This is a genomic window from Citrobacter sp. CK202 (assembly GCF_030333225.1).
Classification (GTDB): domain Bacteria; phylum Pseudomonadota; class Gammaproteobacteria; order Enterobacterales; family Enterobacteriaceae; genus Citrobacter_B; species Citrobacter_B koseri.
In genome coordinates this window covers 1-57671 of record NZ_JAOWGI010000015.1, presented here as the reverse complement: position 1 = coordinate 57671, position 57671 = coordinate 1, and the positions used below count along the sequence as shown (strand labels likewise).

The window sequence follows — 57671 nt, the reverse complement described above, 5'->3', positions numbered from 1 at the left end:
GCATGACGCCGGATGGCGGCGCAAGCGCCTTACCCGGCCTACGAGAGAGGGATTTTGTAGGCCCGGTAAGCAAAGCGCCACCGGGCATGGCGACGGATGGCGGCACAAGCGCCTTACCCGGCCTACGAGAGAGGGATTTTGTAGGCCCGGTAAGCGAAGCGCCACCGGGCATAACGCCGGATGGCGGCGCAAGCGCCTTATCCGGCCTACGGGAGAGAGGTTTTGTCGGCCCGGTAAGCAAAGCGCCACCGGGCATGACGCCGGATGACGGCACAAGCGCCTTACCCGGCCTACGGGAGTGAATCTTGTAGGCCCGGTAAGCAAAGCGCCACCGGGCAGGCAGATTAACGAATGACCATCACCGGAATTTTCGCGTATCGCAAAATATTCGCCGCAGCCGAACCGAGCAAATGCGTTGCAATACCCGGCTTGCGCGAACCGATGATAATCATCTCGGCGTTATGCGCTTCTACCGCGTTATTTACTTCATCACGAATATTGCCATGACGGACTTCAAAACGAATATTCTCCAACGGCGTTTTGAATTTTCTCGCAAGGTTAAGCATTTTTTCTTGCGCGTCATTCGTCATGTATTCCTCGTATTTTCTGATATCCGAGGCAAAACCACGCATTGGGGAGGTACCCAGTTTAGGGAACACATGCAGCAGATGGATCACGCCGTTTTCTTTGTCCACCATATGATCAGCGTAGGCAATGGCTTTGTCAGAGAGATCCATCGCCAGAATATCAACGGGCATTAAAATGACTTTATTCATGATGATTTCCTTAAGTTAGCTGACAGGCCAATCACATATCCCTGAAAAGACCTGGCAAGATTCAGCATTCATTTGACCAAAATAACGGGGGAATAATAATCAATAATACCCTGTCTTTTTTGATCATAAGCAAGAAAGGAAATAACCCATAAAGTCTGTAGATATATTTACGTCCGGTGACAAAACTGACAAACCTGCTATTTAATTGCACGCTATTTCAGCCAAAAAAAAGCTCCCGTAAAGGGAGCCTTTTTAATTCATCAGAACGGGATGTCGTCGTCGAAATCCATTGGCGGTTCGTTAGACGGTGCCGGAGCGGATTGTTGCTGCGGACGGGACTGCGCGCCGCCGCTGAACTGGTTGCCGCCCTGCGGTTGCTGAGGCTGACCCCAACCGCCCTGCTGCTGACCGCCGCCCATATTGCCGCCAGCCGGAGCGCCACCGCCCTGACGGCCACCCAGCATCTGCATGGTGCCGCCCACGTTGACCACCACTTCAGTGGTGTATTTGTCCTGACCGGACTGATCGGTCCATTTACGGGTACGCAACTGACCTTCAATGTAAACCTGAGAACCTTTACGCAGATATTCGCTGGCCACTTCCGCCAGTTTGCCGAACAGCACAACGCGGTGCCATTCCGTCTGCTCTTTCATCTCACCGGTCTGCTTATCACGCCAGGATTCGGAAGTAGCCAGCGTAATGTTGGCAACTGCGCCACCATTTGGCATGTAGCGTACTTCCGGGTCCTGGCCCAGATTACCGACGAGAATCACCTTGTTTACGCCTCTGCTGGCCATGATCGAGTCTCCTGAAAACGTTTCTGAATAAGTGTAAACGCGCGATTGTAGCATTACCAATAGCGTTTTTACTACGATGCGAGGCTGATTCCAGTAAACAACCTTGGGCGGACATTGTTACACAGTAGCCTGTGTTTTGCATTCCAATACTGTATATCCATTCAGGTTGAGTTGTGTCATAATTAACCGTTTGTGATCGCCGGTAGCGCCATGCGGCCGGGAAAAAGCGTTTTAATCCGGGAAAGGTGAATGGATAAGATCGAAGTTCGGGGCGCCCGCACCCATAATCTCAAAAACATCAACCTCGTCATCCCGCGCGACAAACTGATTGTCGTCACCGGGCTTTCGGGTTCTGGCAAATCCTCGCTCGCTTTTGACACCTTGTATGCCGAAGGGCAGCGTCGTTACGTTGAATCCCTTTCCGCGTATGCGCGTCAGTTTCTGTCTTTGATGGAAAAACCAGATGTCGACCATATTGAGGGGCTGTCGCCCGCTATCTCAATTGAGCAGAAATCGACATCCCATAACCCGCGCTCTACGGTAGGTACAATTACCGAAATACATGACTATCTGCGTCTGCTGTTCGCCCGCGTGGGTGAACCGCGCTGCCCGGATCATGACGTCCCGCTGGCGGCGCAAACCGTCAGCCAGATGGTGGATAACGTGCTGTCTCAGCCGGAAGGCAAACGCCTGATGCTGCTGGCGCCCATTATTAAAGAGCGCAAAGGCGAGCACGCCAAAACGCTGGAAAACCTGGCCAGCCAGGGCTACATCCGCGCCCGTATTGATGGCGAGGTCTGCGATCTCTCCGATCCGCCGAAGCTGGAGCTGCAAAAGAAACACACCATTGAGGTCGTGATCGATCGTTTCAAAGTCCGTAGCGATCTGTCCCAGCGCCTGGCGGAATCTTTTGAAACCGCGCTGGAACTCTCCGGCGGCACCGCGATCGTCGCGGATATGGACGATACGAAAGCGGAAGAGCTGCTCTTTTCCGCCAACTTCGCCTGCCCAATTTGCGGCTACAGTATGCGCGAGCTGGAACCGCGTCTGTTCTCGTTTAACAACCCGGCGGGAGCCTGCCCGACCTGCGACGGCCTCGGCGTACAGCAATATTTCGATCCCGATCGCGTGATCCAGAACCCGGAGCTTTCTCTGGCTGGCGGCGCGATTCGCGGCTGGGATCGCCGTAACTTCTATTACTTCCAGATGCTGAAATCGCTGGCGGAACACTATAAGTTCGACGTGGAAGCGCCGTGGGGAAGTCTGAGTCAGAATGTGCATAAAGTCGTTCTGTACGGTTCCGGCAAAGAGAGCATCGAGTTCAAATACATCAACGATCGTGGCGACACCTCCGTGCGTCGCCATCCGTTCGAAGGCGTGCTGCACAACATGGAGCGCCGTTACAAAGAGACGGAGTCCAGCGCGGTACGTGAAGAGTTAGCTAAATTCATCAGCAACCGTCCGTGTGCCAGCTGTGAAGGCACGCGTCTGCGCCGTGAAGCACGTCATGTCTTCGTCGAGAATACTCCGCTGCCTGCGATCTCCGACATGAGCATCGGCCATGCGATGGACTTCTTCAACAATCTCAAGCTCGCAGGCCAGCGTGCAAAGATTGCGGAGAAGATCCTCAAAGAGATTGGCGACCGCCTCAAGTTCCTGGTAAACGTCGGCCTCAACTACCTGACGCTGTCCCGCTCGGCAGAGACCTTGTCCGGCGGCGAAGCCCAGCGTATCCGTCTGGCCAGCCAGATTGGCGCGGGGCTGGTAGGCGTGATGTATGTGCTGGATGAACCGTCTATCGGTCTCCATCAGCGCGATAACGAACGTTTGCTGGGAACGCTGATTCACCTGCGTAACCTCGGCAATACCGTGATTGTGGTGGAGCATGACGAAGACGCCATCCGCGCCGCCGACCATGTGATCGATATCGGCCCCGGCGCTGGCGTACACGGCGGTCAGGTCGTGGCCGAAGGGCCGCTGGAGGCGATTATGGCGGTGCCGGAATCCCTCACCGGCCAGTACATGAGCGGCAAACGCAAGATTGAAGTGCCGAAACAGCGCGTTCCCGCGAACCCGGAGAAAGTGCTGAAGCTGACCGGCGCGCGCGGCAACAACCTGAAAGACGTCACCCTGACGCTGCCGGTTGGCCTGTTTACCTGTATTACCGGCGTATCCGGGTCGGGTAAGTCCACGCTTATCAACGACACGCTGTTCCCGATTGCCCAGCGCCAGTTAAACGGGGCGACCATTGCGGAACCTGCGCCGTATCGTGATATTCAGGGGCTGGAGCATTTCGACAAAGTCATCGACATCGACCAGAGTCCAATTGGCCGTACGCCGCGCTCTAACCCGGCAACGTATACCGGCGTGTTTACGCCCGTACGTGAGCTGTTCGCTGGCGTGCCGGAATCACGCTCACGCGGCTATACGCCGGGACGTTTCAGCTTTAACGTGCGCGGCGGGCGCTGCGAAGCCTGTCAGGGCGACGGCGTCATCAAGGTTGAAATGCACTTCCTGCCGGATATTTACGTACCGTGCGACCAGTGCAAGGGCAAGCGCTATAACCGCGAAACGCTGGAGATTAAGTACAAGGGCAAGACTATCCACGAAGTGCTGGATATGACCATCGAAGAAGCGCGCGAATTTTTTGACGCCGTTCCGGCGCTGGCGCGTAAGCTGCAAACGTTGATGGACGTGGGTCTGACCTACATCCGTCTCGGTCAGTCCGCCACCACGCTCTCCGGCGGTGAAGCACAGCGCGTGAAGCTGGCGCGTGAATTGTCGAAACGCGGCACCGGGCAGACGCTGTACATTCTGGATGAACCGACCACCGGTCTGCATTTTGCCGATATTCAGCAACTGCTGGACGTGCTGCACCAGTTGCGCGACCAGGGCAACACCATTGTGGTGATTGAGCACAACCTGGACGTCATTAAGACGGCGGACTGGATTGTCGATCTCGGCCCGGAAGGCGGCAGCGGCGGCGGCGAAATTCTTGTTTCCGGGACGCCGGAGACGGTCGCAGAGTGTGAAGCATCACATACTGCCCGTTTCCTCAAACCAATGCTGTAATAATGCCCGATGGCGCTGCGCTTATCGGGCCTACAGAATATGCGTAATAGTTTGTAGGCTCGATAAGGCGCTTGCGCCGCATCCGGCAAAACGGCTCACGGCTGCACCAACAGCTTACGCTTGTCCTCCGGCAGGGTACTTACCGCCAGTTGATAAGAGGCATCCACCAGATAATAGATTTGCGAATCCGGTAGCGAACCGTCCAGGTAGACGGTGCTCCAGTGCGCTTTATTAAGATGTCGGCTTGGTCGCACATCGCTGTGTTGCTGGCGCAGCAACTCCGCCAGTTCAGGGCTGGTTTTCAAAGATACCGCCGGGCGATTTTCCACCTCTTTCACCATGGCAAAAAGCACATCTTCAACCTTGATTTGTGTGGCTTTCCAGTCACTGTGAACGCTCTGTTCCGCGCCTGTTTTTGCCATGCAATATTGCAGTAACTCCGAATTGGTCATCTTCTTATTCCCCTTTTAAGCATATTGCCCCACTGAGAACGTCTCTTACTCAGTTTGCAGCAAGTCCGCCAAAGGTAAAAGCCAGCAGCTCAATTTTGTTCAAAAAAACAGCGATTGAGAATCTTACCGGATGATGCCACTGTAGGCCTGATGGCGACGCTAATGCGTTTTATCAGTCCTGGGGCAAAAGGTTCCGCCGGTTTTAATATTCCGAGTTCACAATCACCTCTTCCCCAAACGCGCCGGCCTGTGGCAACGGTTTATAGGTAGAGTTGGAGGCGCGCAGGATGCGGATGCCACGAATGCCCGCGTCACGGGCTGCCGTAATGTCATTGTCGGAGTCGCCGTAGAAGATGCGGATATTTTTCTCCTGTAGCCACTGCGTTTTGGTGTTCTGGCCCGGCTTGTCGCCTGCAAAAATCACAGGATTCATATTGGCTGCGGGAATGTGGAAATCATCAGCCAGCGTTTTCGAGACGGTTTCGGTTTTCGTCTGGCTCCGCCCCGTGACAAAAAAGATGCTGTCGCCACGCCGGACGTGCATATCGATGAGCAGACGCGCCACCTCTTTCGGAATGCTGAACTCATCCCAGCCGTTGTTCATCTTCTCCCAGAATGCCGGATTTTTCAGATAATCCTCGCTTTCTGGCGAATAGACTTTTTTGCCGCGCCAGAAGCCAGGGCTGGAAAACAGCACGGTGTCATCAATATCAAACCCGACAGCAATGGGAGGACGACCCGCCAGGCTATTTTCGATCTGCGCGACAGAAACCCAGTGGATGGGAGACTGCTCGGCGAGTTTCGCAACATTGGTGCCAGGATTTAGCGGCGACGGCGAGGACGCCAGGGCGATTGCTGAATTATTTAACGTGAAAAGTAAACAAAAGGCGCTCAAGGCCAGGGTTATCTTGCGCATATTTTTCCCTAAATAGTCAGTTAGTTATGATTTTTAATTATATTGACTGGTCAAAAAACTCTCTGACCATAACCCCAGCGGCAGGTGAAAGGAAGAATTTTCTGCGGTTTTGTTACAGAAAAAGAGGATGATCACATATGAATGGAGGGGGCAGCGCTGCTCGCCCGGTGGCGCTACCGCTTACCGGGCCTACGAGTTGCTTTGTAGGCCGGATAAGGCAACGCCGCCATCCGGCAACACAATTACTTACATCACCGCAGCAAACGCCTTCGCCACGCGCTGGACATTGCCGGAATTCAGACCCGCCACGCACATGCGTCCGCTGGCGATCAGGTAGACGCCGAACTCATCACGCAGACGGTCCACCTGTGCAGCGCTCAGGCCGGTATAGCTGAACATGCCGCGCTGTTGCAGCAGATAATCAAAGTTACGGCCCGGTATCTCGGCGTTCAGGACATTCACCAGTTCCTGACGCATCGCCAGGATACGCGTGCGCATTGCTTCCACTTCCGCCAGCCAGCTGGCTTTGAGCGCCTCATCGTTCAGTACGGCGGCAACCACCTGCGCGCCAAAATTCGGCGGGCTGGAGTAGTTACGGCGCACGGTGGCTTTGAGCTGACCCAACACGCGGCCTGCGGCCTCAGCGTCTTCACAGACCACCGAAAGCCCGCCCACACGTTCGCCATACAGCGAGAAGATCTTCGAGAAAGAGTTACTGACCAGCGCGGGTAATCCGGCGCTGGCAATGGCGCGAATCGCGTAGGCATCATCTTCCATACCGGCGCCAAATCCCTGATAGGCAATGTCGAGGAACGGAATCAACTCGCGCGCTTTCAGGATCTCAATAACCGCATCCCACTGCGAATGGGTTAAATCAGCACCGGTCGGGTTATGGCAGCACGGATGCAGCAGCACAATGCTGCGGGCAGGCAAGGTGTTGAGGGTCGCCAGCAAATCGTTGAAACGTAAGCCGTTAGTGGCGTTGTCATACCAGGGGTAAGTACTTACTTCGAAACCAGCGCCTTCAAAAATTGCGATGTGGTTTTCCCAGGTCGGGTCACTGACCCACACGGCGGATTCAGGAAAATAACGCTTCAGGAAATCCGCCCCTACCTTCAGCGCGCCGGAACCGCCCAGCGTCTGAATTGTCGCCACGCGTTGCTGCTGAAGAACCGGATGATCGGCGCCAAACAGCAACGGCGCAATGGTATGGCGATAGGTATTGAGACCTTCCATTGGCAGGTACAGCGACGCGCCGTGCGGCTGCGCATTAATCCGGGCTTCCGCTTCGGCAACGGCTTTAAGCTGAGGAATGATGCCCTCTTCGTTGTAATACAGACCGATGCTGAGATTCACTTTGTCGCTACGCGAATCCTCTTTGAAACGCTCCATAAGCGAAAGAATCGGGTCGCCAGCGTAGGCGTCAACTTTTTGAAACACGCTGTGGTTCTCCAGGTTTACAGGCAGGGGGTTAAAACACAATAAACCGGAAGCGAGAGAAGATCGAGAGGATGTTGATGTGAATATCGCCGGATGGCGGGGTATCCGCCTTATCCGGCCTGGGATCAATGCGCCACCCGGCACGCATTTAATCGATGTACTTCATCGCAACCCTTGATGTCAGGCGTGTGATAAGTTCGTAAGCACTCACTTTTGTCATTTCCGCAATGCGCTCAACGGGCAGACCTTCACCCCACAAAATGACCGGATCGCCTGCTTTGTCCTGCGCCTGAGGGCCTAAATCGACGCAGATCATGTCCATCGCCACGCGACCGACAATCGTCACTTCCCGACCGTTAACCAGCACCGGCGTACCGGACGGCGCCGCGCGCGGATAACCATCACCATAGCCCATAGCAACCACGCCCAGACACGTATCACGCTCGCTGATCCATGTGCCGCCGTAACCCACCGGTTCGCCCGCTTTATGCTCGCGAACGGCAATGAGGCTGGAGATTAGCGACATGACCGGCTGGCAGCCAAAATCTTCGCCAGTGGACTGATTTTCCAGCGGCGAGACGCCGTAGAGGATGATGCCCGGTCGCGCCCAGTCAAAATGAGACTGCGGCCACAGCAGGATGCCGCCGGAAGCGGCGATGGAGCGTTGCCCCGGTTTACCTTCGCAGAAGGTATTAAAAATATCGAGTTGCTGCTCGGTCGCACCGCATTCTGGCTCATCGGCGCGGGCGAAATGGCTGACGATATTTACCGGCTGGCGCACGTTTTTACACTGCGTAAGCCGTTGATAAAACGCTTCGGCTTTTTCAGGACGCACGCCCAGACGATGCATTCCCGTATCCAGTTTCATCCACACCGTTACCGGCTCATCCAGCCCGGCGGCTTCCAGCGCGGCAAGCTGTTCTTCGTTATGCACGGCGGTATGCAGATGCTGTGCAGAGATGACTGGCAGATCGGTGGCTTCAAAAAAACCTTCCAGCAACAGAATGGGCTGCGTGATCCCGCCCGCCCGCAGGCGCAGGGCTTCTTCAAGGCGGGCGACGCCGAAAGCGTCGGCATCAGGGAGCGTTCGCGCGGTCTCCAGAAGACCGTGTCCGTAAGCGTTCGCTTTCACGACCGCAACCAGCTTGCTGGCAGGCGCCAGTTCACGCAGACGTTGCAGATTGTGTCGCAGAGCGCGGCGGTTAATGACTACAGTTGCCGCTTGCATTTGAATTCCTTATAAAAAGAATCGCCAAAATCATTCGCGTTGCAGGACAAAAACGCTCTAGCGTTTTTGAACAGCGCCGGCGCTGTTCCCGAAGGGGTAAGCGGGCGCAGTCAACGCATCTGCGGCGTGAATGATGAAGGAGATTTACTCGTCGTCGTATTGCGGTCCCGCATAGTTATCGAAACGCGACCATTGCCCGTTAAACGTCAGACGTACCGTACCGATTGGGCCGTTACGTTGTTTACCAATAATAATTTCTGCGATGCCTTTTAAGTCGCTGTTTTCGTGATAAACCTCGTCACGATAGATAAACATGATCAAGTCGGCATCCTGCTCGATGGAGCCGGATTCACGCAGATCCGAGTTGACCGGGCGTTTATCGGCGCGTTGTTCCAGAGAGCGGTTAAGCTGCGACAGCGCCACCACCGGCACCTGTAGCTCTTTTGCCAGCGCTTTCAGCGAGCGAGAGATTTCCGCGATTTCCAGCGTACGGTTATCGGAGAGCGACGGCACGCGCATCAGTTGCAGGTAGTCAATCATGATCAGGCTTAACCCGCCATGTTCACGGTAGATACGACGGGCGCGCGAGCGAACTTCCGTCGGCGTCAGGCCGGATGAATCGTCAATATACATATTGCGCTTCTCCAGCAGGATGCCCATCGTACCGGAAATACGCGCCCAGTCTTCGTCATCCAGCTGACCCGTACGAATGCGCGTCTGGTCCACGCGCGACAGCGACGCCAGCATACGCATCATAATCTGTTCGCCGGGCATCTCCAGACTGAAGATCAGTACCGGTTTCTCCTGCAACATCGCGGCGTTTTCGCAGAGGTTCATCGCAAATGTCGTTTTACCCATCGACGGACGCGCCGCAACGATGATCAGATCCGAGCGCTGCAAACCGGCGGTTTTTTTGTTTAAGTCCTGATAACCGGTATCGACCCCTGTCACACCGTCATGCGGCTGCTGGAAAAGGGTTTCAATGCGCGCCACGGTCGCATCGAGGATTTGATCGATGCTTTTCGGGCCTTCGTCTTTATTGGCGCGGTTTTCCGCAATCTGGAAAACGCGAGATTCCGCGAGATCCAGCAGCTCGTCGCTGTTGCGCCCCTGCGGATCGTAACCCGCATCGGCAATTTCATGGGCGACGGAAATCATATCGCGAACAACGGCACGTTCGCGGACAATATCCGCATAAGCGCTAATGTTCGCCGCACTTGGCGTATTTTTGGATAACTCCGCCAGGTAAGCAAAACCGCCAACGCTGTCCAGTTGCCCCTGAATTTCCAGCGACTCCGCCAGCGTGATCAGGTCAATGGGTTTCCCCATCTCCTGCAAACGGTGCATTTCGGTAAAAATATGCCGGTGCGGCCGGGTATAAAAGTCATCCGCCACTACGCGTTCGGCGACATCGTCCCAGCGTTCGTTATCCAGCATTAAACCGCCCAACACCGACTGTTCCGCTTCAATCGAGTGCGGCGGTACTTTCAGCCCGTCAACCTGCAAATCACGGTCACGCGCATCAGTCTGTTGTTTGTTGAAGGGTTTATTTCCTGCCATAGTGAATGGAGTTACCGAGATAAAGAATGGGTCGAAACTTTACCATATAAGTGGACCCTTACGATACGTTCTGGAGGAAGCATGGCAACACGAATTGAATTTCACAAGCACGGTGGCCCTGACGTCCTGAAAGCAGTGGACTTTACCCCTGTAGACCCGGCGGAAAACGAAATCCAGGTCGAAAATAAAGCAATTGGCATCAACTACATTGATACCTATATTCGCAGTGGGCTCTATCCACCGCCATCCCTGCCCAGCGGGTTAGGCACCGAAGCGGCGGGCGTGGTGAGTAAAGTCGGCAGCAACGTTAAACATATTAAAGCGGGCGACCGCGTCGTTTATGCCCAGTCTGCGCTCGGGGCTTACAGTTCGGTACACAATGTTCCCGCCGATAAGGCCGCCATTCTCCCTAAAGCGATCTCTTTCGAGCAGGCTGCCGCCTCTTTTCTGAAAGGATTAACGGTCTTTTATCTGCTGCGCAAAACCTATGAGGTTAAACCCGACGAACCGTTTTTGTTCCATGCCGCCGCCGGGGGCGTGGGCCTTATCGCCTGCCAGTGGGCTAAAGCGCTGGGCGCAAAACTTATCGGCACGGTAGGCAGCGCGCAGAAAGCGCAAATTGCCTTACAGGCTGGCGCATGGAAAGTGATTAACTATCGTGAAGAAAATATCGCTGAACGGGTGAAAGAGATTACCGGCGGCAAAAAAGTACGGGTGGTTTACGATTCAGTCGGGAAAGACACCTGGGAAGCGTCGCTGGATTGCCTGCAACGCCGGGGGCTGATGGTGAGTTTTGGTAACGCTTCCGGCCCTGTGACCGGCGTTAACTTAGGCATCCTGAACCAAAAAGGCTCGCTGTACGTCACTCGCCCTTCTCTCCAGGGTTACATTACCAGTCGCGATGAATTGACCGAAGCCAGCAACGAGCTGTTTTCACTGATTGCCAGCGGCGTGATAAAAGTCGAGGTCGCGGAGAATCAGAAATACGCGTTGAAAGATGCGCAGCGCGCGCATGAGGTGCTGGAAAGCCGGGCAACGCAGGGATCGAGCCTGCTCATTCCGTAGTATGACGGGGAAAAGAATTAGGGCTTCCACATGGGAAGCCCTTTCTTTTTTAGTTCGGCTGTATGTAGGGTACAGCTCGATGAATTCATTAGCCGCGCAATAGTGACAGATTTGATAATCAATTCCTATTTGCTTCTAAGAAGAAAGTTACAGGTTGTGATCCTCTGCACAATACCTTAGTAAAACCGACGGTTATTGCGCTGATACTGTGGGATTTTTGGCGTTTTTACCGCTTTGATGACCCACACCACGGCAACAGCCAACAGCAACCACGGCAGCAGTTTGATCACCAACGCAAACATCCCGCCCAGGAACATCACGGCGGTCGCCACCATCAGCGCGGCCAGAATCCCCAACAATGACACGCCGGTGGCCATCAGCATGATAAAAAAGCCCATCACAAAAAGTAGTTCCAGCATGATTCCCCCTGAATATGGAATGCCCGGTGGCGTAGCGCTTTGCGGGCCGACATATTCAGACCATTACAAGAAACATGCCAAAATTAATCTATTGATTTGCAAACAAAACGCCCCGCGACTGTGCGCAGGGCGTGGTGAAATTGACTAACTTTTAGTGAGAACTTAACGCTTATCCGCCACCCGTTTCAGCGCATGTTCCAGCACGTCAATGTCGGCGCCTGCTTTATGGGCATTTTCACTCAGATAACGGCGCCACTGCCGCGCGCCTGGAATCCCCTGAAACAGCCCCAGCATATGACGGGTAATATGCCCGAGGTATGTCCCCTGGCTCAGTTCACGCTCAATGTACGGATACATGGCGCGAACGACAGCCACAGGATCGGCATCCGCCGTGGTCGCGCCAAAGATCTCACGGTCAACGGAGGCCAGAATGCCCGGGTTTTGATAGGCTTCGCGCCCGATCATCACGCCATCCATATGCTCCAGATGCGCTTTCGCCTCTTCCAGCGACGTAATACCACCGTTGATGGACATGGTCAGATGCGGGAAGTCACGCTTTAACTGGTAAACGCGCGGGTAATCCAGCGGCGGGATCTCGCGGTTTTCCTTCGGGCTGAGCCCGGAGAGCCAGGCCTTGCGCGCGTGGATAATAAACATCTCGCATTCGCCTTTACCGGCGACCGTATTGATGAAGTCACAGAGAAATTCGTAGCTATCCTGATCGTCAATACCGATACGGGTTTTGACCGTTACCGGGATCGACACTACATCCCGCATCGCCTTCACGCAATCCGCCACCAGTTGCGCATTTCCCATCAGACAGGCGCCAAACATGCCGTTTTGTACACGGTCAGACGGGCAGCCTACGTTGAGGTTAATTTCGTCATATCCTCGCGCCTGCGCCAGTTTCGCACATTGCGCCAGCGCAGCCGGATCGCTGCCGCCAAGCTGCAACGCCACCGGATGTTCTTCCTCGCTGTATGCCAGATAGTCGCCTTTACCATGAATGATCGCCCCGGTTGTTACCATCTCGGTATAGAGCAACGTCTGGCGAGACAGCAGACGCAGGAAGTAGCGGCAATGTCTGTCCGTCCAGTCGAGCATCGGCGCGATAGAAAAACGATGAGCAGGGTACAGGGCTAATTTCTCTGGCATCACGTTGGTTTGCAACGTATTTTGTGACTCTTTATTTTGATGCATTTTTAAACTTTTTAACGTATTTTTGCATTCTCGGTACCTCTGACAGCCCCCTAAAAATGGGAGCCTACAGAGGAGAATGGAATGAGATATGGCCTACTATAGCATAGAGAAACACCCGCACGCAGATGGCACATTGAGGTTAAAAAGATGCCATGAGAAATAATGCCTGAATCATAACTGTTCGTGTGTTCATCATTGTTTCCCGTCCCTGTTATTACCACTCCCCGTAGGGGTAGGTTTTTCCTTTGATAAATGCTTCCGTTCTCTCTGAATAACGGTATTCGTGCAGGAAGTCGCTGTTTGCCCCCTCCTTACAGATCGTCAGTTCATTACCCGACAGGGTGTGGATTTTCCGGGGCGTTACGGGGATGGCAGGATAATCGCCCACATCAGGGAACCAGATCCTGACCTTGCCACCAGGCGCAAGGCCGAACAGGATATTGCGATACCACATGGGTTCACCAGAGCGACGAGTATGATCGGCAGGTGTCTTCATACGCTGCCACATTGCGGGTGAAAATATCACGCGGGTTTCATAAGTCCGGCGATCGATTAAGGAATCCCAGCAGAACACAATAAACTGCGGAGGCTTGTTGATTTTGTTGAAGTTAACGCTTCCGCCATACAGAATATCGCCCCATTTATCGATGGAAACTGGGTCACGGGATGTTGAGTCCAGCGTGTAAAAGGTATAGAGATAGCCGTCAGTATCGATTACCCGCGCTTGTGTAACATATGCAGGCAACTGCCAGGGGGTGATAAAAGAAAAACTCCCTTTCCCGTAGGGCAATGTCCAGTCACCGCTGGCGGCCTGCTTCGACTGTAAGGGATACGTCTGCGGGTGACTGCACCCCGCCAGCGCCAGCAGGACTGCCAGAATATGTAACCGTCGTGCGTTCATCATTGTTTCCCGTCCATGTTGTAAACTGTTCTGAGCCATCCGACATCAGGCCGGTTAACGAAGCCGATCGTTTCAGAAGCAGAAACCCCGCCTTGTGGTTTACCCGTTTTACTTACGGCGACGGCATTCCAGTTTGCTGAACAGTGGATATAGGTTTTGGCGATAATTTCAATGTCTTGCCCGGAAAAACCGATTGCTGGCTGTCTCAAACGCGCGGATTTACCTATCCTTGTCGCATGTTCATAGAAAGTGAGAAGCTCACCTGGAATCTGAATATCTTTTTTGTTCTCAAAAGGTTCAAACATCACCCCCGCTTCCTTCGCCGCATCAACCATCACCCGCAGAATTACCTTCGACCAGTCACTTCGGACAATGCGCTGGCGCATCGTCAGTGCGGCAAAGCTGCGCTTTTGCATCTGACCATAACGGTCGGTAGCGGCGTAGTCGTCTGACCAAACTTCAGGGGTGATTTCATTAGTACGCATAATCGGTGCGATAGCAGGAGAGGCTTCCAGAACCGGTAGTTGTGCCATGGTCTTCCGGTAAGCGCCGGAACGTTCATCAGGTTGATTTGATGGTAAAGTGTCCACCTGCGGGCGGGTAAGAAACAGATCCTCACGCGTTTTAGGCAGGTAACCGCCGCCGATGTCGGAATGCACTCCGGGTAAGGTTATCTCCGGCCAGGCAGGCGCCACGCTGTTAAGCGCAAAGTTATAGCGACATTCATGCTGAACGGTGATATGGAAAACTTTTTGCGCCACGCCGGGCCGCAAACGAATATTGACGTCGCCCGTATCAGCGCTGTGCGGATTCAGACCATTAAAGGGAGTTCCAACGGCCGTGACGGTATCAAAAATACCCATAAAGCGGGTCTTTCCTGCAGGTTTCCCCGTGTAGACCTGCTTTACCATGCCAGCATTAATGGCATTCACAATTGCGCCGTCTTCTGACTGTACGCGATTCGCAAAATGACGGGCCGCTGCTGCACCGCGGCTAAAGCCAAAAATATCAAATAGAAAGGTATCAACACTAAACTCACCATGAAGTTGATCCAACGCCGCCTTTATTGCTTCAGCCAGTTGCGCTACCGCATCGTCAGTTTTAGCGATTACACCGTAATCAGACGTGCCAAGCCCTAAGCCGATCATGCTGTCCGCTTCACCAGCCTGCGTACCTATGCCTTCAATATATACGGCATACTGAATATAATGCCCATCGGGAGGATACCTTTTCAGGTATAGCTCATTTAGCCAGTGTATATTTGTATAGTACCCGTAGTAGCTGGTTGCCTCCGTACCACTCAGCCCCATTTTTTCGGAAGCACTCTTTTGGAGAATTCTTTCCGCATCAGGGTTATCAATGTCAAAATGCTGCGCGGTACAAGCCGCCAGCATATTTCGCGTATTGACCGCGTTATTGCCCGTACCATCGAAGAAGATCCCCAGCACCAGCGTGACCTTTCGTTTCTCCGGCTCTGGGGGAGGGGATATAACCTGCGCCACTGGAAAGAGCTGATTATATCGTTCAGGCGTAACAAGGTAATCGAATTCAGTACCAGCGAGAAGATGCTGACAATGAATATAATCATAATCCAGCGAAATATATTCATAATCCAAACTATTTTGCCGTGATTCAGATACCAGCCGATTTAATCTTGCCCCTCTCAGTTTAATGACATAATACTTCTCCCACCGGCCAAATCTATTGATCCGATAAATATCAAAGCGCATTTTAAGATTTTCATTATTATTGATCGCATTTGTCAGTAACGGTGACGCCCTGTCAATTACTTTGCTAAAGGACAGCCCCTGATGCTTCACCCCCATTCCAGTGTTTGATATCCCCTGCGTAAGGCTAAAAACGAAAATTTCATCTTCATGTCCCTGCTGCCAACGATTCCCCACTGAAGTTGTGGTTCCACAACCAGAGGAAATATCCCCTTGATGCTCACCCTCAATGGTTACATAAATAATATCACCCATTTGTGCCCCTGATTTATTACACCACTTTTATGAGAGTAATTCTCTGGGGACAGTGATATTTTGTGCATCGTCAAAAAATAACGTATTGCCACCACGATTTAAGAATAATAATGTTACAAATAAAAAGCAGAACAATAAATACCCTTAAAGCATACTGAACATGAATATCATAAAATTTTCATAGGTGAACGCTTATAAAAGGTCCTCACTTAAGTTTCATGATAATTTTACTGAGCAATTTTAATAATACGATTAGCGTTAATAGATAACCGTTCAATGATAGAAAATAATACCACCGGGTGAAAGTCCAGTGACGCTATGGACTATTCCTCCCGGTTCAATTTACCCACTTACAGAAACCAGTGACAGACGCGCCGCCGTGCAGGTATTGTTTTTTGCATGAAACGGTTATGTGTAGCAACCAGAGCTGTGTTATGAGCTGCTTCTCGGCGTTTCACGCAGAACATGGTAAAGTAGAAGATTAACCTTTCACGCAATCCGAGGTGCCACATGGAAAATACCACCACGCAAGAGCTTTTAGCGCAAGCTGAAAAACTCTGTGCGCAACGCAATGTGCGGCTGACACCCCAGCGCCTCGAAGTGTTGCGTCTGATGAGCCTACAGGAAGGCGCGATCAGCGCCTATGACCTGCTGGATCTGCTGCGTGAAACGGAGCCGCAGGCCAAACCGCCGACGGTGTATCGTGCGCTCGATTTTCTGCTTGAGCAGGGTTTTGTTCACAAGGTCGAATCCACCAACAGCTACATGCTCTGTCACCTGTTCGATCAGCCGACCCATAGCTCGGCCATGTTTATCTGCGACCGTTGTGGTGTGGTAAAAGAGGAGTGTGCTGAAGGCGTGGAAGACATTATGCATACGCTGGCGGCAAAAATGGGGTTCGCTCTGCGCCATAACGTGATTGAAGCACACGGGTTATGCCCGGCGTGTGTGGAAGTCGAAGCCTGTCGCCACCCCGGCGAATGCCAGCACGACCATTCTATTTTGGTGAAGAAGAAACCACGTTAAATAAATCGGGCGGCTAATCCGCAGACGCCGCCCAAAGCAAGTACGTTGAACAGAGGGGAGTACGTCCTTGTACTCACGGGCAGGAGAAGTTGATTACCAGCGGTAGTCGTTACGGTTTTCCCATTCTTTCACTTCTTTTTCCGCCTCATCTTTTGCGTAACCATAGCGTTCCTGGACTTTACCCACCAGTTGATCACGCTTACCTTCGATGACTGTCATATCATCATCGGTCAGTTTGCCCCATTGCTCTTTCACTTTACCTTTAAACTGTTTCCAGTTGCCGCCGATTTCGTCTTTATTCATCATCAAGTCCTCATCGTTCGGTTGTGAATAGCGGGAGAACGTCGCTCAAACGCATTACGTTTTCTGCTGAACGTGGGATTAATTGTAGTCAGTGATTCGGCCTTCGTTTTTTAATTCAGAGTTTTTAACCACCGGACTCAGGCAAACCAGGTCCCTTTTCGCCAGTGTCGCCGCCAGATAAATGCCAGGGAAAGCCCACGAAGCGCCAGAAAAACGGTTAGCGCAAGCCACAGTCCGTGGTTCCCCAGCAGCGGTATCGTCAGTAGGGTGAGCGCAAACCCGGCTGCGGCGACAGCCATGCTGTTACGCATTTCAGCCGCCCGCGTCGCCCCGATAAACATACCGTCCAGCAAATAGCACCAGACGCCCACCAGCGGCAGAATCACCTGCCAGATAAGATAGCGATCGGCCAGAAGCTGAATCTGCGGCAGCGAAGTCAGCAGTGCGATGATGTACTCCCCCGCCAGCACATAAACCAGCGCAAACAGCAGCGCCACAATTCCCGACTGGCGACACGCCGCCCGCCATACGTCCAGTAGCTGGCTGCCGTCCCGCGCGCCATAAGCCTGACCCGAATGGGCTTCTACCGCATAGGCGAAGCCGTCCAGCGCATAGGCAGTAAAGGTCAGCAACGTCATAAGAACGGCATTCACCGCAATGATATCGCTTCCCATACGGGCGCCCAGTACCGTGATTGCGCCAAAACAGAGTTGCAGCAGCAGCGAACGCAGCATGATGTCGCGATTAAGCGCCAGCAAACGACGGAAGTTCCCGCGCCAGGCCTGTTTCAACATACCGGGAGAGACACCGCGCAAACGAAGGACTTTGCGTACCATCAGCAGACCAATTAACAGCGTGGCATATTCGGCGATGACCGTCGCCAGCGCAGCCCCCTGCACGTTCATGTGCAGCCCCATAACCAGCCACAGGTCGAGAACGATGTTCAGGATATTCCCGACAATCAGCAGGATAACCGGCGCACGGGCGTACTGAACGCCAAGCAGCCAACCAAGCAAAACCAGATTCGCCAGAGATGCCGGGGCACTCAGCCAGCGGATCGCCAGAAAGCGTCTTGCCTGCTCCAGCACCGCTTCGCTACCGCCAACGATATGCAATGCCAGATCGATAATCGGCGTGCGCAGCAGCGCAATCAGCGCCCCCGCGCTCAGCGCCAGGATGAGTGGTTGCACCAACGCTCTCGCCAGCGCTTGCGGATTTTTCGCGCCAAAGGCCTGCGCCGTTAACCCGGTAGTGCTCATGCGTAAGAAGAGCAACAGCATGAAAAGGAAGCTGGTTGCGGTTGCGCCAATGGCAACACCACCCAGATAGACGGGGCTATCGAGATGACCAATAACAGCCGTATCCACCAGACCCAGTAAGGGAACGGTGATGTTGGAAAAAATCATGGGTAAGGCGAGGTGCCAGAGTGCTTTGTCAGAGGATGTGAAGAAAGGCATGCAGATGAGCCTGAGAAAAAGTCAAATAAACCAATCGATTAATCGCCGGATGGCGGCATAAATGCCTTATCCGGCCTACGGTACTATGGGTACATTTGCTGGATGGCGGCGTAAACGCCTTATCCGGCCTACGGTACTACGGGTACATTTGCCGGATGGCGGCATAAACGCCGTATCCGGCCTACGGTACTATGGGCACATTTGCCAGATGGCGGCGTAAATGCCTTATCCGGCCTACGGGGATATTTGTAGGCCTGATAAGCGCAGCGCCATCAGGCGTTATGCCAGCGCCTGATTACAGCCATTCACCGTTACGGATAACGCCTACCGCCAGTCCTTCGATGGTGAAGCTCTGCTCACGCAGATCAACCACGATCGGTTTAAATTCGCTGTTTTCTGGCAAAAGTTCAACTTTATTGCCCTGTTTTTTCAGGCGTTTTACCGTGACTTCATCGTCAATACGCGCCACAACCACCTGGCCGTTACGGACATCCTGAGTTTTATGCACTGCCAGCAGATCGCCGTCCATAATTCCGATATCTTTCATTGACATGCCGCTAACACGCAGCAGAAAATCAGCATTGGGTTTAAACAGCGAAGGATCGACCTGATAATGGCCTTCGATATGCTGCTGCGCCAGCAGCGGTTCACCGGCGGCAACACGACCGACCAACGGCAACCCTTCTTCTTCGTCCAGAAGCAGGCGAATACCGCGCGATGCGCCGGAAACAATTTCAATCACCCCTTTACGCGCCAGCGCTTTCAGGTGTTCTTCAGCGGCGTTTGGGGAACGGAACCCCAAACGCTGCGCGATCTCCGCACGCGTTGGTGGCATACCTGTCTGGCTGATGTGATCCCGAATGAGATCAAACACCTCTTGCTGCCTGGCCGTTAACGCTTTCATTCCGCCCCCTGGGTGTATATACAGTTATGCTGTGAGTATATACAGCTAAAGGTGATTTTGGAACCATAAACTGCGCAGAAAACAGGAGTTTTATACCGTTATGGAATCTTTATCGAAAAAACCTTAGCGGAAATGTGACCATAGCAGGAGACCCCAGGTCATCAGCGCGACGAAAATAGACAGTAGCACCGCCGCAGACCCCATGTCCTTCGCGCGACCGGAGAGTTCATGGTATTCAGAGCCAATACGGTCAACAACAGCTTCAATGGCGCTGTTAAGGATTTCAACAATCATCACCAGCATCACAGAACCAATCAGCAGTACGCGAGTAATGGCATCCACATCCAGCCAGCAGGCAATCAGCACACCTGCCAGCACGGCGATGCTTTCCTGGCGAAACGCCGCTTCGTTGACCCATGCGGCGCGAAAACCTTTCCAGGAATAGCCTGCGGCTTTAATGATTCGGGTGAATCCAGTGGTATTATTGGCCATTAAAAGAACCTTTTTGCATTATTAGCGTCAATGAAATTATATCGTTGGCCCGTATGATTCGGGCGACGGCAACGCAGCGCGAAGTATGACGGGATACACCAGAAATTCACCAGACTTTCTGATATCCTTGCAGCGCATTTGCATTATTAACCAGAGGCTTTACATCGTTTATGTCCGGCTGGCCACGAATTTACTACAAATTACTGAATTTACCATTAAGCGTGCTGGTAAAAAGCAAGTCTATTCCGGCAGATCCTGCCCCGGAGTTGGGGCTTGATACATCGCGCCCTATTATGTACGTATTGCCGTACAACTCCAAAGCAGACCTGCTGACGCTGCGCGCCCAGTGTCTGGCGCACGATCTTCCCGACCCGCTGGAGCCGCTGGAGATCGACGGAACGCTGCTGCCGCGTTATGTCTTTATTCACGGCGGGCCGCGTGTCTTCACCTATTACACGCCAAAAGAAGAGTCCATTAAGCTTTTCCACAACTATCTCGATCTCCACCGCAGCAATCCCGATCTGGATGTGCAAATGGTGCCGGTATCGGTGATGTTTGGCCGCTCTCCGGGGCGCGAAAAAGGAGAAGAGAACCCGCCTTTACGTATGCTGAACGGCGTGCAGAAATTCTTTGCCGTCTCCTGGCTGGGACGCGACAGCTTTGTTCGTTTCTCGCCGTCCGTGTCTTTGCGTCGTATGGCTGACGAACACGGCACTGACAAGACAATAGCGCAGAAACTGGCGCGCGTGGCGCGTATGCACTTCGCCCGTCAACGTCTGGCGGCGGTCGGGCCGCGTCTGCCTGCCCGTCAGGATCTGTTTAACAAGCTGCTGGCTTCAAAAGCCATCGCTCGCGCCGTGGAAGATGAAGCGCGCAGCAAAAAAATCTCCCATGAAAAGGCGCAGCAAAACGCCATTGCGCTGATGGAAGAGATTGCCGCCAACTTCTCCTACGAGATGATCCGTCTGACCGACCGTATTCTGGGCTTTACCTGGAACCGTCTTTATCAGGGGATTAACGTCCATAACGCCGAGCGCGTTCGCCAGTTGGCGCACGACGGGCATGAAATTGTCTATGTGCCCTGCCACCGCAGCCATATGGACTATATGCTGCTTTCCTACGTGCTGTATCACCAGGGGCTGGTGCCGCCGCATATCGCTGCGGGCATCAACCTGAACTTCTGGCCGGCGGGTCCGATTTTCCGCCGTCTGGGCGCGTTCTTTATTCGTCGTACCTTCAAGGGCAACAAGCTCTACTCCACCGTTTTCCGTGAATACCTGGGCGAGCTGTTCAGCCGTGGTTACTCGGTTGAGTATTTCGTGGAAGGCGGTCGCTCGCGTACCGGTCGTCTGCTCGACCCGAAAACCGGCACGCTGTCGATGACCATTCAGGCGATGTTGCGCGGCGGCACGCGTCCTATCACGCTGGTGCCAATCTACATCGGCTATGAGCATGTGATGGAAGTGGGCACTTACGCCAAAGAGCTGCGTGGCGCGACGAAAGAGAAAGAGAGCCTGCCGCAGATGCTGCGCGGTTTAAGCAAACTGCGTAATCTGGGCCAGGGCTACGTCAACTTTGGCGAACCGATGCCATTGATGACTTACCTCAACCAGCATGTGCCGGAGTGGCGTGAATCCATCGATCCTATCGAGTCTATCCGCCCGGCCTGGCTGACACCGACGGTGAATAACATTGCCGCCGATCTGATGGTGCGCATTAACAACGCCGGTGCAGCCAACGCCATGAACCTGTGCTGCACCGCGCTACTGGCTTCCCGCCAGCGCTCTCTGACCCGTGAGCAGCTGACTGAACAGCTCGACTGCTATCTGAGTCTGCTGCGCAACGTGCCGTACGCGGCGGATTCTACGGTTCCTGCACAGAGCGCCAGTGAACTGATCGACCACGCCTTGCAGATGAACAAGTTTGAGGTCGAGAAAGACACCATCGGCGATATCATCATTCTGCCGCGCGAGCAGGCCGTGTTGATGACCTACTATCGCAACAACATCGCGCATATGCTGGTTCTGCCTTCCCTGATGGCGGCCATCATTACCCAGCACCGCCACATCTCGCGTGACGCGCTGATGCAGCATGTTGACGTGCTCTATCCGATGCTGAAAGCGGAACTGTTCCTGCGCTGGGAACACGATGAGCTTGCCAGCGTGATTGACGCGCTGAGCAGTGAGATGCAACGTCAGGGGCTGATCGCCGTGCAGAACGATGAGCTGCATATCAATCCGGCACATTCTCGCACGCTGCAACTGCTGGCGGCTGGCGCGCGCGAAACGCTGCAACGCTATGCCATCACCTTCTGGCTGCTGAGCGCGAATCCGTCGATCAACCGTGGTACGCTGGAAAAAGAGAGCCGCACGGTCGCGCAACGTCTTTCCGTTCTGCACGGCATTAACGCGCCGGAGTTCTTCGATAAAGCGGTGTTCAGTTCTCTGGTGCTGACTCTGCGTGATGAGAAATACATCAGCGATACCGGAGACGCCGAGCCTGAGCAGACGATGAAGGTGTATCAGATGTTGGCCGATTTGATCACGTCGGATGTGCGTCTGACCATTGAGAGCGCAACGCAAGGCGAGTGACAATAAAAAGCCGGGTGGCGGCTTCGCCCTACCCGGCCTACGTTCTGCGCAATATGTTATGTAGGCCCGGTAAGCGCTACCGGGCTTTTTTTTCAGCCAACGTAACTCATCGCCAGCCCTAAAAACAGCACCAGGCCGACGTAGTTATTGTTCATAAACGCTTTAAAACAGGCTTCACGTTCGCGCCCGATAATCAGTTTCTGCTGATACACAAACAGCGCGCCGGCCACCAGCACCGACCAGTAATACCCCCAGCCCAGCCCGTTCAGCCAGCCAATCAGCGCCATTAGCGCCAGCACCGCAATCTGCAAAATCCCGATAATAAGTTTGTCATGTCGCCCGAACAGAATGGCCGTCGATTTAATGCCGATTTTCAGATCGTCGTCCCGGTCAACCATCGCGTACTGCGTGTCGTAGGCTACCGCCCAGAGGATATTGGCCAGGAACATCAGCCAGCAGCTCAGCGGCACGGACTCACTCACCGCCGCAAACGCCATAGGAATAGACCAGCCAAACGCCGCGCCCAGCACAACCTGCGGCAAATGGGTGTAACGCTTCATGAAGGGATAGACCCACGCCAGCGCCAGCGCCGCAATCGACAGCAGAATGGTCATCGTATTCAGCGTTAATACCAGCAGGAAGGAGAGCACTACCAGTACGACAAACAGCGTGCGCGCCTCTTTCTCCGTGACCGCCCCGCTGGGTAACGGTCGGTTGGCCGTGCGTTTCACATGTCCATCAAACTTACGATCGGCATAATCGTTGACCACGCAACCGGCGGCGCGCATTAACCAGACCCCGGCGACAAACACCGCCAGAATCCACAGTTGCGGCACTCCCGGCGTCGCTACCCACAGCGCCCATAATGTCGGCCAGAGCAGCAGTAAGGCGCCGATTGGCTTATCCGTACGCATCAGGCGGTGAAACGCCAACAGCTTATTCTGCGTCAGACTCCACTCCATTTTGTTTTCCTCTTAATACAACGGTGATGCGGGCAAAAACAGCTCGGTAAGCATCAGCGGCTTACCGCTCAGACGCAGGCGGGAACGACGCCCCCACAGTGCGGCATCACGACCAATCTCAATAAAATCTCGGGTCAACGTTGATGATGTAAACAGGTAGCGCCCTAACGGCGTTTTTCCCAGATTTTGTAAGGCCAACTCAGGGCCGCACAACGTTGATTCAGGCACGACGGTACGCCCGGCAAGCCAGGGTTCGCCGTCTGCACATAACAAAATTTCACGTAACCAGTAGCGGGATTCGACCGGTAGCAGCGCCACCTCTTCAGCCACTTCATGTGGACCAACAAACGCTTCCCGAAGCAATGTCACGCTTACCCGTTTCCCTTCTTGCTCAAAACGTTTGGTCATGGAATCTTCCAGAAGTAACCAGTCGAGCAACCGGGAATCCAGCGCAGGAATCTCTTTAAAATAGCGCAGCGCACGCAGTTGCGTTAACGCAGGGTGTGACATGCCGTACTCTCCGTTTCATAACGTAAAGGCATTGTATCGCAGAAAAGAGATTACGGGAGGCGTAAACATAATTAAGTGATCGGTTGCGCAACAGAAGTGTAACAACTCGCATGGAATGCTAAAAAAAAGGTGCGCCAGGAGACGCACCAGTTGTTGCAAAATCAGCAATGTGGGGAGACGATTACCCCTTGCCTTTTACACTGCTGATAAACGTGGAACGGGCAGATGTCGATCCCAGGCGTTCGGCTTCATCAAGCAGTTTCAGAGCTTTATCAACATCACCTTTCGCTACCGCGTCCTTAATCGCATTGTTGAAGTAGCTTTCCGTGTCGTTCAGCATTGGCTCGCTTTTCTTCGCCGGGGCAGGCGCTGGCGCGGCAACGGCTGGTACGGTATAGGCGGTCGCCGGTGCCGCAGTGTTGCCGACGGTGACAGGTCCCGGACCGGAAGAACCAAACAGCGGGCCAACCAGTACGCTGGAGCTGCTGTTGGTTTTCACTTTCAGTTTCAGCAGGCCATCAGTCGTGTGGCGCGCGATCGGATCGGGAATATCCGGGACGGCATTACCCACGCCTTTCGCATACGCTTTTGCCGGGTCAAGCAGCGTGGTGGTCTGCTGGAGATCGTTATTGGTGGTAAACACCAGAACGTACAGCTTCTGCTGGCCCAGCGCGGGCGTCAGACGCATCACCCCTTCCAGACGATCCGCGCTCATCACGCCGGGGGCCTGGTAGGTAAAGTAGCTGCTGGGGAAATACGCTGAAGGCGTCAGGTTCTGGTCGAGAATCAGCACGTTCGGTGCAAATACGCTGGTTTGTTTGTTAACTTCGCTGCTCAATGTCAGCGTGAGCTCACCGATGTTCGCCGGTACGCTATACGCGGCAACCGGGCCTGTAATACCGGCGACGTCAAGCCGCTGACCACCGGTAGAAAGCTGTGTGGACTGCGTACTGGACTGGTCGACAGGCGTCCAGGTGAGTTGTTGTAGTGCGGCGGTCGGAATCGCAGGCGCTGCGCTGGTGTTTTGCGGAACATAGTTTACATCCGCCAGGCTGATGCCTGGTGCGCTTGCCAGCAACCCCGCCGATAAACAAAGGGCGACGAGACTTTTCTTCATTTTCATTGTTATCACCTCAGATAGCACGGGTTCAGCGGTGGCCAGGCAATAGCGCGCTAAACCGCGAGAAACGGTGCAGATAATGCCGGATAGCGGCTACGCCTTATCCGGCCTGCATCTCGTTACCGGGGGACTTGCGCCCCCCTCGTTATGTCACGTATTACCACCAGATTTCCATCTGGGCGCCGAAGGACCACTCATCGTTGTCGCCACGGCTGGTTGTGTTGAAGCCGGAGTTATTCGATGCGGCATAACGCAATGTGTTATCGCCATCTTTGATATAGCCCCATTTCTCATCCCACTTCGCGTAGGTTGCGAAGAGACGGATGGCCGGGCGGGACCAGATGCTGTCGCCAGCCTGCCATTGTTGCGCCAGGGTGATTTTGTACTGGTTGTTGCGATCGCCAGTCTGCTGAGATTTGACGTTGTCGTAACCGACTTCCAGCAGGGTGCTCATGATCGGCGTCCATTTGAACATCGGACGAACGCCCACGGTCCACCAGTCAGTACCCAGATCGTTATCCAGGTCCTGTTTCTGGAACATACCGACGTACATCAGGTCCCAACGGTCGCCCAGAGAGATCGCCCCGTGGTCCAGAATACGCCACAGCTTACCGTTGTTATTGACGTAACGATCGACATAATGGAGCTGATCGTCGCCTTCGCCGATATCAAAAGTCGAGCCGTAAGAACCCTGAGGAATACCTTTACCCTGCGTGGTCATCGCGTCAGTGGCGTACTGAACCACAAACTTGTTGTAGCCCTTCAGCATGCTCTGGGTATGTTCAGCAGTGAACATCCAGCCGTCTTTAGATGCGCCGTCAGCCAGACGATAATCGTCAGTGGTGTTTGCGCGACCATAGTCGACACCCAGTTCCAGCACGCCGTCCGGGTTCGTTTCCAGACCGGCTAAACGCACGTCGAAGACGTCGTTGGCGGTGTCTTTAGAAGAGTTGTAAATATCCTGGCTGCTGAAGGTGTAGGAACCACCGGCTTCCTGAGAGCGGGTCGCTGCCAGAGACAGTTTACCGAAGCCCAGGTCGATGTTTTCGATACCCGCACCAGGACCAGAAATATCCCAGTAGTAGAAGTCGATCATGTGAACGTCATGACGCTGATAGAAGCGCTTACCCGCCCAGATGGTGGAGCCTGGCAGCCAGTCAATCAGGTTTTTACCCTGCACGTTGGCTTCACGGAACGCCGGATCGGTTGCTTCCCAGTCATTCTGTTGCGCTACGGAGTAGGCCACGTTAGTGTCGAAATAGAAGCTCTTGTCGCCTTCTTTCCACACTTCCTGACCCAGTTTCAATTCCGCATAGGTTTCACATTCGTTACCAAGACGGTATTTACTTTGAGCGCCAGTTGCCTGGAAACATTGTTGTTCGCCGCCACTACCCGTCCAGCCGATACCGGAACGAGCATAACCATGGAAATCCACTGCCATTGCCTGAGCAGACATAACGCCTGCTGCGACGGCAACCGCCAGAGGAAGTTTGCGCAGAGTAATCATTATTCTATCTCCTGAGATCATTGCTTTTCTTTAAACGCGTCCCCCTTCGGACTGCCTCTTTGTTGGCGGTGTTTTTTCACTTGCCGCCTTGATGCATCCTCGAATGGTTTTGCGTTTTGTTTTTTTAATGGGGACCTTAAACGCCCGGCTCCTTATGCAGCCGACGGCATGCGGAACCATCTTCACGGAACAGATGGCAACGCTCTGGCGGCAGACCGATAGCGAATGTGGCACCCTCTTCTACCAACACCACGTCGTTCTGGCGGTAAACCAGGTTTTGACGAATGGCGGGGATCTGGATATGAATTTGTGTTTCGTGACCAAGTTGTTCGACGACCTGAACCTCGCCTTCCAGGGTGACATCGGCGATGTCGCTGGGCAGCAGATGCTCTGGACGAATACCTAAAGACATATTTGCCCCGACCTGAACGCCATTGCTTTCTACCGGCAGCCAGACGTTCTGGCGGTTCGGCAGCTCAACCTGCACCTGCTCGATAGCGGTCGCGGTGACTTTCACCGGCAGGAAGTTCATTTTCGGGGAACCGATAAAGCCCGCGACGAAGCGATCCGCCGGATAGTGGTACAGCTCCAGCGGCTTACCGACCTGCGCCACGCGGCCGGCATCCAGCACCACGATTTTGTCGGCCAGCGTCATCGCTTCGACCTGATCGTGGGTGACGTAAATCATCGTGCGGCCCAGACGCTTATGCAGGCGGGAAATTTCGATACGCATCTGCACGCGCAGGGCGGCATCAAGGTTAGACAGCGGCTCATCAAGCAGGAACACACGCGGTTCCGCCACCAGCGTGCGGCCTATCGCCACGCGCTGGCGCTGGCCGCCGGAGAGCGCTTTCGGCTTGCGCTCCAGCAGGTGCGCCAGTTGCAGCACTTCCGCCACCTGATTCACACGCTGATTCATCACCTCTTTTTTGGCCCCCGCCAGCTTCAAACCAAAAGACATGTTTTCTGCCACGGACAGGTGGGGATAGAGCGCATAGGACTGGAAAACCATCCCCACGCCGCGTTCGGCGGGCGGGATGTCGTTCATACGGGCTTCCCCAATGAACAGATCTCCGCTGGTGATGGTTTCAAGTCCGGCGATCATACGCAGCAAGGTCGATTTCCCGCAGCCTGACGGTCCGACAAACACCACGAATTCCCCTTCGTGAATGTCGAGATTGATATCTTTCGATACCACCACGTCACCCCAGGCTTTCGTTACATTTCGTAGCTGTACGCTCGCCATGCCCTTCTCCCTTCGTTACAACCTGTCATCGACAGCAACATTCATGATGGCCTGACTATGCGTTATCCCTTGATTGCGTAAATCCTCCACCCCCCGGCTTTTTTATGGGGGAGGAGGCGGGAGGATGAGGGAGCAGCGTCTGAGACCCGGGCCGCGCCCCGCCGAGGAATTTCGTGATGTCACCTGCAAAAATCGCGGTGTTTTTATGTGCGCCAACACGCATTACTCACATTTATGCAACACAGATCACATAAAGAAGGGGTGGGGCGTAGGGGTAAGGAGGATGGAAAGAGGTTGTCGTATAAAGAAACTAGATACCGTTAAGCCACCTCTGTGTATCCACGAGCACATCACCAAAAAGGATGGGAGATATGAAAATCAAAACTGGCGCACGCATCCTCGCATTGTCCGCACTGACGACGATGATGTTTTCCGCCTCGGCTCTCGCCAAGATTGAAGAAGGTAAGCTGGTTATCTGGATTAACGGCGACAAAGGCTACAACGGCCTCGCTGAAGTGGGCAAAAAATTCGAACAAGACACCGGCATTAAAGTCACCGTTGAGCACCCGGACAAGCTGGAAGAGAAATTCCCTCAGGTTGCGGCCACCGGTGACGGCCCGGACATCATCTTCTGGGCGCATGACCGTTTTGGCGGCTACGCACAGTCTGGCCTGCTGGCTGAGATCACCCCGGACCAGGCGTTCCAGGACAAGCTCTATCCGTTCACCTGGGATGCGGTGCGTTACAACGGCAAGCTGATCGCCTACCCGATCGCCGTTGAAGCGCTGTCCCTGATTTACAACAAAGACCTCGTTCCGAACCCGCCGAAAACCTGGGAAGAGATCCCGGCGCTGGATAAAGAGCTGAAAGCGAAAGGTAAGAGCGCGCTGATGTTCAACCTGCAAGAACCGTACTTCACCTGGCCGCTGATTGCCGCCGATGGCGGTTACGCGTTCAAGTTTGAGAACGGTAAGTATGACGTGAAAGATGTCGGCGTAGACAGCGCAGGGGCGAAAGCCGGTCTGGGCTTCCTGGTCGATATGATCAAAAACAAACACATGAACGCCGATACCGATTACTCCATCGCGGAAGCCGCCTTTAACAAAGGCGAAACGGCGATGACCATCAACGGTCCGTGGGCGTGGTCAAACATCGACAAGAGCAAAATCAATTACGGCGTGACACTGCTGCCGACATTCAAAGGCAAACCGTCTAAACCGTTCGTTGGCGTGCTGAGCGCGGGCATTAACGCCGCCAGCCCGAACAAAGAGCTGGCGAAAGAGTTCCTCGAAAACTACCTGCTGACCGATCAGGGTCTGGACGTCGTGAACAAGGACAAACCGCTGGGCGCGGTTGCGCTGAAATCCTTCCAGGATCAGTTAGCGAAAGATCCGCGTATCGCCGCCACGATGGATAACGCCCAGAAAGGCGAAATTATGCCGAACATTCCGCAGATGTCAGCCTTCTGGTATGCGGTTCGTACGGCAGTTATCAACGCTGCCAGCGGTCGTCAGACTGTCGACGCCGCGCTGAAAGACGCGCAGGGCCGTATCACCAAGTAATGTTCAGGTCGTGTGCCGGATGGCGGCATCAATGCCTTCTCCGGCCTACAGAACAGGTAGGCAGGATAAGCGCAGCGCCATCAGGCACGCTGACCTACAGGATTTCAAAGTTGTAGAGGAAGATCCCCATGGATGTCATTAAAAAGAAACATTGGTGGCAAAGCGACGCGCTGAAGTGGTCAGCGATTGGTCTGCTGGGCCTGCTGGTGGGTTACCTTGTAGTTTTAATGTACGCACAAGGGGAGTACCTGTTTGCCATCATGACGCTGATTTTAAGCTCTGCTGGCCTGTATATTTTCGCGAATCGTAAAACCTATGCCTGGCGCTATGTTTATCCGGGTATGGCCGGCATGGGGCTGTTTGTCCTGTTCCCGCTGGTCTGCACTATCGCCATCGCCTTTACCAACTACAGCAGCACCAACCAGCTCACCTTTGAACGCGCCCAGCAGGTGCTGATGGATCGTTCTTATCAGGCGGGCAAAACCTATAACTTTGGCCTGTATCCGGCGGGTGACGAGTGGCAACTGGCCCTCACTGACGGCGAAACCGGCAAGAATTATCTCTCCGACGCCTTTAAATTCGGCGGCGAACAAAAATTGCAACTGAAAGAGACTGACGCACTGCCGACCGGTGAACGCGCCAACCTGCGCATCATCACCCAAAATCGTCAGGCGCTGAACCAGCTTACCGCCGTTTTACCCGATGAAAGCAAGGTCATCATGAGCTCGCTGCGCCAGTTTTCCGGCACCCAGCCGCTCTATACCCTCGCCAGCGACGGCACGCTGACAAATAACCAGAGCGGCGTGACGTATCGGCCAAACAACGATATTGGCTACTATCAGGCCATCAACGCGGACGGCAACTGGGGCGACGAAAAACTGAGCCCAGGCTACACCGTGACCATCGGCTGGGACAATTTCTCCCGCGTCTTTACTGACGAGGGCATCCAGAAACCGTTCTTCGCGATCTTCGTCTGGACCGTGGTGTTCTCAGTTCTCACCGTGCTGCTGACCGTGGCGGTTGGGATGGTGCTGGCCTGCCTCGTACAGTGGGAAGCGCTGAAAGGTAAAGCGATTTACCGCGTGCTGCTGATTCTGCCGTATGCGGTGCCGTCGTTCATCTCGATTCTGATCTTCAAAGGTTTATTCAACCAGAGCTTTGGTGAGATCAACATGATGCTGAGCGCGCTGTTTGGCCTCAAACCGGCCTGGTTCAGCGACCCGAACACCGCCCGCACGATGGTCATTATCGTCAACACCTGGCTGGGCTATCCGTACATGATGATCCTCTGCATGGGCCTGCTGAAAGCGATTCCAGACGATCTGTACGAAGCCTCGGCAATGGACGGCGCGGGGCCGTTCCAGAACTTCTTTAAGATTACATTCCCGCTGCTGATTAAGCCGCTGACGCCGCTGATGATCGCCAGCTTTGCCTTTAACTTTAACAACTTCGTACTGATTCAGCTTCTGACTAACGGCGGCCCGGACCGCCTCGGCACCACTACGCCAGCCGGTTATACCGACCTGCTCGTGAGCTACACCTACCGCATCGCCTTTGAAGGCGGCGGGGGCCAGGACTTCGGTCTGGCGGCCGCGATCGCCACGCTGATCTTCCTGCTGGTTGGCGCGCTGGCCATCGTGAACCTGAAAGCCACGCGTATGAAGTTTGATTAAGGGAGATAACAACAATGGCAATGGTTCAACCCAAATCTCAAAAGCTGCGTCTCTTCATCACGCACTTAGGGCTGCTGATTTTTATCGCGGCAATCATGTTCCCGCTGCTGATGGTCATCGCCATTTCGCTGCGTGAAGGCAACTTCGCAACCGGGAGCCTGATCCCGGAACGCATCTCCTGGGAGCACTGGCGGCTGGCATTGGGCTTCAGCGTGGAACACGCTGATGGCCGTGTCACGCCGCCCCCCTTCCCGGTTCTGTTATGGCTGTGGAACTCGATCAAAGTCGCGGCGATCACCGCCATTGGCATCGTGGCGCTCTCTACGACCTGCGCTTACGCGTTTGCCCGTATGCGCTTTCCCGGCAAAGCGACGTTGCTCAAAGGGATGCTGATTTTCCAGATGTTCCCGGCGGTACTGTCACTGGTGGCGTTGTACGCGTTGTTCGACCGTCTCGGCCAGTACATTCCGTTTATCGGTCTGAATACCCACGGCGGGGTGATTTTCGCTTACCTGGGCGGGATTGCGCTGCACGTCTGGACGATTAAAGGCTATTTCGAAACCATCGACGGTTCGCTGGAAGAAGCGGCGGCGCTGGATGGCGCGACGCCGTGGCAGGCTTTCCGCCTGGTGCTGCTGCCGCTCTCGGTGCCGATTCTGGCGGTGGTCTTTATTCTGTCGTTCATTGCCGCCATCACTGAAGTTCCTGTCGCCTCGCTGTTACTGCGTGATGTAAACAGCTATACCCTGGCGGTAGGTATGCAGCAGTACCTCAACCCGCAAAACTATCTGTGGGGCGATTTTGCCGCCGCAGCCGTGTTGTCCGCCATCCCGATCACGCTGGTGTTCCTGCTGGCCCAGCGTTGGCTGGTCAACGGCCTGACGGCAGGCGGTGTGAAAGGCTAAGTTTCATTGATGTACCTGCCCGGAAACGGGCAATGCCACTGCAACCCTCAACTTATATTATCCCAACTTGTGACTGTTCTTCGGCGCTCCTCGGAGCGCCTTTTTTTATTCCCGTTTTAACCGTTTCGAATTACATAACCACAGGGTGATCACCAATAACAGGATCGCCGCAGAGTAGATCAGCACATCCATCGGCGATTTATGATCGACGATGATCAGGCGCACAATCGCGGTGATCCCGATATAGACAAAGTAGCGCAGCGGGAAATGAAAACCTGACTGGAAGTACTTCACAATCAACGCAATAAACTCAAAGTAGAGAAAGTAGACCACCAACCCTTCCACCAGCTCGTATTTGCTGGTTTGCTCCGGCGCGAACAGCACATCCGCCAGATGTAAGGTCTCTTTACCGAGGAAAACGACCAGGATCAGGCCCAGACTTAACAGCCCAAGATTCAGCACGGTCTGTAGGATCGTGGAGATAAACTCCACGCGTGGACGAGATAGTGACGTCATAGCAGCACCCTCTTTCTCAGTAGCAAGGTTCCTGTATAACGCAAAAATGTGACGGAGATCTATATTTTTTGTTTATGTTTTGTGCAGCAAAGGTCAGCGGAGAATGATCTCTGTCACGGCATGTTTCAAAGAGAAGGGAAAATGCAGTTAAAACACGCTACCGTCCGCAACGTCACCTGCGGTGAAAATGTGGTGATTTATGAGCCCGCAAACCTGTACGACTGCCAGCTTGGCGACAATGTTTTCATCGGACCTTTTGTCGAAATACAGGGCAATACACAGATTGGCGCAAACACAAAAATTCAGTCCCATACGTTTGTTTGCGAATATGTCACGATTGGACGCGATTGCTTTATCGGCCACGGCGTAATGTTCGCTAACGACATGTTTCGTGAAGGAAAACCTGACCCGAACAGGCAGAACTGGGGGCGAATTGAGATCGGCAGCAATGTTTCCATCGGCAGCGGCGCGACCATCCTGGCCGTCAGCATTTGCGACGGCACAGTGATCGGCGCGGGAAGCGTGGTCACTAAATCGATCACCGAGAAAGGCGTATATGCCGGAAACCCGGCAAAATTATTGCGTCGCCTGTAAATTGCCGGATGGCGGCGTAAACGCCTTATCCGGCCTACAATGAATGCGGTTTGTAGGCCGGATAAGCGTAGCGCCATCCGGCTGGCAACGGCTCGATCAGCGGAAATTCACGTTGCGGTCGCTGGTCATATCGTACAGACCAAACTTCCGACCAAGCTGCTGACCGCCGTCACGCGTCAGCGGCGTCCAGCCAATCGCTGCGCGGCTGCGGGTTGGGCTGGACGAGAAGAGATCCAACGGTACCGACACGTACACGCCTTTGGTGAAATCCCCTTCCCCGTACTCGTCCGGCGACACATCGGTGATCGTGGCATAGCCGCCAACCACCACGCCGCTGTCAAAGCGTTTCGCGATTTCCAGCGTACCGCCCTTGTCGCCAGCCAGATATTGACCGACGCTCGCTTTCACCAGCACATCCTGCGCGAACGACGGCGTCCAGTAGGCGGTCAAGTGGCCGGTTTTCACGCTGTAATCGGTGAATTTCATCATATCCTGCGCGCTACGCCAGTCACGCTGTTTCACGTAGTTAGCGTCAAGACCAAACGCCCAGTTGCTGTCGACCGGGCGATACAGCACTTCCGCCCCTGCGCCGCCGTACATGGTCTCCAGATAACCGCCGTAAACCTGGCCGTAGAAACCGTTGCCGAGGTACTGGAAGTAGTTGGCTTGCAGGTTATTCACATAGATATCGTTCTGCACATATTCGCGCACATGAGTACGCACACGCGGAAGATGCGAATCGTTCGGTGGATTGGTGTAGTTAAATTTGTCGTAATTGTTGGCGATATTGGCAAACAAACTGCCGGTGGTAAGCAGATGATCCGTTACCCACAGATCCGCCGTCCCCATCACGCCAAGCTGGTACATATAGAAATTTTCCGGGCCGCCGACAGACTGGTTCAACACCGGATCGATATGGAAATCAAAGCGCGATTTATCGATATACCAACCCTGCTCGGTTGTTTCCGGCACGATCGGCTCCACACGTTTTTGCGCCAGTGGGGTCTCGTGTCCTAATGGCTCGCCTTCCAGATGGCGTTTCAGGCTGGCGACATCGGTTTCCGTAGTGACCTGCGGCATATTGAGACGGTTTTCCGTCACGCGGATCGTGCGAACCCCTTCTGGCAGATCGTTCATGACGATCCGATTCGCGCGTTCGATCCCTTCCCGCGAGTCACGGTATTTCACCTGCTCGCCGGTGACGTACAGCGTATCGCCTTTCACCTGAATTTTAGGGTCCGCCAGTCCGGCGTTGTATTTCAGCAGCGTCAACTGGTTAGCGACGACCGAGTGTTGCAGGATGGCGTCCTGCGGTTCAGGCTGATATTTCGGTCGCGCGTTATCGTTATACGATGGGCGCAAATCGTTGAAGTTTGTCCGCAGCGTCACGCCAAACATGAAGGTGTTGCCGCGTTCATAGCTGAGGTTAACGTCGGCCCAATCGGTGACGCGGTAAATGGCGCCGACGTTAAACTTGCTCTTCTGCTCCAGCTTACCCGCGAAATCCTGCTGATAATTGTTGCCTTCATACTCCAGTTTCAGGCGCAGCGGCTGCCAGGGCGTTTGATACTCCACCCCGCCAAACAGCGACGCTGGCCCGTGGAACATATCGCTGCCGTTGACGGAACCGGCCTGTTTATAACTGTTATCGCGGTGACAGAATTTATCGCTGTATGAGCAAAACGGATTGCTCACGTTGCCGCTGGTGCCCAGATAACCCCAGCCAAGACCGAGCGAGAAATCAAACGGCCCCCAGGCTTTGTTCGCCACAATGTATTCCGCATCGAACAGCCCCGTCCCGCCGATATCTCTTGCGCCGACCGCCACCTGCGGCATCCAGTAGCTCTCTTCCCATAACCGCAGTTTCAGGTCGAAGGCTTTGTCTTTGTAGGTCTGGTTGCCGGAAAACGACTCCACGCTGCTGTATTGTCTGGTACGCACGTCGGTATAGCGCAGCGTGGTTTCCAGCCACGGGAACAACTGTATCGACGCGGAGTAGTAGCGATACTGATCGTTATCACGATAGTTCAGGCTCATCTCCCCTTCCCGCGCCATTCGCGCCGTTGGCGTTTGCAACAGCCCCACGCCGCCGAAGTCAGATTGTGACGGCCCAATGGGGGCCGGATATGTTTCGGCATGGCAGGCTGCGCTGATGCCCAGCGCCAGTAAGCTGAGCAGATGTGTTTTTTTCATTATTCGGGTATCCGCTGCGTCAGAGTACGAAGAATGTCGGCGTTAAGCGCATCCGGCGTGTTGCTCCATAGAGAATCCGTAAGGCCGACAAAAATGATGCTGCCTGGCATCGGCTCAACGTGACGCTTGTTCCAGTAAGCGACCGGCGCTTTCTGCGTGCGTCCGTCGGGATAGACAACCCACGCATAGCTGCGATCCGCCCCGCTGAGCAGGCTTTGCTCATCAAGGTAGCTGGCCACGTCCCGCCCCGGGCTGAAGGGGCGTTTACCCGGCTGGCTAACCAATCCAAACAGCGTGATATCTGTCGGCTGCCCGCCGACCCACAGCGTGTAATGGCCCTGCAACGGCGGATTGCCCCGTTCGCTGACGCGTACGGTATCCGGGTCAAGGTTAACGAGCTGTCTGCCGGTCACTTTTAACATCTGCACCTGCTGGCGCAGCGTATTGATTGCGGCGGCGTCATCGCCGCTTTTCTCTGCGCCAAACGCAGCCAGGCGGCCCAATAATTCCTGCTGCTGGCGCTGCGCCGTGGCGGTAGCCCGCTCTTCGCTGATAACCGCGCCAGGCCACCAGCTGTTCGCCAGTCTCGGCTGCCCGACCAGATCGATCAGATGTTCCGCGCCGGTGAGCGTCTTCGGTTCAGTGCTGCCAGCGGCAAACACCTTCACGGTGCCTGCGGCAAAAGATGAGGAAGCGCACAAACTCAGGGCCAGCGCTGCAATGGTCTGTTTCATCATTGTTTTGCCGCCTTAATGAGCGTGGTTTTCACCGGGAAGTAGTTCGCCCCCAGATACTGTTCCGACTGGCGGATTTGCCCTTCGCTGTCGATCCAGTAGCGGTTATGCCAGCGCGTCTGGTCGGTTGTAACCTCTTCATCCAGTACGCGAACGGCGGTTACATCGCTACCGACCTTAATGCTGTCAGCGCCATCCCATTTGAAGACCGAGCGGGCGGTGGCATAACGCACCTGTTTATGTTCCGTCCAGCCCATCGTGCGCGTCCACGTTGCGCCATCTACGATTTGTGCCGGTCTGGCCAATGGGTCAGCCGCCAGATTATTCACACCGATCAGATTGTCGCCGCCGAGCAGGGTTTTAATCAGGCGGCCATGCTGGGTCACGATGGTGGCCTGATCCTGCGTCACCCATTTCTGCTGCCCGTTCTCTGCGAAAGCGAGCACCACAAACAGCTGCGGCCCGCCATTGAGCTGCATGTACTGGCTGGCATAAGGCATGTTTTGAATGTCATCGTCCGTCAGTTGTACGCCCGGCGTACCGAACAGACTGTCCCACAGCGAATTACCCAGACCTTTAGTGGTGGCTGAGCAAGCCTGTAACAGCAGGCAAATGATGATAATTCCAGGTCGCTTCACGACTCTTCTCCGCATTATTGCCGGGTGGCCCCGGCCAGGAAGTCCCACAGGCTCAGGCAAGCTAAAATAACCACACCGAAGTGTGGTTATGATTAAACGTACCGGTGTTACTGGGTACTGGTGGTTGTGGTGGTAGTGGTTCCGGTATTAGAACCATCGCCACCGCCGGTCGCCGCCAGAGCGACGCCCACCGCCGAGCTTACGGTGCTGACGCTGGTCGCGGAGGAACTTCCCGCTGATACCGACGTCGCCGCCGACCCTGCTGCTTCACCCACCTGAACGGGGGCGGCCCAGACAGAAGTCGCCGCAAGCGCAGATATGGCAAAAATGCCATACAGAGCTTTTTTCATCACAATATCCCTTCATTGAATGAATGGAGATTTACCCGAAAAACGTTTCAGGCGGGATCGAGTATACACAACTAAAGCATGTGGATTGCGACAGGTCTAAATAGCGAGGCGGTTTTAGGATAATTAAACTTTTGGCTGGAATGGTATTTATATTCTAATTAAATGCCTTTTAAAAACATCACGTTAAAATAAAATCATTCAACATTCATTATCCGTATACTCTGAAAATAACACCGAGTAACTTACGGGTTATTCATTATTTTAGGATTAAGCTCAATATAAATTTTTGCGGAATAGCACAGACAACCGGAATTATCTTATAAAAAAAGCCGATAATAATATCGGCTTTTTTTACAGATATATCACTTTTCTGCCGGATGGCGGCGGAACGCCTTATCCGGCCTACAGGACGCGCCGTTTGTAGGCCCGGTAAGCCTGGCGCCACCGGGCGTTACGCCATCAGGCACGCCATGCTTTATAACGGTTAATCAGACCGTTAGTTGAACTGTCATGGCTGGAAATCGCTTTATCATCACCCAGTTCCGGCAGGATACGGTTAGCCAGCTGTTTGCCCAGCTCAACGCCCCACTGGTCGAAGGTGAAGATGTTCAGGATCGCGCCCTGAGTGAAGATTTTGTGCTCATACAGCGCAATCAACGCCCCCAGGCTAAACGGCGTGATTTCACGCAGCAGGATGGAGTTCGTCGGGCGGTTGCCTTCGAACACTTTGAACGGCACCACATGCTCAAGCTGAGACGGATCTTTCCCCTGATCGCGATATTCCTGCTCAACCACCTCGCGGGATTTGCCGAACGCCAGCGCTTCGGTCTGAGCGAAGAAGTTAGACAGCAGTTTCTGATGGTGATCGGACAACGGGTTATGGGTTATCGCCGGGGCGATAAAGTCGCAAGGCACCATCTTCGTCCCCTGGTGAATCAGCTGGTAGAACGCGTGCTGCCCGTTGGTGCCCGGCTCACCCCAGATGATTGGGCCAGTCTGGTAGTCTACGGCATTGCCGTTACGGTCAACATACTTGCCGTTGGACTCCATATTGCCCTGCTGGAAGTAGGCCGCAAAACGGTGCATATACTGGTCGTACGGCAGAATCGCTTCGGTTTCTGCGCCAAAGAAGTTGTTGTACCAGATACCGATCAGCGCCAGCAGCACCGGCAGGTTTTTCTCAGCCGGTGTTGTGGAGAAGTGTTTATCCATCGCATGCGCGCCGGACAGCAGTTCAACGAAGTTGTCAAAGCCGACAGACAGGATGATAGACAGGCCAATCGCCGACCACAGAGAGTAACGACCGCCGACCCAGTCCCAGAACTCGAACATGTTGGCGGTGTCGATCCCAAACTCACCCACCGCTTTCGCATTGGTGGAAAGCGCCGCAAAGTGTTTCGCGACGTGTTTTTCATCATTCGCGGTGCTCAGGAACCAGTCGCGCGCGCTGTGGGCGTTGGTCATGGTTTCCTGCGTTGTGAAGGTTTTAGACGCCACCAGGAACAGGGTGGTTTCCGGGTTTACTTTCTTCAGCACTTCGGCGATGTGGGTGCCATCGACGTTAGACACAAAGTGCATATTCAGATGGTTTTTGTACGGGCGCAGCGCTTCAGTCACCATGAACGGCCCCAGGTCGGAACCACCGATACCGATGTTGACCACGTCAGTGATCGCTTTACCGGTGTAACCTTTCCATTGACCTGAAATAATCGCTTCAGAGAAGGCTTTCATCTTCTCCAGCACCGCATTCACTTCCGGCATCACATCTTTGCCGTCAACGATAATCGGGGTATTGCTACGGTTACGCAGCGCAACGTGCAACACGGCACGGTCTTCGGTACGGTTGATTTTTTCGCCAGAGAACATGGACTTAATCGCACCGGCCAGATCGGTCTCTTTCGCCAGATCCTGCAATTTCGCCAGCGTCTCTTCGGTGATGCGGTTTTTAGAGAAATCCACCAGCATCAAATCGTCAAACGTCGCGGAAAATCGGGTAAAACGGTCGCTATCTTTCGCGAAAAGATCCGCGATAGTAACGTCCTTCATGTCGTCGTAGTGTTTTTGTAGTGCCTGCCAGGCAGAAGTCTGCGTCGGATTGATGTTTTTCATTAGCAATACTCTTCTGATTTGAGAATTGTGACTGAGATCGATTGTAACGCCAGTCACAGAAAAGTGTGATTGTTTTAGTGCCGTTAGGCCGAACGCGAATCAAACGCGGATAAAAAGCAGCGAAAAGTATATACCCTAAATAATTCGAGTTGCAGGAAGGCGGCAAGGGAAGAAATCCCCAGGAGCATAGATAACTATGTGACTGGGGTTTCTGAGTGCAGCCAACACATCTGCAACTTGAAGTATGACGGGTATAGTCGTTATAAGCACTGTTACTGAAGGCCAGGACAGCATAAAAAATCCGCATAATCCCGGCGTTGACAGTCCCAGCCACACATTTTATTTATAAATACGGTATTTGCGCCTGCACCGGTTTCTGTTCTGCCCTTGTGCCATGGTCGCTTTTTTCATTCCCTGACACGAGGTTGATATGACAACTGCTGTTTCCCCGCTCGTCGTCGCCAAATTTGGCGGAACCAGCGTCGCCGATTTTGACGCCATGAACCGTAGCGCCGACGTGGTGCTTTCCGATGCTAACGCACGCTTAGTGGTGCTTTCCGCCTCTGCGGGCATCACCAATCTGCTGGTAGCGCTGGCAGAAGGGCTGGAACCGCCAGAGCGCTTCGAAAAACTCGACGCCATCCGTAAAATTCAGTTCGATATTCTGGAGCGTCTGCGTTACCCGAACGTTATCCGCGAAGAGATCGAGCGTCTGCTGGAAAACATTACCACGCTTGCCGAAGCGGCTTCACTGGCGACGTCAATGGCCCTGACCGACGAGCTGGTGAGTCACGGCGAGCTGATGTCCACCCTGCTGTTTGTGGAGATCCTGCGCGAGCGCAATATTCAGGCGCAGTGGTTTGACGTGCGTAAGGTGATGCGCACCAGCGATCGTTTTGGCCGCGCGGAACCGGATATCGCAGCGCTGTCGGAGCTGGCCACGCTACAGCTTGCCCCACGCCTGGCAGAGGGTCTGGTCATCACCCAGGGATTTATCGGCAGCGAAAGCAAAGGCCGCACAACGACGCTGGGACGCGGCGGCAGCGACTACACGGCGGCGCTGCTTGCCGAAGCGCTGCACGCGGCGCGCGTCGATATCTGGACGGATGTGCCGGGTATCTACACCACCGACCCGCGCGTGGTGCCTGCCGCGCAGCGTATCGATGAAATCGCCTTTGAAGAAGCGGCGGAAATGGCGACCTTTGGCGCGAAGGTGCTGCACCCTGCAACGCTGCTGCCCGCCGTACGCAGCGATATCCCGGTTTTCGTCGGCTCCAGTAAGGATCCAAAAGCGGGCGGGACGCTGGTATGCAATAAAACCCAAAACCCACCGCTCTTCCGTGCGCTGGCGCTACGCCGCAAACAGACGCTGTTAACGCTGCACAGCCTGAATATGCTGCATTCGCGTGGTTTCCTGGCGGAAGTGTTCGGCATTCTGGCGCGGCACAATATCTCCGTAGATTTAATCACCACCTCGGAAGTGAGCGTGGCGCTGACGCTGGATACCACCGGTTCCACTTCAACGGGCGACACGCTGCTGACGCAGTCTTTGCTGATGGAGCTTTCCGCGCTATGCCGGGTAGAAGTGGAAGAAAATCTCGCGCTGGTTGCGCTGATTGGCAACGATCTGTCTAAAGCCTGCGGCGTCGGTAAAGAAGTGTTCGGCGTACTGGAGCCGTTCAATATCCGCATGATTTGCTATGGCGCATCCAGCCATAACCTCTGTTTCCTGGTGCCTGGCACCGAAGCGGAGCAGGTCGTGCAGAAGCTTCATCATAATTTGTTTGAATAAAATTTCCTCACGCGATAAATAATACCTATAGCCGGGCTCGAACCCGGCTTTTTTATAACTAAACAACACGACAATACTGCAAGGAATTTATTATGTTATCCGTTATCACCCGGCTGTTCCCGTTATGGGCGCTGCTGCTCTCTGTTATTGCGTATTACACGCCATCGACCTTCACCCCCATTGGCTCGTGGGTGACTACGCTACTGATGCTGATTATGTTCGGCATGGGCGTACACCTTAAGCTCGACGACTTTAAACGCGTGCTTTCCCGCCCGGCGCCTGTCGCTGCCGGTATTTTCCTGCATTATCTGGTGATGCCGCTCGCCGCCTGGCTACTGGCGATACTGTTTAACATGCCGCCGGACCTCTCTGCCGGGATGGTACTGGTGGGCAGCGTCGCCAGCGGAACGGCATCTAACGTCATGATCTATCTGGCGAAAGGGGATGTGGCGCTTTCGGTTACTATCTCATCGGTTTCCACGCTGGTTGGCGTGGTCGCGACACCGCTGCTGACGCGCCTGTATGTGGATGCGCATATTCAGGTGGATGTGATGGGGATGCTGCTCAGCATTTTACAGATCGTCGTGGTTCCAATCGCGCTTGGGCTGGTCATTCACCACCTGTTTCCTCGCGTGGTAAAAACCGTGGAGCCTTATCTGCCTGCGTTCTCAATGGTGTGCATTCTGGCGATCATCAGCGCAGTGGTGGCCGGTTCCGCCTCGCATATCGCATCCGTTGGTTTTGTGGTGATTGTGGCGGTGATCCTGCACAACACCATTGGTCTGCTCGGCGGTTACTGGGGCGGTCGCCTGTTTGGCTTTGATGAGTCCACCTGCCGCACGCTGGCGATTGAAGTTGGAATGCAGAACTCCGGCCTTGCGGCGGCGCTCGGTAAAATTTACTTCTCTCCGCTGGCCGCGCTCCCCGGCGCGCTGTTCTCGGTCTGGCATAACCTCTCCGGCTCACTGCTGGCCGGTTACTGGTCAGGCAAGCCGATTGCCGAGAAGCCGTGTGATAGGGTGAAGGTGTAGACCTGATAAGCGTAGCGCCATCAGGCGCAATCCGTGCACGTCGCCGGATGGTGGCTAACGCCTTATCCGGCCTACACAGCCTCTGCACTTTGCCGTACACTGGGTTATCTGACTGACCGAGGGTACATTTATGGCACTCCCACGCATCACCCAAAAAGAGATGACCGAGCGCGAGCAGCGTGAACTGAAAACGCTGCTCGACCGCGCGCGCATTGCACATGGCCGCCCGCTCACGAATGCGGAAACCAACAGCGTGAAAAAGGAGTACATTGATAAGTTAATGGCGCTGCGCGAAGCAGAGGCCAAAAAAGCCCGCCAGTTGAAGAAAAAGCAGGCTTATAAACCAGATACTGAGGCGTCGTTTTCCTGGTCGGCCAATACGCCGACGCGCGGCAGACGTTAACGCCCTTTCTTCTTCCGCCCCGGCGAGGTAAAGCGTTTTCCGTTTGACGCCGGGCGCGCTTTCTCATTGGTTTTTTCGATTTTCACCACCGGACGCTTAATGCCCGCCGTTTTCGGCTTCGCTTTCGCCTTCGACGTCGGTTTGGCTTCTGATGAAGAGTTTTCGATCAGCTTAAACAGAGCGATGAGTTCGTCATCCGTCAGATCCCGCCACTCGCCGGGCGGCAGACCGGATAAACTCACGTTCATAATGCGCGTGCGTTCGAGTTTCGTCACTTCATAGCCAAAGTGCTCGCACATGCGGCGGATCTGGCGGTTCAGCCCCTGAATCAGGGTAATGCGGAAAACAAACGGCGCTTCCTTCTTCACCTTACACCTTTTGGTCACGGTGCCGAGAATCGGGACGCCAGCGCCCATACCGCGAATAAAGTCATCCGTTACCGGCTTATCAACCGTGACCAGATACTCTTTCTCGTGATCGTTACCGGCACGGAGGATTTTGTTGACCAGATCGCCGTGATTGGTAAGAAAGATAAGCCCCTGGGAGTCTTTATCCAGGCGGCCAATCGGGAAAATACGTTTGCTATGGTTCACGAAGTCCACGATGTTATCGCGTTCGCTGTCTTCCGTGGTACTGACAATCCCTACCGGTTTGTTCAGCGCGATAAAGACCAGATCTTCCGCTTCGCGCGGCTCAATCAACCGACCATTCACCTTCACCACGTCGCCAGGCATCACCTGATCGCCAATGGTGGCGCGTTTGCCATTAATGAAGACATTCCCTTGTTCAATGTAGCGATCCGCCTCGCGACGCGAGCAAATTCCGCTTTCACTGATGTATTTATTTAATCGGACAGATGAGTCGGGCAGCATAAATTCTCCTGTAAAAGCGAAATATACCGCACCTTGCGGTCAGGGAAAAAGCGTCGAATGACAGGAGTGCGGCTCACCGCTGCTCATAAAGTCGATGACATCACGAAATCCCCCTGCGAGACGCGTTCCAGAATATCGATAACCACATCGTGAGCCACATCAGCAAGCGGTAAGATGAGCGGTGGTAGCATCACGGATGTTTTTACTTTTTGATTACTGGAGATGTCATGGAACTGCTGTTATTGAGTAACTCCACCCTGCCGGGAAAAGCCTGGCTGGAACACGCGCTGCCGCTGGTGGCGGAACAACTGCATGGCCGCCGTTCAGCGGTGTTTCTCCCGTTTGCTGGCGTCACGCAAACCTGGGACGATTACACAGCGAAAACCGCCGCAGTCCTTGCGCCGCTCGGCGTTTCAGTGACCGGTATTCATAGCGTTGCCGACCCGGTCGCAGCGATTGCCGATGCGGAAGTGGTGATTGTCGGCGGAGGGAACACTTTCCAGTTGCTAAAAGAGAGCCGTGAACGTGGGCTGCTGGCGCCCATCGTGGCTGCCGTTAAACGTGGCGCGTTGTATATCGGCTGGAGCGCGGGCGCGAACCTTGCCTGTCCGACTATTCGCACCACCAACGATATGCCGATCGTTGACCCACAAGGATTTGATGCGCTGGGTCTGTTCCCGTTGCAGATTAACCCGCACTTCACTAACGCGTTGCCGGAAGGTCACAAAGGCGAAACCCGCGAACAGCGTATTCGCGAGCTGCTGGTGGTCGCGCCAGAGTTAACGGTGATTGGCCTGCCGGAAGGCAACTGGATTCAGGTGAGCAAGGGGCTGGCGACGCTCGGCGGCCCGAACACGACGTATGTGTTCAACGCGGGTGAAGAAGCGGTTCCTCTTGAAGCCGGTCATCGCTTCTGATCGTCGCTATGTAGAATGTAAAATGCCTGATGGCGCTACGCTTATCAGGCCTACAGGATAGTGCTTATAACGTAGGCCGGATAAGGCGTTTCACACCGCCATCCGGCAATCAGCAATCAGCAATCAGCAATCAGCAATCAATAGTCATCCCGCTCGTCGTCTTCATCCGGCTGCTCCAGCACGCTATAAGCCACCGAACAAAACAGCGAATTCAGGCGTTGCATATCGCCCAGCAGTCCCAGATGCAATGAGCTGGTTTCGATGCTCTGTACGTTCTGCTGATGCAGGCGATCCACATGCGCATGTGAATAACGACGATTGAGAATACGGAAACGATGTTTGCTGCGACGCAAACGTCGGGCGCTGGTGACGTCGCCGGAGAAAAACACCGACATCGCCAGTTGCAGGTTGCTGAGTAACTGATCATACAGCGCATCCAGCTCTTTCAGCCCTTCAATGGAAAACGCCCGCCGCGCCGCCAGCGACTTGTCGGCAATCTCGCTGCCCATCCGTTCGACGATATCCGAGGCCTGCTCCAGGTTCAGGGACATCTCGATGATTTCCGCCCAGCGCCGCGACTCTTCCTCCGCCAGTTCCTCTTTCGGCATCCGCGCCAGATAGAGTTTGATGGCGGTGTAAAGCACGTTGATATCATCCGCCAGCTTGCGTAGCTCTTTCTCTTCGCGCGGCTCGCCGTGCATCACCTTTTTCAGACCTTCCATCATCTGCTCCATCGCATCACCAATGCGCAGCGCTTCCCGGGCGGCATTGGCCAGCGCGAGCGTTGGCGTGTCCAGCGCGCTGACATCCAGATGCTTAGGCTTCAGATGGGCATCCAGCTCCGGTTCATCGCGGATAATACGTTTACAGAAACGCGCCATCGGTTCGGCGAACGGAATCATCACCAGACACCGCGCCAGGTTGTAAAAAACGTGGAAGTAGATAACCAGTTCGGATTTTGGCAGCGGTAACGCATCCATCGTATCGGCCAGCACATGGACAAACGGCAGGATAATCAGGCTGCCCACCAGCTTAAACAGCAGACTGCCCAGCGCCACGCGGCGAGCGGCGGCATTGGCTGCGCTGTTGTTGAGCATCGCCAGCAGACCGGAACCGAGGTTGGCGCCGATGACCAGGCACAACGCGACCGGGAACGATATGATGCCCGCCGCCGTCAGCGTGGCCGTCAGCAGGACGGCTGCCAGGCTGGAATAGCTGATGATGGCAAACATGGCGCCAATCAGCGCATCCAGCATGATGTCGCCGGTCAGCGAGGCGAAGATGACCTGTACGCCATTCGCCTGAGTAATCGGCGTCACCGCCTGCACAATCAGCTCCAGCGCCAGCAGTATCAGGCCAAGACCGATCCCCACTCGCCCCAGTTGTCCGGCGCGTGACTGCTTACGCCCCAAAAAGAAGATAACGCCGATGAAAATCAGCAGCGGCGATAACCATGACAAATCAAAGGTAAGGATACGCGCCATCAGCGCGGTCCCCACGTCGGCCCCCAACACAATCACCAGTGCAGGCGTCAGGGCGACCAGATCCTGGGCGACAAATGACGTCACCAGCATAGTCGTGGCGTTACTGCTTTGCACCAGCGCAGTAACGCCGATACCCGCGCAGAAGGCGAGCGGTTTCTTTTCAACACTGCGGCTGAGAACGGTACGCAGACGGGCGCCGAAAACGCGCATCACGCCGGTACGCACAATATGGGTGCCCCACACCAGCAGGGCAACAGCAGAAAGCAGGTGTAGCAGAGTTAACACAGAATCAGGTACTCCTTATCATTATTATGATGTTCAGCCTTTTTACCGGATGGCGCTGCGCTTATCCGGCTTACGGGGATATTTATAGGCCGGATAGGCGTTTACGCCGCCATCCGGCAAGCAGCCCCGTGAACCTTCTTCCAGTATAAGGGTTTCAAAACAATAAAGAGACAGGGCGCCCGATGAGCACCCTGTTTGTTGTAAGGAAAAATGACAGTTTTATGAACTAGTCGGCATCATAGCCCAGGTTGGAAGCCAACCAGCGCTCCACCTCCGCGACCGTCATCCCTTTACGCTGCGCATAATCCTCCACCTGATCGCGCTGTATTTGCGCGACGGTGTAGTACTTGCTGTCAGGATGGCTGAAGTACCAACCGGAAACGGAAGCGCCCGGCCACATGGCGTAGGATTCGGTCAGCTTCATGCCGGTGTGTTTTTCCACGTCCAGCAGTTGCCAGATGGTACCCTTCTCAGTGTGCTCCGGGCAGGCCGGATAGCCTGGCGCCGGACGAATCCCCTGATAGTTTTCGCGGATCAGCTCCTCGTTGCTGAGGTTCTCATTCGCCGCATAGCCCCAGTAGACTTTACGCACCCGCTCATGCAGGTATTCCGCAAAGGCTTCCGCCAGACGGTCGGCGATCGCTTTGACCATAATCTTGTTGTAATCATCATGCTGCGCCTCGAATGCCTCTGCCAGCGCATCCTCTTCCAGACCGCCCGTGACGGCGAAGGCGCCGATGTAATCCTCTTTGCCGCACTGTTTCGGCGCAACAAAGTCAGACAGGCAATAGTTGGCGAAACCCACCTTCTCCGTTTGCTGACGCAGATGATGGCTGACCGCCAGCACATGGGTACGCGTCTCATCGCGATAAATTTCGATATCATCACCCACACGGTTTGCCGGGAACAGCCCCACCACGCCACGCGGGTTGAGCGTCTTCTCGGCACTCAGTTTATCCAGCATGTCGTTGGCGTCTTTAAACAGGCGTTTCGCCTCTTCGCCCACCACCTCGTCTTCGAGAATGCGCGGATATTTCCCGGCCAGCGACCAGGTCATAAAGAACGGCGTCCAGTCGATGTAGTTGCGCAGCGTTTCGATACTGGCCTCAACGTCCTGCACGCCCAGACGATGAGCGACAGGCGGTGTATAGCTTTCCCAGTCAAATGCCAGGTCATTATCACGCGCGGCGGCCAGCGTCACCGGCGGCGTGCGCGGTTTCTTACGCGCATGCTGGATGCGCACGGTTTCATACTCTTTACGGGTACGGGCGACAAACTCATCGTGCTGGGTTTCAGACAGCAACGCCGCCACGACGCCCACGGTACGCGAGGCGTTCTGGACATAGACCGTCGGGCCGCTGTAGTTCTGCTCAATCTTCACCGCCGTGTGCGCTTTGGACGTGGTCGCGCCGCCAATCAGTAGCGGAATGGTGAAGCCCTGACGTTCCATCTCCTTTGCCACGTTGACCATTTCATCCAGCGACGGGGTAATCAGGCCGGAGAGACCAATCAAATCCGCATTCACTTCCTTCGCGGTTTTGAGGATTTTTTCTGCCGGCACCATGACGCCAAGATCGATGATTTCATAGTTGTTGCACTGTAAAACAACGCCAACAATGTTTTTGCCAATGTCATGCACATCGCCCTTCACGGTGGCGATAACCATTTTACCGTTGCTGGAGCCCTGCTCTTTGCTGGCTTCAATAAACGGTTCCAGATACGCCACCGCCTGCTTCATGACGCGGGCCGATTTCACCACCTGCGGCAGGAACATTTTGCCTTCGCCGAACAGGTCGCCCACCACGTTCATACCGTCCATCAGCGGCCCTTCGATAACCTCGATCGGACGCGTCGCCTGCTGACGGGCTTCTTCGGTATCCTGTTCGATAAACTCGGTAATGCCTTTTACCAGCGAATACTCAAGGCGTTTTTTCACTTCCCAACTGCGCCATTCCGCCTGTTGCGCATTGGCTGAATCATCGGCTTTGCTGCCACGGTATTTTTCCGCCAGCGCCAGCAGACGCTCGGTGCTATCGTCGCGGCGATTGAGGATCACATCTTCCACCGCGTCGCGCAGCTCGGCGGGCAGGTCGTCATAAATCGCCAGTTGCCCGGCGTTGACGATCCCCATGTCCATGCCGTTACGGATGGCGTAGTAGAGGAACACCGCATGAATCGCTTCGCGCACCGGGTCGTTGCCGCGAAACGAGAAGGAGACGTTAGAGACGCCGCCGGAGATCAGCGCGTGCGGCAGTTCGCGTTTGATATCTTCACAGGCGCCGATAAAGTCCTGCGCATAGTTGTTGTGCTCGTCGATACCGGTCGCTACGGCAAAAATGTTCGGGTCAAAGATAATGTCTTCCGGCGGGAAGCCCACCTCTTTGGTGAGAATGTTGTACGCCCGGCGGCAAATCTCGATCTTACGCGCGCGGGTATCGGCCTGCCCTTGTTCATCAAAGGCCATCACCACCACCGCCGCACCATAGCGACGCAGCAGCTTCGCATGGTGGATAAAGGTTTCCACGCCCTCTTTCATCGAAATGGAGTTAACGATGCCTTTACCCTGAATGCATTTCAGCCCTTTTTCGATGACCTCCCATTTTGAGGAGTCGATCATGATCGGTACGCGGGCGATATCCGGCTCACCGGCAATCAGGTTGAGGAAGCGCACCATCGCGACTTCGGCATCGAGCATCCCCTCATCCATGTTGATATCGATAATCTGCGCGCCGCTCTCCACCTGCTGGCGGGCGACATCCAGCGCTTCGCTGTATTTATCTTCTTTGATCAGCCGCTTAAATTTAGCGGAACCAGTGACGTTAGTACGCTCCCCCACGTTTACAAACAGGCTGTCATCGCCAATATTCAACGGCTCAAGGCCAGAGAGGCGACAGGCAACCGGAATATCGGGCAGTTTACGCGGCGCTAAACCATCAACCGCGCGGCTCATCGCGGCAATGTGTTCCGGCGTCGTCCCACAGCAGCCGCCGACAATGTTGAGAAAGCCCGACTCCGCCCACTCGCGGATCTGCTTCGCCATCGTATCAGCATCAAGATCGTATTCGCCGAAGGCGTTAGGCAGACCGGCATTCGGGTGCGCGGTGACATAGCATTCAGCAATGCGCGCCAGTTCCTGCACATACTGGCGCAGTTCATCCGGCCCCAGCGCGCAGTTAAGACCGAAGGTGAGCGCTTCGGCATGGCGCAGCGAGTTATAAAACGCTTCGGTAGTCTGGCCGGAGAGCGTGCGCCCGGACGCATCGGTAATCGTGCCGGAGATCATAATCGGCAGCTCGACGCCCAGCGCTTCAAATTCTTCTTTCACCGCAAAAACGGCAGCTTTCGCATTCAGCGTGTCGAAGACGGTTTCAATCAGAATCAGGTCTGACCCGCCTTCCACCAGCGCTTTGGTGGATTCGCGATAGGCCGCGACCAGCTGATCGAAGGAGATATTACGAAACGCCGGGTCGTTCACGTCCGGCGAGATGGATGCGGTGCGGTTGGTTGGGCCAAGCACGCCCGCAACGTAGCGCGGTTTTTCCGGCGTGCGCGCCGTCCATTCATCGGCGCAGGCGCGGGCCAGTTTCGCAGCGGTAAAGTTGATTTCCGCCGACAGGGATTCCATCTGGTAATCCGCCATCGCAATCGTCGTGGAGTTAAACGTGTTGGTTTCGATGATATCCGCACCCGCCTCAAAGTAAGCGTGATGAATCGCGGTAATCACCTCCGGCTTGCTGAGTACCAGCAGGTCGTTGTTGCCTTTCAAATCGCAGGGCCAGTCAGCAAAACGCTCGCCGCGAAAATCCTCTTCACTCAGGCGATAGCTCTGGATCATTGTCCCCATGCCACCATCCAGAACCAGAATACGTTCATCTAACTGCGCACGCAGTTGTTCAACTTTGCTGCTCACGACTTGCTCCCGACAACACTCAACCTGGACCGAAAAAAGGCCAACAAACCATACTGGCATAAACACGACAGGCGGAAAAGAGAACAACGGGCAACATGAGACATGTTCAGCTTCACTCCTCCGATCAGTGCAGGAATTCTTGCATTATATTTTAATAAAACGAAAATGATTTCCACGATACAGAAAAGGAGTCCGCCATGGTTGCCCCTGTCCCCGCGAAACGCGGTAGAAAACCCGCCGCTGCCACTGCGCCCGCAACCGGGCAGGTTCAGTCGCTGACCCGTGGCCTGAAGCTGCTGGAGTGGATTGCCGAATCCAACGGCAGCGTCGCGCTGACCGAACTGGCGCAGCAGGCGGGTCTGCCGAACTCCACGACTCACCGTTTGTTAACCACCATGCAGCAGCAGGGCTTTGTGCGGCAGGTGGGAGATCTGGGCCACTGGGCCGTGGGCGCCCATGCGTTTATCGTCGGCAGCAGTTTTTTGCAGAGCCGTAACCTGCTGGCGATTGTCCACCCTATCCTGCGCAAACTGATGGAAGACTCCGGTGAGACGGTCAATCTGGCGGTGCTGGATCAGAGCGATCACCAGGCGATTATTATCGACCAGGTACAGTGCACACAGCTGATGCGCATGTCTGCGCCCATCGGCGGCAAACTGCCAATGCACGCTTCCGGCGCCGGGAAAGCGTTTCTGGCACAACTCAGCGAAGAGCAGGTGACTGGCCTGCTGCACCGTAAAGGGCTGCATGCCTATACCCACGCCACGCTGGTGTCGCCGGTACATCTGAAAGACGACCTCGCCCAGACGCGCAAGCGCGGTTATTCCTTTGATGATGAAGAGCACGCGCTTGGCCTGCGTTGCGTTGCGTCGTGCATTTACGACGAGCACCGCGAGCCGTTTGCTGCGATCTCAATTTCCGGGCCGATTTCCCGCATCACTGACGATCGCGTCACCGAGTTTGGCGCGATGGTGATTAAAGCAGCGAAAGAAGTCACGCTGGCATACGGCGGGTTTAGATAAGCAAGGCTTGCCGGATGGCGGCGCAAGCGCCTTATCCAGCCTACAGTCACGTGTAGGCCCGGTAAGCGCAGCGCCACCGGGCGTCAAGCCCAAATCTGAAGCAAAACCGCTGTTTGCGCCGATAGGCGTAAACATCTTCCACATGTCCTTCGCGGATACGCGTCTGTAACGCCCGCCAGTAGTCGGCGCGGAACAGGTCGGCGTGCATCTCCTCAAATAACGGCCCAATTCTTGGGTCAGCGCACAGCCAGTGGCGAAACTCTTCCGGGAAAACATCCCCTGGCGAAACGCTGTACCAGGGCTCGCTGGCCAGCTCATCTTCCGGGTAGCGCGCTTGCGGAATGTCGCGGAAATTCACTTCCGTCATGTAGCAAATTTCATCGTAATCGTAGAACACCACGCGCCCGTGGCGGGTGACGCCAAAGTTTTTAAACAGCATGTCGCCGGGGAAGATGTTGGCGGCGGCAAGCTGGCGAATCGCATTGCCGTACTCTTCAATCGCGTCACGCAGTTGCTGGCCCTCCACCTGCTCCAGCCAGATATTCAGCGGCACCATACGACGCTCAATGTAGAGATGGCGAATCACTATCTGATCGCCAAGGTCGATGATTTTCTCCGGCGCCTCCTGGCGCAACAGCGTCATCAGCGCTGGCGCGATTCGCCGCTTCTCCAGCACAAAGTTCTCGAACTCCTGCGTATCGGCCATCCGCCCGACGCGATCGTGTTCTTTAACGAGTTGATAGCAGGCGCGCACATGGGCGGCCGACATCTCTTTTTGTGGGGCAAACCTATCCTTGATGATCTTAAACACCCGGTCAAAGCCCGGCAGCGTAAACACCAGCATCACCATGCCGCGAATACCGGGCGCTTCAATAAACTGCTCATCGCTGTTCGCCAGATACAGTAAATACTCGCGATAGCTCTCGGTTTTCGCATGCTTCTGACAGCCAATCGCCATGTACAGCTCAGCGGTGGTTTTACCTGGCAGGATCTCACGCAACCACTCAACCAGCGCGGCAGGCAACGGCGCGTACACCATGAAGTAGGAACGGGCAAAACCAAACACGATACTGGCCTCAGCCGTGGTGGTCAGGCAGGTATCGACAAACAGTTCGCCTTCATCGGTGCGATGAATCGGCAGCAAAAACGGCAACGTGCCGGCTGGGGTCAGCAACTTCCCCACCAGCCAGGCGGCTTTATTGCGATAAAACAGCTCATTCGCCACCTGCAAATGGCTGCGGTGCAAAGCCTCCGCTCCGAACGTTTCCGTCAGGTGAGCAATGATGTAATGAATATCACGGCTTTTGTTTTGCCAGGGCAAACGCAGCGGTAGATCGCTGAGAATACGCGTCAACAGCGGTTCCCAGCCGTGATCGGGGAAGAAATCTTTCGCCAGCGGGCGCGGGATCGTGCGAAACCGGCGTTCAGGCTGGGAGCTAAAGATAAAAAGCCGCTCGGGAGTGAGCGAGCGGTGGTCAAATAACCGACAGTAGACGGAGTTAAAAAAGCTCTCCGCAATCTCGAAGCGCGGGTAATCCGGCAACAGCCGGGTGTAATGCTCTTTGACACGCAGTAAAAAGGCCGCATCGGTGCTTTTGCCGTCAGTAATGCAGCGCAACTGTTCCACCACCAGACCAACGTGATGATCGTAGAGGTGGATACGGTTTTTCATCGCCTGCTGCACGGCATGCCAGTCGGCCTGTTCAAAGCGCTGCTGCGCGCCGGAAGTCACTTCCAGAAATCGACCATACTGCGCGTCAAAGCCTTGCAGGATGGTTTGAGCAATCAGTAATTCCAGGCCACGCGACATGGTTTGTCCTCATCGGTTGCCGGATGGCGGTGCAAGCGCCTTATCCGGCCTACGGTTCGGGGTAGGCCGGATAAGCGTAAGCGCCATCCGGCATGGATCAGAACTGCGATTCTTCAGTGGAACCCGTTAATGCCGTCACTGAGGAGGTGCCGCCCTGAATAATGGTGGTCACTTTGTCGAAGTAGCCTGTCCCCACTTCCTGCTGATGGGAGACGAAGGTGTAACCGTCTTTGGCCGCCGCAAATTCTGGCTGCTGAACCTTCTCAACGTAGTGGCGCATGCCTTCACCCTGCGCATAGGAATGTGCCAGGTCGAACATGTTGAACCACATGCTGTGGATGCCCGCCAGGGTGATGAACTGGTACTTGTAGCCCATGTCCGACAGCTGCTGCTGGAAGCTGGCGATGGTTTTATCGTCCAGGTTCTTCTGCCAGTTGAACGACGGCGAGCAGTTGTAGGCCAGCAGTTTACCCGGGTATTTCGCATGGATGGCATCGGCAAAGCGCTTCGCCAGTTCAAGGTCCGGCGTGGAGGTTTCGCACCACACCAGGTCTGCGTAAGGCGCATACGCCAGCCCACGGCTGATCGCCTGCTCAATACCGGCACGTGTGCGGAAGAAGCCTTCGCTGGTGCGTTCGCCGGTAATAAATTCACTGTCGTACGCGTCGCAGTCGGAGGTTATCAGATCTGCCGCATCCGCGTCGGTACGGGCAATCAGCAACGTCGGTACGCCCATCACGTCAGCCGCCAGACGCGCAGCCACCAGCTTCTGAATGGCTTCCTGCGTCGGCACCAGAACTTTGCCGCCCATATGACCGCACTTCTTCACCGACGCAAGCTGATCTTCGAAGTGAACAGCCGCTGCACCGGCTTCGATCATCGATTTCATCAGTTCAAACGCGTTCAGTACGCCGCCAAAACCGGCCTCCGCATCGGCAACGATCGGCAGGAAGTAATCGACAAAGCGCGGATCGCCAGGCTCAATGCCGGACGCCCACTGGATCTGATCCGCACGACGGAAAGTGTTGTTGATCCGATCCACGACCGCCGGAACAGAGTTTGCCGGGTACAGCGATTGATCCGGGTACATGCTGGAGGCCAGGTTAGCGTCCGCCGCCACCTGCCAGCCGGACAGATAGACCGCCTCAATGCCCGCTTTCGCCTGTTGCAGCGCCTGGCCGCCGGTCAGTGCGCCGAGGCTGTTGATGTAGCCTTTTTTCGCGTCGCCATGCAGCAGACGCCACATTTTGGCTGCGCCAAGCTGCGCCAGCGTACATTCCGGGTTGACCGAGCCGCGTAATTTCACCACTTCCTCCGCGCTATACGGGCGACGGATGCCTTCCCAGCGCGGTTGCGTCCATTCTTTCTGTAACTCTTCGATTTGTTGGGTACGGGTTTTCATGTGCAGATGCTCCATATTGTTATGTGGTGAGTTAAGCCAGCAGGCGGTAGCCTGGCAGGGTCAAGAAATCGATCAGTTCATCAGAGGTAGTGATCTGCTCCATCAGGCGCGCGGCTTCATCAAAGCGCCCGCTGCTGAAGCGGTGCCCTCCCAGCTCGTCCTGGATCACCAGCATCTCTTCGGCCAGCATCTGGCGGAATAGCGCTTTCGTGACGGGTTTGCCGTTGCTCAGGGTTTTCTCGTGATGAATCCATTGCCAGATAGAGGTACGGGAGATTTCAGCCGTTGCCGCATCTTCCATCAGGCCATAAATCGGTACGCAGCCATTACCGGAAATCCATGCTTCGATGTACTGCACCGCCACGCGAATATTGGCGCGCATCCCCTCTTCGGTACGATCGCCCTCACAGGGCGCCAGCAGCTGTTCGGCAGTAATGGGCGCATCTTCATCACGGGTAACAAACAGCTGGTTCTGGTTTTCGCCCAGCGCCTCGTTAAAGACCGTCATCGCGGTGTCCGCCAGCCCCGGGTGCGCGATCCAGGTGCCGTCATGACCGTTATTGGCTTCCAGCGCTTTGTCCGCTTTCACTTTGTTGAGCACTTGATTGTTGCGCTCGGCGTCTTTGCTCGGGATAAACGCCGCCATGCCGCCCATCGCAAATGCGCCGCGCTTGTGGCAGGTTTTGATCAACAGCCGTGAATAGGCGCTGAGGAACGGTTTATCCATCGTCACCACCTGACGGTCCGGCAGGACGCGATCCGGGTGATTTTTCAGTGTTTTGATATAGCTGAAAATGTAATCCCAGCGGCCGCAGTTAAGACCAACAATATGGTCACGCAGCGCGTGCAGGATCTCATCCATCTGGAAGACGGCAGGCAGCGTTTCAATCAGCAAGGTGGCTTTGATGGTGCCGCGCGGCAGATTAAAACGGTCTTCGGCATAGCTGAAGACTTCGCTCCACCAGGCGGCCTCCTGCCAGGCCTGAGTTTTCGGCAGGTAGAAATACGGGCCGCTGCCTTTTGCCAGCAACGCTTTATAGTTGTGGAAAAAGTAGAGAGCGAAATCAAACAGGCTGCCAGGAATGGCTTCACCACGCCAGGTCACATGTTTTTCCGGCAGGTGTAAACCGCGTACGCGACAAATCAGTAACGCCGGGTCTGGCTTGAGTTGATAGATTTTCCCGGCTTCGTTGGTGTAGCTGATGGTGCCGTTCACCGCATCACGCAGGTTGATCTGACCATCAATCACTTTGCTCCACTCCGGCGCCAGTGAATCCTCAAAGTCGGCCATGAACACTTTCACGTTAGCATTCAGCGCGTTAATCACCATTTTACGTTCTACCGGGCCGGTGATTTCCACGCGACGATCCTGTAAATCGTCAGGAATACCGCGAATTTTCCAGTCACTCTCACGAATGGAAGCGGTTTCCGAAATAAAATCAGGCAACTTACCGTCATCAATATCCTGCTGTTGCTGAATACGAGCAGCGAGGAGTTTGTTACGCTTTGGCGTAAAACGCGTCACCAGTTCGGTCAGAAACTCTACCGCTTCAGCGGTCAGAATTTGCTTCTCCTGCTCACCATAAGGCCTGGTAAAGGTCAGTTCATCGGTTGTCGTTGCCTGTTGATTCATTATGCAGCTCCTCGTCATTGATCCGAATACATCCCCAATGCGAACAAAGGATCGTTGTGTGGTTTTCGTTCAGCACAACTAAGACTACTCAATTAAATTCCAAAATCAAAAACAATTTCCATTTTTAATTTAATTATCAATTAACTTATTGATAACAATAAAAATAAAGTTTAATTACAAGATGAGCGGCATTTCAGAAATAAAAAAGGCACCCGAAGGTGCCTGTTTCAACATGCTGAAACGCTTTAGGATCGTGCGCTACAGAAGATTAATCCAGTGTTGGATTCATGTGACGCAGATCATATGGCGTGATCTGGTAGACGTAATAGTTGAGCCAGTTGGTAAACAGCAAATTACCGTGGCTGCGCCAGGTCGCGCGAGGTTTGTTTTGCGGATCGTTTTTCGGGAAATAGTTGTACGGGACATTCGGACTTAAACCTGCTTCAACATCCCGGAAATATTCACTGGCCAGCGTATGGGCATCGTACTCCGGGTGACCGGTTACAAACGCGATACGTTTATCTTTGCTGGCAAACAGGTAGGCATCTCCATCTTCGGTTTCCGCGAGGATCTCAAGGTCGGTATAGTCCCGAATCAGCGCCGCCGAGAAGTCGGCATAGCGTGAGTGCGGAGCAAGGAATGAATCATCAAAACCACGAGTCAGTAAAGCATGAGGATGAAGGATGTGATGTTCGTAGACGCCGGAAAGTTTATCTGTGCGGGTTTGCTTCGGAATGCCATAGAGAATATTAAGCGCGGCCTGTACCGCCCAACAGACAAACAGCGTTGAGGTGACGTGATCTTTTGCCCACTCCAGCACCTGCTTAATCTGCGGCCAATACGCAACATCATTAAACTCCACCAGGCCCAGAGGTGCGCCGGTGACAATCAGCCCATCGAAATTCTGATCGCAGATATCCTCGAAGTTACAGTAGAAGTTGTTCAGATGCTCTGCCGGTGTATTACGCGATTCACGGGCATCAATCCGCAAGAGCTGAACATCGACCTGAAGCGGTGAGTTTGACAACAGGCGCAGGAACTGGTTTTCCGTTTCGATCTTCTTCGGCATCAGGTTGAGGATAAGCACCTTCAGCGGACGAATTTCCTGGCCAGAAGCGCGGGATGTCGTCATAACAAAGACGTTTTCCTCACGTAAGAAATTGACGGCGGGTAGCTCGTCCAGCACGCGAATTGGCATAACCTGATAACCTCACTACATACGTTTAAACGTTTAGACATCCAGATAGCTGAAGATACCCAGAAATTCTTCTAATGTCGAGCCTGCATGTTGAAGGTGAGAAAGTTTCACGGCGGTGTTTACGATAGAATATAAGCACAAAGAAAAGGAGATAATATGGTTATTAGCATTCGCCGATCGCGGCAAGATGAAGGGGAAAAACTGATTGCTATCTGGTGTCGTTCTGTCGATGCTACGCACCATTTTCTGTCTGCATCCTATCGGAGCGAGCTGGAAGAGCTGGTGCGTTCTTTTTTACCAGAAGCGCCGTTATGGGTGGCAGTGACAGAGCAGGATGAGCCCATCGCGTTTATGCTGCTGACCGGGCAGCACATGGATGCCCTGTTTGTCGATCCCGACGTTCGTGGCTGCGGCGTAGGGAAATTTCTGGTTGATCATGCGATTACGCTGGCTCCCGAGTTAACAACCAACGTTAACGAACAGAATGAACAAGCGGTTGGGTTCTACAAAAAGATGGGATTTAAAGTGACAGGACGTTCAGAGGTAGACGATCTTGGCAGACCGTATCCGTTATTGAATCTGGTTCATACGTAGGCCCGATAAGGCGCAGCCGTCATCCGGCTGCACCCGGACGCATGAACGCAAAAAGGCCATCCCTCAGGATGGCCTCTTCACTTAATTAATGCCTGGCAGTTCCCTACTCTCGCATGGG

48 protein-coding genes and 1 pseudogene (1 of these 49 running past the window's edge) are annotated in these 57671 nt (G+C 54.5%); 15 read left to right on the top strand and 34 right to left on the bottom strand.

Annotated elements, in window-relative coordinates; translation table 11 throughout:
- A protein-coding gene (locus OGX84_RS01565; RefSeq protein WP_286457299.1) for a hypothetical protein crosses the window boundary here: on the top strand, positions 1-302 show its 3' portion. 211 nt of this gene lie to the left of the window's left edge; 302 of the gene's 513 nt are visible here — the last part of the coding sequence; the start codon falls outside the window, past its left edge; its stop codon occupies positions 300-302.
- 42 nt (positions 303-344) lie between these two features.
- Here OGX84_RS01565 and OGX84_RS01560 read toward each other — a convergent pair whose 3' ends face one another.
- Positions 345-776: a universal stress protein gene (locus tag OGX84_RS01560; RefSeq protein ID WP_012134612.1), complete on the bottom strand. Its 432-nt coding sequence runs from the start codon at positions 774-776 to the stop codon at positions 345-347.
- A gap of 260 nt (positions 777-1036) precedes the next feature.
- Positions 1037-1573: a single-stranded DNA-binding protein SSB1 gene (gene ssb1 / locus OGX84_RS01555; protein ID WP_047459655.1), complete on the bottom strand. Its 537-nt coding sequence runs from the start codon at positions 1571-1573 to the stop codon at positions 1037-1039.
- A 249-nt stretch (positions 1574-1822) separates the two neighbouring features.
- Here ssb1 and uvrA point away from each other — a divergent pair, with 249 nt between their 5' ends.
- On the top strand, positions 1823-4645 hold the full coding sequence (gene uvrA / locus OGX84_RS01550; RefSeq protein WP_012134614.1) for an excinuclease ABC subunit UvrA: 2823 nt from the start codon (positions 1823-1825) through the stop codon (positions 4643-4645).
- A gap of 95 nt (positions 4646-4740) precedes the next feature.
- Here the strand turns inward: uvrA and OGX84_RS01545 are convergent, their stop codons facing one another.
- The 5 genes from OGX84_RS01545 to dnaB all read right to left on the bottom strand — a co-directional run bounded on the left by OGX84_RS01545 (position 4741) and on the right by dnaB (position 10241).
- Positions 4741-5097 carry an MmcQ/YjbR family DNA-binding protein gene (locus OGX84_RS01545; RefSeq protein WP_012134615.1) on the bottom strand — a complete coding sequence of 119 codons (357 nt, stop codon included), beginning with the start codon at positions 5095-5097 and terminating at the stop codon, positions 4741-4743.
- Between the two features lie 202 nt (positions 5098-5299).
- Positions 5300-6013: an acid phosphatase AphA gene (gene aphA / locus OGX84_RS01540; protein ID WP_012134616.1), complete on the bottom strand. Its 714-nt coding sequence runs from the start codon at positions 6011-6013 to the stop codon at positions 5300-5302.
- A 246-nt stretch (positions 6014-6259) separates the two neighbouring features.
- On the bottom strand, positions 6260-7453 hold the full coding sequence (tyrB, locus tag OGX84_RS01535; protein ID WP_199976332.1) for an aromatic amino acid transaminase: 1194 nt from the start codon (positions 7451-7453) through the stop codon (positions 6260-6262).
- Between the two features lie 148 nt (positions 7454-7601).
- Positions 7602-8681, bottom strand: coding sequence for an alanine racemase (gene alr, locus OGX84_RS01530; protein WP_012134627.1), 1080 nt, complete (start codon positions 8679-8681; stop codon positions 7602-7604).
- A gap of 144 nt (positions 8682-8825) precedes the next feature.
- A complete protein-coding gene (gene dnaB, locus OGX84_RS01525; RefSeq protein ID WP_012134629.1) occupies positions 8826-10241 on the bottom strand; it encodes a replicative DNA helicase in 1416 nt (471 codons plus the stop codon).
- Positions 10242-10322: 81 nt separating this feature from the next.
- Here dnaB and OGX84_RS01520 point away from each other — a divergent pair, with 81 nt between their 5' ends.
- Positions 10323-11306: a quinone oxidoreductase gene (locus OGX84_RS01520; protein WP_012134630.1), complete on the top strand. Its 984-nt coding sequence runs from the start codon at positions 10323-10325 to the stop codon at positions 11304-11306.
- A gap of 176 nt (positions 11307-11482) precedes the next feature.
- On the opposite strand, the gene pspG is transcribed toward OGX84_RS01520, so the two are convergent.
- The 4 genes from pspG to OGX84_RS01500 form a co-directional block, all read right to left on the bottom strand.
- Positions 11483-11725: an envelope stress response protein PspG gene (gene pspG / locus OGX84_RS01515; protein ID WP_012134631.1), complete on the bottom strand. Its 243-nt coding sequence runs from the start codon at positions 11723-11725 to the stop codon at positions 11483-11485.
- A gap of 162 nt (positions 11726-11887) precedes the next feature.
- The gene (dusA, locus tag OGX84_RS01510) at positions 11888-12925 is read right to left on the bottom strand and encodes a tRNA dihydrouridine(20/20a) synthase DusA (protein WP_012134633.1); all 1038 of its coding nucleotides are present in this window, start codon (positions 12923-12925) and stop codon (positions 11888-11890) included.
- Between the two features lie 214 nt (positions 12926-13139).
- The gene (locus OGX84_RS01505; RefSeq protein WP_112001359.1) at positions 13140-13829 is read right to left on the bottom strand and encodes a DUF2931 family protein; all 690 of its coding nucleotides are present in this window, start codon (positions 13827-13829) and stop codon (positions 13140-13142) included.
- Positions 13826-15808: an Hcp family type VI secretion system effector gene (locus OGX84_RS01500; RefSeq protein WP_286457291.1), complete on the bottom strand. Its 1983-nt coding sequence runs from the start codon at positions 15806-15808 to the stop codon at positions 13826-13828. Before OGX84_RS01500 ends, OGX84_RS01505 begins: the two co-directional genes overlap by 4 nt.
- A gap of 510 nt (positions 15809-16318) precedes the next feature.
- Between OGX84_RS01500 and zur the strand changes: the two genes are divergently transcribed.
- On the top strand, positions 16319-16834 hold the full coding sequence (zur, locus tag OGX84_RS01495; protein ID WP_104867905.1) for a zinc uptake transcriptional repressor Zur: 516 nt from the start codon (positions 16319-16321) through the stop codon (positions 16832-16834).
- A 93-nt stretch (positions 16835-16927) separates the two neighbouring features.
- Here zur and OGX84_RS01490 read toward each other — a convergent pair whose 3' ends face one another.
- The 4 genes from OGX84_RS01490 to OGX84_RS01475 all read right to left on the bottom strand — a co-directional run bounded on the left by OGX84_RS01490 (position 16928) and on the right by OGX84_RS01475 (position 19990).
- Positions 16928-17137, bottom strand: coding sequence for a CsbD family protein (locus OGX84_RS01490; protein WP_024130835.1), 210 nt, complete (start codon positions 17135-17137; stop codon positions 16928-16930).
- A 137-nt stretch (positions 17138-17274) separates the two neighbouring features.
- On the bottom strand, positions 17275-18594 hold the full coding sequence (dinF, locus tag OGX84_RS01485) for an MATE family efflux transporter DinF (protein WP_012134640.1): 1320 nt from the start codon (positions 18592-18594) through the stop codon (positions 17275-17277).
- 295 nt (positions 18595-18889) lie between these two features.
- The gene (gene lexA / locus OGX84_RS01480) at positions 18890-19498 is read right to left on the bottom strand and encodes a transcriptional repressor LexA (protein ID WP_012134642.1); all 609 of its coding nucleotides are present in this window, start codon (positions 19496-19498) and stop codon (positions 18890-18892) included.
- A gap of 123 nt (positions 19499-19621) precedes the next feature.
- Positions 19622-19990 carry a diacylglycerol kinase gene (locus OGX84_RS01475; RefSeq protein WP_012134643.1) on the bottom strand — a complete coding sequence of 123 codons (369 nt, stop codon included), beginning with the start codon at positions 19988-19990 and terminating at the stop codon, positions 19622-19624.
- 170 nt (positions 19991-20160) lie between these two features.
- Between OGX84_RS01475 and plsB the strand changes: the two genes are divergently transcribed.
- Complete coding sequence (gene plsB / locus OGX84_RS01470) at positions 20161-22581, top strand: glycerol-3-phosphate 1-O-acyltransferase PlsB (protein WP_049011993.1); 2421 nt, start codon at positions 20161-20163, stop codon at positions 22579-22581.
- A 92-nt stretch (positions 22582-22673) separates the two neighbouring features.
- Here plsB and ubiA read toward each other — a convergent pair whose 3' ends face one another.
- From ubiA to malK, 5 genes are all read right to left on the bottom strand, one after another.
- Positions 22674-23543: a 4-hydroxybenzoate octaprenyltransferase gene (ubiA, locus tag OGX84_RS01465; protein ID WP_112001361.1), complete on the bottom strand. Its 870-nt coding sequence runs from the start codon at positions 23541-23543 to the stop codon at positions 22674-22676.
- 12 nt (positions 23544-23555) lie between these two features.
- Entirely contained in the window at positions 23556-24053 is a 498-nt protein-coding gene (gene ubiC / locus OGX84_RS01460; protein ID WP_012134646.1) for a chorismate lyase, read from the bottom strand.
- 181 nt (positions 24054-24234) lie between these two features.
- Positions 24235-25176 (bottom strand): maltose operon protein MalM, encoded by a 942-nt coding sequence (gene malM, locus OGX84_RS01455; RefSeq protein WP_112001362.1) that lies wholly within the window; start codon positions 25174-25176, stop codon positions 24235-24237.
- Between the two features lie 154 nt (positions 25177-25330).
- Entirely contained in the window at positions 25331-26683 is a 1353-nt protein-coding gene (locus tag OGX84_RS01450; RefSeq protein ID WP_024130837.1) for a maltoporin, read from the bottom strand.
- 133 nt (positions 26684-26816) lie between these two features.
- Complete coding sequence (gene malK / locus OGX84_RS01445; protein ID WP_012134650.1) at positions 26817-27926, bottom strand: maltose/maltodextrin ABC transporter ATP-binding protein MalK; 1110 nt, start codon at positions 27924-27926, stop codon at positions 26817-26819.
- Between the two features lie 371 nt (positions 27927-28297).
- Here malK and malE point away from each other — a divergent pair, with 371 nt between their 5' ends.
- The 3 genes from malE (at position 28298) to malG (ending at position 32066) form a co-directional block, all read left to right on the top strand.
- Positions 28298-29488, top strand: a complete 1191-nt coding sequence (malE, locus tag OGX84_RS01440) for a maltose/maltodextrin ABC transporter substrate-binding protein MalE (protein ID WP_049012001.1) — start codon at positions 28298-28300, stop codon at positions 29486-29488.
- Between the two features lie 128 nt (positions 29489-29616).
- Positions 29617-31161, top strand: coding sequence for a maltose ABC transporter permease MalF (gene malF / locus OGX84_RS01435; protein ID WP_112001363.1), 1545 nt, complete (start codon positions 29617-29619; stop codon positions 31159-31161).
- A gap of 14 nt (positions 31162-31175) precedes the next feature.
- Positions 31176-32066: a maltose ABC transporter permease MalG gene (gene malG / locus OGX84_RS01430; RefSeq protein ID WP_047459689.1), complete on the top strand. Its 891-nt coding sequence runs from the start codon at positions 31176-31178 to the stop codon at positions 32064-32066.
- A gap of 105 nt (positions 32067-32171) precedes the next feature.
- On the opposite strand, the gene psiE is transcribed toward malG, so the two are convergent.
- The gene (gene psiE, locus OGX84_RS01425) at positions 32172-32582 is read right to left on the bottom strand and encodes a phosphate-starvation-inducible protein PsiE (RefSeq protein WP_012907714.1); all 411 of its coding nucleotides are present in this window, start codon (positions 32580-32582) and stop codon (positions 32172-32174) included.
- Positions 32583-32723: 141 nt separating this feature from the next.
- Between psiE and OGX84_RS01420 the strand changes: the two genes are divergently transcribed.
- Positions 32724-33176, top strand: coding sequence for an acyltransferase (locus OGX84_RS01420; protein ID WP_024130839.1), 453 nt, complete (start codon positions 32724-32726; stop codon positions 33174-33176).
- On the opposite strand, the pseudogene OGX84_RS22790 reads toward OGX84_RS01420, so the two are convergent.
- The 6 genes and pseudogenes from OGX84_RS22790 to pgi form a co-directional block, all read right to left on the bottom strand.
- A pseudogene (locus OGX84_RS22790) lies at positions 33159-33257 on the bottom strand (hypothetical protein); the annotation flags it as partial. The gene OGX84_RS01420 and the pseudogene OGX84_RS22790 overlap by 18 nt on opposite strands.
- 15 nt (positions 33258-33272) lie before the next feature.
- The gene (locus tag OGX84_RS01415) at positions 33273-35369 is read right to left on the bottom strand and encodes a YjbH domain-containing protein (RefSeq protein WP_071257660.1); all 2097 of its coding nucleotides are present in this window, start codon (positions 35367-35369) and stop codon (positions 33273-33275) included.
- Complete coding sequence (locus tag OGX84_RS01410) at positions 35369-36106, bottom strand: capsule biosynthesis GfcC family protein (protein WP_071257659.1); 738 nt, start codon at positions 36104-36106, stop codon at positions 35369-35371. Before OGX84_RS01410 ends, OGX84_RS01415 begins: the two co-directional genes overlap by 1 nt.
- Entirely contained in the window at positions 36103-36741 is a 639-nt protein-coding gene (locus tag OGX84_RS01405) for a YjbF family lipoprotein (protein ID WP_112001364.1), read from the bottom strand. The genes OGX84_RS01410 and OGX84_RS01405 overlap by 4 nt, the downstream gene beginning before the upstream one ends.
- 107 nt (positions 36742-36848) lie before the next feature.
- Positions 36849-37091 (bottom strand): exopolysaccharide production protein YjbE, encoded by a 243-nt coding sequence (gene yjbE / locus OGX84_RS01400; protein WP_012134661.1) that lies wholly within the window; start codon positions 37089-37091, stop codon positions 36849-36851.
- 459 nt (positions 37092-37550) lie between these two features.
- Positions 37551-39200, bottom strand: coding sequence for a glucose-6-phosphate isomerase (gene pgi / locus OGX84_RS01395; protein WP_012134663.1), 1650 nt, complete (start codon positions 39198-39200; stop codon positions 37551-37553).
- Positions 39201-39630: 430 nt separating this feature from the next.
- Between pgi and lysC the strand changes: the two genes are divergently transcribed.
- From lysC to OGX84_RS01380, 3 genes are all read left to right on the top strand, one after another.
- Complete coding sequence (lysC, locus tag OGX84_RS01390; protein WP_104867912.1) at positions 39631-40992, top strand: lysine-sensitive aspartokinase 3; 1362 nt, start codon at positions 39631-39633, stop codon at positions 40990-40992.
- Between the two features lie 92 nt (positions 40993-41084).
- Positions 41085-42023 (top strand): ketopantoate/pantoate/pantothenate transporter PanS, encoded by a 939-nt coding sequence (gene panS, locus OGX84_RS01385; RefSeq protein ID WP_112001365.1) that lies wholly within the window; start codon positions 41085-41087, stop codon positions 42021-42023.
- A gap of 130 nt (positions 42024-42153) precedes the next feature.
- The gene (locus OGX84_RS01380) at positions 42154-42426 is read left to right on the top strand and encodes a YjbD family protein (protein ID WP_012134667.1); all 273 of its coding nucleotides are present in this window, start codon (positions 42154-42156) and stop codon (positions 42424-42426) included.
- Here OGX84_RS01380 and rluF read toward each other — a convergent pair.
- Positions 42423-43298, bottom strand: coding sequence for a 23S rRNA pseudouridine(2604) synthase RluF (rluF, locus tag OGX84_RS01375; protein ID WP_112001366.1), 876 nt, complete (start codon positions 43296-43298; stop codon positions 42423-42425). The genes OGX84_RS01380 and rluF overlap by 4 nt on opposite strands.
- A gap of 227 nt (positions 43299-43525) precedes the next feature.
- Between rluF and pepE the strand changes: the two genes are divergently transcribed.
- The gene (gene pepE / locus OGX84_RS01370) at positions 43526-44215 is read left to right on the top strand and encodes a dipeptidase PepE (RefSeq protein ID WP_104867913.1); all 690 of its coding nucleotides are present in this window, start codon (positions 43526-43528) and stop codon (positions 44213-44215) included.
- Between the two features lie 137 nt (positions 44216-44352).
- Here the strand turns inward: pepE and OGX84_RS01365 are convergent, their stop codons facing one another.
- A complete protein-coding gene (locus tag OGX84_RS01365; protein WP_024130841.1) occupies positions 44353-45984 on the bottom strand; it encodes a Na/Pi cotransporter family protein in 1632 nt (543 codons plus the stop codon).
- A 226-nt stretch (positions 45985-46210) separates the two neighbouring features.
- Positions 46211-49894: a methionine synthase gene (gene metH / locus OGX84_RS01360; RefSeq protein WP_286457287.1), complete on the bottom strand. Its 3684-nt coding sequence runs from the start codon at positions 49892-49894 to the stop codon at positions 46211-46213.
- Positions 49895-50091: 197 nt separating this feature from the next.
- Here metH and iclR point away from each other — a divergent pair, with 197 nt between their 5' ends.
- Positions 50092-50916: a glyoxylate bypass operon transcriptional repressor IclR gene (iclR, locus tag OGX84_RS01355; RefSeq protein WP_058668403.1), complete on the top strand. Its 825-nt coding sequence runs from the start codon at positions 50092-50094 to the stop codon at positions 50914-50916.
- A gap of 46 nt (positions 50917-50962) precedes the next feature.
- On the opposite strand, the gene aceK is transcribed toward iclR, so the two are convergent.
- From aceK to metA, 4 genes are all read right to left on the bottom strand, one after another.
- Positions 50963-52726: a bifunctional isocitrate dehydrogenase kinase/phosphatase gene (aceK, locus tag OGX84_RS01350; protein WP_112001369.1), complete on the bottom strand. Its 1764-nt coding sequence runs from the start codon at positions 52724-52726 to the stop codon at positions 50963-50965.
- 97 nt (positions 52727-52823) lie between these two features.
- Positions 52824-54128, bottom strand: a complete 1305-nt coding sequence (aceA, locus tag OGX84_RS01345) for an isocitrate lyase (RefSeq protein ID WP_024130843.1) — start codon at positions 54126-54128, stop codon at positions 52824-52826.
- Between the two features lie 31 nt (positions 54129-54159).
- On the bottom strand, positions 54160-55761 hold the full coding sequence (gene aceB, locus OGX84_RS01340; RefSeq protein WP_112001370.1) for a malate synthase A: 1602 nt from the start codon (positions 55759-55761) through the stop codon (positions 54160-54162).
- Between the two features lie 268 nt (positions 55762-56029).
- Positions 56030-56959 carry a homoserine O-acetyltransferase MetA gene (gene metA, locus OGX84_RS01335; protein ID WP_112001371.1) on the bottom strand — a complete coding sequence of 310 codons (930 nt, stop codon included), beginning with the start codon at positions 56957-56959 and terminating at the stop codon, positions 56030-56032.
- 156 nt (positions 56960-57115) lie between these two features.
- Between metA and OGX84_RS01330 the strand changes: the two genes are divergently transcribed.
- Entirely contained in the window at positions 57116-57553 is a 438-nt protein-coding gene (locus tag OGX84_RS01330) for an acetyltransferase (RefSeq protein ID WP_101744395.1), read from the top strand.
- Positions 57554-57671 lie beyond the last annotated feature (118 nt).

What these genes read in the sequence shown, in the direction of transcription:
- OGX84_RS01560 (WP_012134612.1), bottom strand. Translation starts at nt 776, where the DNA reads ATGAATAAAGTCATTTTAATGCCCGTTGATATTCTGGCGATGGATCTC.
- ssb1 (WP_047459655.1), bottom strand. Translation starts at nt 1,573, where the DNA reads ATGGCCAGCAGAGGCGTAAACAAGGTGATTCTCGTCGGTAATCTGGGC.
- uvrA (WP_012134614.1), top strand. Translation starts at nt 1,823, where the DNA reads ATGGATAAGATCGAAGTTCGGGGCGCCCGCACCCATAATCTCAAAAAC.
- OGX84_RS01545 (WP_012134615.1), bottom strand. Translation starts at nt 5,097, where the DNA reads ATGACCAATTCGGAGTTACTGCAATATTGCATGGCAAAAACAGGCGCG.
- aphA (WP_012134616.1), bottom strand. Translation starts at nt 6,013, where the DNA reads ATGCGCAAGATAACCCTGGCCTTGAGCGCCTTTTGTTTACTTTTCACG.
- alr (WP_012134627.1), bottom strand. Translation starts at nt 8,681, where the DNA reads ATGCAAGCGGCAACTGTAGTCATTAACCGCCGCGCTCTGCGACACAAT.
- dnaB (WP_012134629.1), bottom strand. Translation starts at nt 10,241, where the DNA reads ATGGCAGGAAATAAACCCTTCAACAAACAACAGACTGATGCGCGTGAC.
- OGX84_RS01520 (WP_012134630.1), top strand. Translation starts at nt 10,323, where the DNA reads ATGGCAACACGAATTGAATTTCACAAGCACGGTGGCCCTGACGTCCTG.
- pspG (WP_012134631.1), bottom strand. Translation starts at nt 11,725, where the DNA reads ATGCTGGAACTACTTTTTGTGATGGGCTTTTTTATCATGCTGATGGCC.
- dusA (WP_012134633.1), bottom strand. Translation starts at nt 12,925, where the DNA reads ATGCATCAAAATAAAGAGTCACAAAATACGTTGCAAACCAACGTGATG.
- OGX84_RS01505 (WP_112001359.1), bottom strand. Translation starts at nt 13,829, where the DNA reads ATGATGAACGCACGACGGTTACATATTCTGGCAGTCCTGCTGGCGCTG.
- OGX84_RS01500 (WP_286457291.1), bottom strand. Translation starts at nt 15,808, where the DNA reads ATGGGTGATATTATTTATGTAACCATTGAGGGTGAGCATCAAGGGGAT.
- zur (WP_104867905.1), top strand. Translation starts at nt 16,319, where the DNA reads ATGGAAAATACCACCACGCAAGAGCTTTTAGCGCAAGCTGAAAAACTC.
- OGX84_RS01490 (WP_024130835.1), bottom strand. Translation starts at nt 17,137, where the DNA reads ATGAATAAAGACGAAATCGGCGGCAACTGGAAACAGTTTAAAGGTAAA.
- dinF (WP_012134640.1), bottom strand. Translation starts at nt 18,594, where the DNA reads ATGCCTTTCTTCACATCCTCTGACAAAGCACTCTGGCACCTCGCCTTA.
- lexA (WP_012134642.1), bottom strand. Translation starts at nt 19,498, where the DNA reads ATGAAAGCGTTAACGGCCAGGCAGCAAGAGGTGTTTGATCTCATTCGG.
- OGX84_RS01475 (WP_012134643.1), bottom strand. Translation starts at nt 19,990, where the DNA reads ATGGCCAATAATACCACTGGATTCACCCGAATCATTAAAGCCGCAGGC.
- plsB (WP_049011993.1), top strand. Translation starts at nt 20,161, where the DNA reads ATGTCCGGCTGGCCACGAATTTACTACAAATTACTGAATTTACCATTA.
- ubiA (WP_112001361.1), bottom strand. Translation starts at nt 23,543, where the DNA reads ATGGAGTGGAGTCTGACGCAGAATAAGCTGTTGGCGTTTCACCGCCTG.
- ubiC (WP_012134646.1), bottom strand. Translation starts at nt 24,053, where the DNA reads ATGTCACACCCTGCGTTAACGCAACTGCGTGCGCTGCGCTATTTTAAA.
- malM (WP_112001362.1), bottom strand. Translation starts at nt 25,176, where the DNA reads ATGAAAATGAAGAAAAGTCTCGTCGCCCTTTGTTTATCGGCGGGGTTG.
- malK (WP_012134650.1), bottom strand. Translation starts at nt 27,926, where the DNA reads ATGGCGAGCGTACAGCTACGAAATGTAACGAAAGCCTGGGGTGACGTG.
- malE (WP_049012001.1), top strand. Translation starts at nt 28,298, where the DNA reads ATGAAAATCAAAACTGGCGCACGCATCCTCGCATTGTCCGCACTGACG.
- malF (WP_112001363.1), top strand. Translation starts at nt 29,617, where the DNA reads ATGGATGTCATTAAAAAGAAACATTGGTGGCAAAGCGACGCGCTGAAG.
- malG (WP_047459689.1), top strand. Translation starts at nt 31,176, where the DNA reads ATGGCAATGGTTCAACCCAAATCTCAAAAGCTGCGTCTCTTCATCACG.
- psiE (WP_012907714.1), bottom strand. Translation starts at nt 32,582, where the DNA reads ATGACGTCACTATCTCGTCCACGCGTGGAGTTTATCTCCACGATCCTA.
- OGX84_RS01420 (WP_024130839.1), top strand. Translation starts at nt 32,724, where the DNA reads ATGCAGTTAAAACACGCTACCGTCCGCAACGTCACCTGCGGTGAAAAT.
- OGX84_RS01415 (WP_071257660.1), bottom strand. Translation starts at nt 35,369, where the DNA reads ATGAAAAAAACACATCTGCTCAGCTTACTGGCGCTGGGCATCAGCGCA.
- OGX84_RS01410 (WP_071257659.1), bottom strand. Translation starts at nt 36,106, where the DNA reads ATGATGAAACAGACCATTGCAGCGCTGGCCCTGAGTTTGTGCGCTTCC.
- yjbE (WP_012134661.1), bottom strand. Translation starts at nt 37,091, where the DNA reads ATGAAAAAAGCTCTGTATGGCATTTTTGCCATATCTGCGCTTGCGGCG.
- pgi (WP_012134663.1), bottom strand. Translation starts at nt 39,200, where the DNA reads ATGAAAAACATCAATCCGACGCAGACTTCTGCCTGGCAGGCACTACAA.
- lysC (WP_104867912.1), top strand. Translation starts at nt 39,631, where the DNA reads ATGACAACTGCTGTTTCCCCGCTCGTCGTCGCCAAATTTGGCGGAACC.
- panS (WP_112001365.1), top strand. Translation starts at nt 41,085, where the DNA reads ATGTTATCCGTTATCACCCGGCTGTTCCCGTTATGGGCGCTGCTGCTC.
- OGX84_RS01380 (WP_012134667.1), top strand. Translation starts at nt 42,154, where the DNA reads ATGGCACTCCCACGCATCACCCAAAAAGAGATGACCGAGCGCGAGCAG.
- rluF (WP_112001366.1), bottom strand. Translation starts at nt 43,298, where the DNA reads ATGCTGCCCGACTCATCTGTCCGATTAAATAAATACATCAGTGAAAGC.
- pepE (WP_104867913.1), top strand. Translation starts at nt 43,526, where the DNA reads ATGGAACTGCTGTTATTGAGTAACTCCACCCTGCCGGGAAAAGCCTGG.
- iclR (WP_058668403.1), top strand. Translation starts at nt 50,092, where the DNA reads ATGGTTGCCCCTGTCCCCGCGAAACGCGGTAGAAAACCCGCCGCTGCC.
- aceK (WP_112001369.1), bottom strand. Translation starts at nt 52,726, where the DNA reads ATGTCGCGTGGCCTGGAATTACTGATTGCTCAAACCATCCTGCAAGGC.
- aceA (WP_024130843.1), bottom strand. Translation starts at nt 54,128, where the DNA reads ATGAAAACCCGTACCCAACAAATCGAAGAGTTACAGAAAGAATGGACG.
- aceB (WP_112001370.1), bottom strand. Translation starts at nt 55,761, where the DNA reads ATGAATCAACAGGCAACGACAACCGATGAACTGACCTTTACCAGGCCT.
- metA (WP_112001371.1), bottom strand. Translation starts at nt 56,959, where the DNA reads ATGCCAATTCGCGTGCTGGACGAGCTACCCGCCGTCAATTTCTTACGT.
- OGX84_RS01330 (WP_101744395.1), top strand. Translation starts at nt 57,116, where the DNA reads ATGGTTATTAGCATTCGCCGATCGCGGCAAGATGAAGGGGAAAAACTG.